Source organism: Pseudomonas sp. S37 (assembly GCF_016658545.1).
Lineage (GTDB): Bacteria > Pseudomonadota > Gammaproteobacteria > Pseudomonadales > Pseudomonadaceae > Aquipseudomonas.
This window is the reverse complement of the sequence record NZ_JACVZC010000014.1, coordinates 1-56,194: the sequence shown is the minus strand read 5'-3', so window position 1 is coordinate 56,194 and position 56,194 is coordinate 1. Positions and strand designations below refer to the sequence as shown.

The 56,194-nt window shown below is 62.6% G+C and carries 52 protein-coding genes and 1 tRNA gene (1 of these 53 cut by a window edge); 29 read left to right on the top strand and 24 right to left on the bottom strand.

Translation table 11 applies throughout. The annotated features are described in order from the left end of the window. A protein-coding gene (locus tag IAE39_RS07820) for an amino acid permease (protein WP_201200992.1) crosses the window boundary here: on the bottom strand, nucleotides 1-644 show its start. Its footprint begins 775 nt before the window's first position; 644 of the gene's 1,419 nt are visible here — the first part of the coding sequence; the start codon lies at nucleotides 642-644; the stop codon falls past the left edge of the window. 369 nt (nucleotides 645-1,013) lie between these two features. Here IAE39_RS07820 and IAE39_RS07815 point away from each other — a divergent pair, with 369 nt between their 5' ends. From IAE39_RS07815 to IAE39_RS07805, 3 genes are all read left to right on the top strand, one after another. Beyond that, the gene (locus IAE39_RS07815) at nucleotides 1,014-4,163 is read left to right on the top strand and encodes a transglycosylase domain-containing protein (protein ID WP_201200991.1); all 3,150 of its coding nucleotides are present in this window, start codon (nucleotides 1,014-1,016) and stop codon (nucleotides 4,161-4,163) included. A gap of 88 nt (nucleotides 4,164-4,251) precedes the next feature. Further along, complete coding sequence (locus tag IAE39_RS07810; RefSeq protein ID WP_201200989.1) at nucleotides 4,252-4,797, top strand: PadR family transcriptional regulator; 546 nt, start codon at nucleotides 4,252-4,254, stop codon at nucleotides 4,795-4,797. Next, nucleotides 4,790-5,551 carry a siderophore-interacting protein gene (locus IAE39_RS07805; protein ID WP_201200987.1) on the top strand — a complete coding sequence of 254 codons (762 nt, stop codon included), beginning with the start codon at nucleotides 4,790-4,792 and terminating at the stop codon, nucleotides 5,549-5,551. The genes IAE39_RS07810 and IAE39_RS07805 overlap by 8 nt, the downstream gene beginning before the upstream one ends. A 189-nt stretch (nucleotides 5,552-5,740) precedes the next feature. On the opposite strand, the gene IAE39_RS07800 is transcribed toward IAE39_RS07805, so the two are convergent. Both IAE39_RS07800 and IAE39_RS07795 read right to left on the bottom strand, forming a co-directional pair. Further along, a complete protein-coding gene (locus IAE39_RS07800) occupies nucleotides 5,741-6,376 on the bottom strand; it encodes a Pr6Pr family membrane protein (protein WP_201200985.1) in 636 nt (211 codons plus the stop codon). 1 nt (nucleotide 6,377) lies between these two features. Next, entirely contained in the window at nucleotides 6,378-6,599 is a 222-nt protein-coding gene (locus tag IAE39_RS07795) for a VF530 family DNA-binding protein (protein ID WP_003252112.1), read from the bottom strand. 164 nt (nucleotides 6,600-6,763) lie between these two features. Here IAE39_RS07795 and IAE39_RS07790 point away from each other — a divergent pair, with 164 nt between their 5' ends. The 5 genes from IAE39_RS07790 to IAE39_RS07770 all read left to right on the top strand — a co-directional run bounded on the left by IAE39_RS07790 (nucleotide 6,764) and on the right by IAE39_RS07770 (nucleotide 16,106). Further along, entirely contained in the window at nucleotides 6,764-8,815 is a 2,052-nt protein-coding gene (locus IAE39_RS07790) for a TonB-dependent receptor (protein ID WP_201200983.1), read from the top strand. 301 nt (nucleotides 8,816-9,116) lie between these two features. Then, entirely contained in the window at nucleotides 9,117-10,451 is a 1,335-nt protein-coding gene (locus IAE39_RS07785) for a carbohydrate porin (RefSeq protein WP_201200982.1), read from the top strand. 31 nt (nucleotides 10,452-10,482) lie between these two features. Next, nucleotides 10,483-12,894, top strand: a complete 2,412-nt coding sequence (locus IAE39_RS07780; protein WP_201200981.1) for a glucose/quinate/shikimate family membrane-bound PQQ-dependent dehydrogenase — start codon at nucleotides 10,483-10,485, stop codon at nucleotides 12,892-12,894. A gap of 231 nt (nucleotides 12,895-13,125) precedes the next feature. Then, the gene (gene lon, locus IAE39_RS07775) at nucleotides 13,126-15,543 is read left to right on the top strand and encodes an endopeptidase La (RefSeq protein WP_201200980.1); all 2,418 of its coding nucleotides are present in this window, start codon (nucleotides 13,126-13,128) and stop codon (nucleotides 15,541-15,543) included. A 170-nt stretch (nucleotides 15,544-15,713) separates the two neighbouring features. After that, the gene (locus IAE39_RS07770) at nucleotides 15,714-16,106 is read left to right on the top strand and encodes a protease inhibitor I42 family protein (RefSeq protein ID WP_201200979.1); all 393 of its coding nucleotides are present in this window, start codon (nucleotides 15,714-15,716) and stop codon (nucleotides 16,104-16,106) included. A 6-nt stretch (nucleotides 16,107-16,112) separates the two neighbouring features. Here the strand turns inward: IAE39_RS07770 and IAE39_RS07765 are convergent, their stop codons facing one another. After that, nucleotides 16,113-17,048 carry an alpha-xenorhabdolysin family binary toxin subunit B gene (locus tag IAE39_RS07765; RefSeq protein WP_201200975.1) on the bottom strand — a complete coding sequence of 312 codons (936 nt, stop codon included), beginning with the start codon at nucleotides 17,046-17,048 and terminating at the stop codon, nucleotides 16,113-16,115. A gap of 1 nt (nucleotide 17,049) precedes the next feature. Beyond that, nucleotides 17,050-18,240 carry an alpha-xenorhabdolysin family binary toxin subunit A gene (locus IAE39_RS07760; RefSeq protein WP_201200971.1) on the bottom strand — a complete coding sequence of 397 codons (1,191 nt, stop codon included), beginning with the start codon at nucleotides 18,238-18,240 and terminating at the stop codon, nucleotides 17,050-17,052. A gap of 215 nt (nucleotides 18,241-18,455) precedes the next feature. On the opposite strand from IAE39_RS07760, the gene cmoA reads away from it, so the two are divergent. Further along, nucleotides 18,456-19,199 carry a carboxy-S-adenosyl-L-methionine synthase CmoA gene (gene cmoA, locus IAE39_RS07755; protein ID WP_201200960.1) on the top strand — a complete coding sequence of 248 codons (744 nt, stop codon included), beginning with the start codon at nucleotides 18,456-18,458 and terminating at the stop codon, nucleotides 19,197-19,199. After that, nucleotides 19,196-20,152, top strand: coding sequence for a tRNA 5-methoxyuridine(34)/uridine 5-oxyacetic acid(34) synthase CmoB (gene cmoB / locus IAE39_RS07750; protein WP_201200958.1), 957 nt, complete (start codon nucleotides 19,196-19,198; stop codon nucleotides 20,150-20,152). The genes cmoA and cmoB overlap by 4 nt, the downstream gene beginning before the upstream one ends. Before the next feature lie 69 nt (nucleotides 20,153-20,221). Here the strand turns inward: cmoB and IAE39_RS07745 are convergent, their stop codons facing one another. Further along, entirely contained in the window at nucleotides 20,222-20,425 is a 204-nt protein-coding gene (locus tag IAE39_RS07745; protein ID WP_201200956.1) for a hypothetical protein, read from the bottom strand. Nucleotides 20,426-20,773: 348 nt separating this feature from the next. Between IAE39_RS07745 and IAE39_RS07740 the strand changes: the two genes are divergently transcribed. Together IAE39_RS07740 and IAE39_RS07735 are read left to right on the top strand one after the other, a co-directional pair. After that, nucleotides 20,774-21,448 carry a heavy metal response regulator transcription factor gene (locus IAE39_RS07740; protein ID WP_201200954.1) on the top strand — a complete coding sequence of 225 codons (675 nt, stop codon included), beginning with the start codon at nucleotides 20,774-20,776 and terminating at the stop codon, nucleotides 21,446-21,448. Further along, nucleotides 21,445-22,827, top strand: coding sequence for a heavy metal sensor histidine kinase (locus IAE39_RS07735; protein ID WP_201200952.1), 1,383 nt, complete (start codon nucleotides 21,445-21,447; stop codon nucleotides 22,825-22,827). The genes IAE39_RS07740 and IAE39_RS07735 overlap by 4 nt, the downstream gene beginning before the upstream one ends. Nucleotides 22,828-22,929: 102 nt before the next feature. On the opposite strand, the gene pdxJ is transcribed toward IAE39_RS07735, so the two are convergent. From pdxJ to rpoE, 10 genes are all read right to left on the bottom strand, one after another. After that, a complete protein-coding gene (pdxJ, locus tag IAE39_RS07730; protein ID WP_236548460.1) occupies nucleotides 22,930-23,652 on the bottom strand; it encodes a pyridoxine 5'-phosphate synthase in 723 nt (240 codons plus the stop codon). A 61-nt stretch (nucleotides 23,653-23,713) separates the two neighbouring features. Further along, nucleotides 23,714-24,397, bottom strand: coding sequence for a DNA repair protein RecO (gene recO / locus IAE39_RS07725; RefSeq protein ID WP_201200949.1), 684 nt, complete (start codon nucleotides 24,395-24,397; stop codon nucleotides 23,714-23,716). Between the two features lie 124 nt (nucleotides 24,398-24,521). Further along, nucleotides 24,522-25,424: a GTPase Era gene (gene era, locus IAE39_RS07720; protein ID WP_016498176.1), complete on the bottom strand. Its 903-nt coding sequence runs from the start codon at nucleotides 25,422-25,424 to the stop codon at nucleotides 24,522-24,524. After that, entirely contained in the window at nucleotides 25,417-26,106 is a 690-nt protein-coding gene (gene rnc, locus IAE39_RS07715) for a ribonuclease III (RefSeq protein ID WP_009684761.1), read from the bottom strand. The genes era and rnc overlap by 8 nt, the downstream gene beginning before the upstream one ends. Before the next feature lie 163 nt (nucleotides 26,107-26,269). Then, nucleotides 26,270-27,124: a signal peptidase I gene (lepB, locus tag IAE39_RS07710; protein WP_110742721.1), complete on the bottom strand. Its 855-nt coding sequence runs from the start codon at nucleotides 27,122-27,124 to the stop codon at nucleotides 26,270-26,272. A gap of 5 nt (nucleotides 27,125-27,129) precedes the next feature. Beyond that, nucleotides 27,130-28,929 (bottom strand): translation elongation factor 4, encoded by a 1,800-nt coding sequence (gene lepA / locus IAE39_RS07705; RefSeq protein WP_201200947.1) that lies wholly within the window; start codon nucleotides 28,927-28,929, stop codon nucleotides 27,130-27,132. Between the two features lie 181 nt (nucleotides 28,930-29,110). Next, nucleotides 29,111-30,511 carry a DegQ family serine endoprotease gene (locus IAE39_RS07700; protein WP_442968428.1) on the bottom strand — a complete coding sequence of 467 codons (1,401 nt, stop codon included), beginning with the start codon at nucleotides 30,509-30,511 and terminating at the stop codon, nucleotides 29,111-29,113. 209 nt (nucleotides 30,512-30,720) lie between these two features. Then, nucleotides 30,721-31,686 (bottom strand): MucB/RseB C-terminal domain-containing protein, encoded by a 966-nt coding sequence (locus IAE39_RS07695; protein WP_201200943.1) that lies wholly within the window; start codon nucleotides 31,684-31,686, stop codon nucleotides 30,721-30,723. 12 nt (nucleotides 31,687-31,698) lie between these two features. Then, nucleotides 31,699-32,289: a sigma-E factor negative regulatory protein gene (locus IAE39_RS07690; RefSeq protein WP_201200935.1), complete on the bottom strand. Its 591-nt coding sequence runs from the start codon at nucleotides 32,287-32,289 to the stop codon at nucleotides 31,699-31,701. 31 nt (nucleotides 32,290-32,320) lie between these two features. After that, nucleotides 32,321-32,902 (bottom strand): RNA polymerase sigma factor RpoE, encoded by a 582-nt coding sequence (gene rpoE, locus IAE39_RS07685; RefSeq protein WP_003252049.1) that lies wholly within the window; start codon nucleotides 32,900-32,902, stop codon nucleotides 32,321-32,323. Between the two features lie 445 nt (nucleotides 32,903-33,347). On the opposite strand from rpoE, the gene nadB reads away from it, so the two are divergent. Beyond that, a complete protein-coding gene (gene nadB, locus IAE39_RS07680) occupies nucleotides 33,348-34,952 on the top strand; it encodes an L-aspartate oxidase (RefSeq protein WP_201200933.1) in 1,605 nt (534 codons plus the stop codon). Nucleotides 34,953-35,070: 118 nt separating this feature from the next. On the opposite strand, the gene IAE39_RS07675 is transcribed toward nadB, so the two are convergent. After that, nucleotides 35,071-35,529, bottom strand: coding sequence for a protein YgfX (locus tag IAE39_RS07675; protein WP_201200931.1), 459 nt, complete (start codon nucleotides 35,527-35,529; stop codon nucleotides 35,071-35,073). Continuing rightward, complete coding sequence (locus IAE39_RS07670) at nucleotides 35,513-35,767, bottom strand: FAD assembly factor SdhE (protein ID WP_201200929.1); 255 nt, start codon at nucleotides 35,765-35,767, stop codon at nucleotides 35,513-35,515. The genes IAE39_RS07675 and IAE39_RS07670 overlap by 17 nt, the downstream gene beginning before the upstream one ends. 133 nt (nucleotides 35,768-35,900) lie before the next feature. Here IAE39_RS07670 and ygfZ point away from each other — a divergent pair, with 133 nt between their 5' ends. Next, entirely contained in the window at nucleotides 35,901-36,842 is a 942-nt protein-coding gene (gene ygfZ / locus IAE39_RS07665) for a CAF17-like 4Fe-4S cluster assembly/insertion protein YgfZ (RefSeq protein ID WP_201200927.1), read from the top strand. A 55-nt stretch (nucleotides 36,843-36,897) separates the two neighbouring features. Next, entirely contained in the window at nucleotides 36,898-37,704 is an 807-nt protein-coding gene (locus tag IAE39_RS07660) for an HDOD domain-containing protein (protein ID WP_201200925.1), read from the top strand. A 113-nt stretch (nucleotides 37,705-37,817) separates the two neighbouring features. On the opposite strand, the gene IAE39_RS07655 is transcribed toward IAE39_RS07660, so the two are convergent. Together IAE39_RS07655 and IAE39_RS07650 are read right to left on the bottom strand one after the other, a co-directional pair. Then, nucleotides 37,818-39,197, bottom strand: a complete 1,380-nt coding sequence (locus tag IAE39_RS07655; protein ID WP_201200923.1) for a sensor histidine kinase — start codon at nucleotides 39,195-39,197, stop codon at nucleotides 37,818-37,820. Further along, nucleotides 39,190-39,861, bottom strand: coding sequence for a response regulator (locus tag IAE39_RS07650; protein ID WP_201200921.1), 672 nt, complete (start codon nucleotides 39,859-39,861; stop codon nucleotides 39,190-39,192). Before IAE39_RS07650 ends, IAE39_RS07655 begins: the two co-directional genes overlap by 8 nt. A 199-nt stretch (nucleotides 39,862-40,060) precedes the next feature. Between IAE39_RS07650 and IAE39_RS07645 the strand changes: the two genes are divergently transcribed. From IAE39_RS07645 to IAE39_RS07625, 5 genes are all read left to right on the top strand, one after another. Beyond that, a complete protein-coding gene (locus IAE39_RS07645) occupies nucleotides 40,061-41,350 on the top strand; it encodes an OprD family porin (RefSeq protein WP_201200919.1) in 1,290 nt (429 codons plus the stop codon). A gap of 45 nt (nucleotides 41,351-41,395) precedes the next feature. Continuing rightward, complete coding sequence (locus IAE39_RS07640; protein WP_201200917.1) at nucleotides 41,396-42,376, top strand: Bug family tripartite tricarboxylate transporter substrate binding protein; 981 nt, start codon at nucleotides 41,396-41,398, stop codon at nucleotides 42,374-42,376. Between the two features lie 80 nt (nucleotides 42,377-42,456). Next, the gene (locus IAE39_RS07635) at nucleotides 42,457-42,915 is read left to right on the top strand and encodes a tripartite tricarboxylate transporter TctB family protein (RefSeq protein WP_201200915.1); all 459 of its coding nucleotides are present in this window, start codon (nucleotides 42,457-42,459) and stop codon (nucleotides 42,913-42,915) included. A gap of 3 nt (nucleotides 42,916-42,918) precedes the next feature. After that, entirely contained in the window at nucleotides 42,919-44,433 is a 1,515-nt protein-coding gene (locus tag IAE39_RS07630; RefSeq protein ID WP_201200914.1) for a tripartite tricarboxylate transporter permease, read from the top strand. After that, nucleotides 44,426-45,460: an AbrB family transcriptional regulator gene (locus IAE39_RS07625; protein ID WP_201200913.1), complete on the top strand. Its 1,035-nt coding sequence runs from the start codon at nucleotides 44,426-44,428 to the stop codon at nucleotides 45,458-45,460. Before IAE39_RS07630 ends, IAE39_RS07625 begins: the two co-directional genes overlap by 8 nt. A 128-nt stretch (nucleotides 45,461-45,588) precedes the next feature. Here IAE39_RS07625 and ung read toward each other — a convergent pair whose 3' ends face one another. Continuing rightward, entirely contained in the window at nucleotides 45,589-46,281 is a 693-nt protein-coding gene (ung, locus tag IAE39_RS07620; RefSeq protein WP_201200912.1) for a uracil-DNA glycosylase, read from the bottom strand. Nucleotides 46,282-46,407: 126 nt separating this feature from the next. Here ung and IAE39_RS07615 point away from each other — a divergent pair, with 126 nt between their 5' ends. Then, complete coding sequence (locus tag IAE39_RS07615) at nucleotides 46,408-47,514, top strand: enoyl-CoA hydratase/isomerase family protein (protein WP_201200911.1); 1,107 nt, start codon at nucleotides 46,408-46,410, stop codon at nucleotides 47,512-47,514. A gap of 122 nt (nucleotides 47,515-47,636) precedes the next feature. On the opposite strand, the gene IAE39_RS07610 is transcribed toward IAE39_RS07615, so the two are convergent. After that, a complete protein-coding gene (locus tag IAE39_RS07610) occupies nucleotides 47,637-48,083 on the bottom strand; it encodes a hypothetical protein (protein ID WP_201200910.1) in 447 nt (148 codons plus the stop codon). Nucleotides 48,084-48,295: 212 nt separating this feature from the next. On the opposite strand from IAE39_RS07610, the gene IAE39_RS07605 reads away from it, so the two are divergent. The 5 genes from IAE39_RS07605 (at nucleotide 48,296) to IAE39_RS07585 (ending at nucleotide 52,228) form a co-directional block, all read left to right on the top strand. Beyond that, nucleotides 48,296-49,771, top strand: coding sequence for a sensor domain-containing diguanylate cyclase (locus tag IAE39_RS07605; protein ID WP_201200909.1), 1,476 nt, complete (start codon nucleotides 48,296-48,298; stop codon nucleotides 49,769-49,771). Continuing rightward, complete coding sequence (locus IAE39_RS07600; protein ID WP_201200908.1) at nucleotides 49,768-49,980, top strand: cysteine-rich CWC family protein; 213 nt, start codon at nucleotides 49,768-49,770, stop codon at nucleotides 49,978-49,980. The genes IAE39_RS07605 and IAE39_RS07600 overlap by 4 nt, the downstream gene beginning before the upstream one ends. Nucleotides 49,981-49,989: 9 nt before the next feature. Then, a complete protein-coding gene (locus IAE39_RS07595) occupies nucleotides 49,990-50,682 on the top strand; it encodes a pseudouridine synthase (RefSeq protein ID WP_201200907.1) in 693 nt (230 codons plus the stop codon). A gap of 464 nt (nucleotides 50,683-51,146) precedes the next feature. Beyond that, on the top strand, nucleotides 51,147-52,043 hold the full coding sequence (gene phaG / locus IAE39_RS07590) for a (R)-3-hydroxydecanoyl-ACP:CoA transacylase (protein ID WP_201200905.1): 897 nt from the start codon (nucleotides 51,147-51,149) through the stop codon (nucleotides 52,041-52,043). 111 nt (nucleotides 52,044-52,154) lie between these two features. Further along, nucleotides 52,155-52,228, top strand: a tRNA-Gly gene (locus IAE39_RS07585). On the opposite strand, the gene IAE39_RS07580 is transcribed toward IAE39_RS07585, so the two are convergent. Further along, on the bottom strand, nucleotides 52,217-52,414 hold the full coding sequence (locus tag IAE39_RS07580) for a hypothetical protein (protein ID WP_201200903.1): 198 nt from the start codon (nucleotides 52,412-52,414) through the stop codon (nucleotides 52,217-52,219). The two genes, IAE39_RS07585 and IAE39_RS07580, sit on opposite strands and share 12 nt — an antisense overlap. On the opposite strand from IAE39_RS07580, the gene IAE39_RS07575 reads away from it, so the two are divergent. From IAE39_RS07575 to nadS, 3 genes are all read left to right on the top strand, one after another. Beyond that, nucleotides 52,413-54,137 carry a SulP family inorganic anion transporter gene (locus IAE39_RS07575; RefSeq protein ID WP_201200901.1) on the top strand — a complete coding sequence of 575 codons (1,725 nt, stop codon included), beginning with the start codon at nucleotides 52,413-52,415 and terminating at the stop codon, nucleotides 54,135-54,137. The two genes, IAE39_RS07580 and IAE39_RS07575, sit on opposite strands and share 2 nt — an antisense overlap. Before the next feature lie 168 nt (nucleotides 54,138-54,305). Further along, complete coding sequence (locus IAE39_RS07570; protein ID WP_201200900.1) at nucleotides 54,306-54,626, top strand: type II toxin-antitoxin system RelE/ParE family toxin; 321 nt, start codon at nucleotides 54,306-54,308, stop codon at nucleotides 54,624-54,626. Next, a complete protein-coding gene (gene nadS, locus IAE39_RS07565) occupies nucleotides 54,623-54,910 on the top strand; it encodes a NadS family protein (protein WP_201200899.1) in 288 nt (95 codons plus the stop codon). Before IAE39_RS07570 ends, nadS begins: the two co-directional genes overlap by 4 nt. A gap of 18 nt (nucleotides 54,911-54,928) precedes the next feature. On the opposite strand, the gene IAE39_RS07560 is transcribed toward nadS, so the two are convergent. After that, nucleotides 54,929-55,996: a glycerophosphodiester phosphodiesterase family protein gene (locus IAE39_RS07560; protein ID WP_201200898.1), complete on the bottom strand. Its 1,068-nt coding sequence runs from the start codon at nucleotides 55,994-55,996 to the stop codon at nucleotides 54,929-54,931. Between the last annotated feature and the right edge of the window lie 198 nt (nucleotides 55,997-56,194).

Sequence of the window (56,194 nt, the reverse complement as noted above, 5' to 3'; positions counted from 1 at the left end):
GACATCAGCACGCCGGTCACGCCGTTGGGCATGAAGCCGCCATCGCTCCACAGGTTGGAGATACCCACTGCCACACCGTCATTGCCAAAGCCGAAGGCAATGACGCCGATGCCGCCGAGGACCATGGCGATGATGGTAACGATCTTGATCAGGGCGAACCAGAACTCGAATTCACCGAAGGCCTTTACTGCCACCAGGTTGACCGCGCCCATGCTGCCCAGCGCCGCCAGGGCCCAGATCCAGCGTGGTACGTCGGGGAACCAGATGCCCATGTAGATGGCCACTGCGGTGATTTCGGCCACGCAGGTCACCAGCCACAGGAACCAGTAGTTCCAGCCGGTCAGGAAGCCCGCCAACGGGCCGAGGTAGTCCTGGGCATAGCGGCTGAACGAGCCGGCGACAGGGTTGTGCACGGCCATTTCGCCAAGGGCACGCATGATCACCAGGATGGCCAGGCCGCCGATGATGTAGGACAGCATGATGGCCGGGCCGGCCATTTCGATAGCCTTGGCCGAGCCAAGGAAAAGACCGACACCGATACAGGCGCCCAGCGCCATCAGACGGATGTGCCGTTCGCCCAGTTCACGCTTGAGCGGGCCGCCTTCAGTGGCCTGGCCATGGGCAGGGTGGTTGCCGACTGGCATAGCAATACAACCTCATTTTGTTATTGGATTTGACCTTCGTGCAGCACCGGCCATGCCGATAGGCGTGACGTTGGCTTGCCAGGCTGACCTCGTGGGCCGGCCCGTATGCCGGGTTAGAGCACCCGGCAGGGCGAAGGGGGCGAGCAGTATAGGAAGACCGTTGTAGGGATTTTCGCTGTATATACAGGAATAATCAGCGAGTTCTCCGGGGCCGCGGCACCATAGCAACATCGACGCATGAAGAAACCCACACCAAAGCCGCATAGCCCTACGCCTGTTTTCTTCACTTCCTACAAATTTTTCACCCTACCCGCTCAACGTCTAAGCTTCAGACAAGCAAGACGAAAACACCTGGCCGGATAGAAGACTATGGGCGCACTGTGGCAATCGGAACCAAGAAGAACGGAAGCACCCGAGATACCTCCGGCCGAGACGCCACAACCCAAGTCCCCCCGTCAGCGTCGGCTATGGTGGCGGCTGATCATCCTCATCCTGCTGGTGGCACTGATTGCCATCGGCGTTGCCGCGTATGACGAATTCCGCACCTCGGAACTGCAATCGCGCGAATTCAGCAAACTGGCCGGCACGCTGACCTACTCGCTGCAGCCCGGCCCCAGCGATGCCATCGTCTACCCCGGTGACGGGCCGTTCGACAAACGCCTGGGCTACAGCGCCCTGGGTGAGTTCCTGCCGCGCCTGCTCAAGCGCGACTATCTGATCAGCGAGCAGGTCAAATTCTCGCCGGCATTGATGAACTACGTCGATCATGGGCTCTTCGCCCCCTATATCGAGAAGATCCAGGCCGGCCTGTCGATCACCGACTGCCGCGGCGACATGCTGTACCAGTACAACTACCCGCAGCACCTGTACCCGGACTTTGCGGCGATTCCGCCGGTGATGGTCAACAGCCTGCTGTTCATCGAGAACCGCGACCTGCTCGATACCCAGGACCCGCGCAACAACCCGGCCGTGGACTGGCCGCGCTTCGCCAAGGCCGCCTACAGCCAGGTGGCCAAGTACCTGGCCCTGCCCGGCCAGTCGGCTGGCGGCAGCACGTTGGCCACGCAACTGGAAAAGTATCGCCACTCACCGGATGGCCTGACCGTGTCGGGCGCCGAAAAGATCCGCCAGATGGTCTCAGCCAGCGTGCGCGCTTACCAGGGCGGCCCCGACACCACCGAGGCGCGTCAACGCATCGTGCGTGACTACCTCAACAGCGTACCGCTGTCGGCCGTGCCCGGGCATGGCGAAGTGCATGGCATGGCCGAGGGCCTGCGGGTGTGGTATGGCGCCGACTTCGACCAGGTCAACCAGGCGCTGAACTCAACCGCCAGCGACCCGCAAAGCATGGCCGCCCGGGGCCTGGCCCTGCGCCAGGTGCTGTCACTGATGATTGCCCAGCGCCGGCCTTCGCATTATTTGTCCAAAGGCCGGGTCGAGCTGGCCGAACTTACCGATTCGCACATCCGCGTACTCGCCGCCAACCAGGTCATCGAGCAATCTCTGGCCGATGCCGCGCTGGCCAGCAAGGCGGTGTACCGCGACTGGGTAGCACAGCCGACTATCGTGCCGATCGTTACCAACAAGGGCATCAGCCTGGCGCGCAACCGCCTGGCGGCCATGCTCAACCGCCCGCTGTACGACCTCGACCGCCTCGACGTTTCGGCCACCAGTACGTTGCAGGCCGACTTGCAATTGCAGGTCAGCCAATACCTGAAAAACCTGGCCGACCCAGCCTTTGCGGCGCAGATCGGCCTGATTGGCGAACGCCTGCTCACCACCAAGACCACCGACCAGGTGAGCTACAGCTTCACCTTGTTCGAGCGCACCGCTGACGGCTCGCGGGTACGGGTACAGACCGACAGCACCAACCAGCCCTTCGACATCAACGAAGGCAGCAAGCTGGAGCTTGGCTCCACGGCCAAGCTGCGGGTACTGACCACCTACCTGGAAATCATCGCCGAGCTGCACGACAAATACGCGGGCAAGCCGGCCGCCGAGCTGAAGAAGGTGGACGTCGCCGAACTCGACCGCATCACCCAGTGGTCGCTGGAATGGCTGGCGCAGAACAGCAAGAACCAGAGCCTGGACGCCATGCTCGACGCCGCGCTGGAGCGCAAGTACTCGGCCAACACCGGCGAGGCGTTCTTCACCGGCGGCGGCATGCACGTGTTCAACAACTTCCGCAAGGAAGACAACAACCGCAACCCGACGCTCAAGGATGCACTGCGCGAATCGATCAACTTGCCGTTCATCCGCCTGATGCGCGATCTGGTGCGCTATGTGACCTATCAGCAACCGTACAACCGCGTGCCGCTGCTCAAGGACGACTCCGACCCGCGCCGCCAGGAATACCTGGCGCGCTTCGCCGACAAGGAAGGCACCAACTACCTGATGCGCTTCTGGAAGAAGTACCAGCGCAAGACCTCGCAGCAGCGCCTGGATACCTTCCTCGACAGCATGCGCGTGACCCCGCAGCGGCTGGCGGCCGTGCACCGCTACCTGTTCCCTGAGGCCGGCCAGGAAACCTTCAACGCCTTCGTCCGTGCCCACCTCAAGGGTGACAAGATCGCCTTGGGCAAGCTGACCGACGGTCGCCTGTCGGAAATGTACGAAGCCTATGGCCCGGGCAAGTATGACCTGCCCGACCAGGGCTACATCGCCAAGGTTCACCCGCTGGACCTGTGGTTGCTCGGTTACCTGTTGAAGAACCCGGGCTCGACCTTGACCGAAATGGTCAACGCCAGCCGTTTCGAGCGCCAGGAGGTGTACGGCTGGCTGTTCAAGAGCCGCCATCAGGGCGCCCGTGACAGCCGCATCCGCACCATGGTCGAGATCGAGGCGTTCCTCGACATCCACCAGCGCTGGAAGCGCGTGGGCTATCCGTTCGACCACCTGGTGCCGTCGCTGGCTACCGCCATCGGCAGCTCGGGTGACCGCCCTGCCGCCCTTTCCGAACTGGTCGGGATCATCCAGAACGACGGCGTCCGCCTGCCCACACTGCGCATCGATACCCTGCACTTTGCGGCCAATACACCCTACGAGACCAAGCTGGTCACCGACCCGGACCGGGGTGTGCGGATTTTGCCGGTCGAAGTGGCGCGCGCACTCAAAGGCGCCATGTCGCAGGTGGTGGATGCGGGTACAGCGCGGCGCATTTCCGGCAGCTTCAAGCTGCAGGACGGCACACCACTGGTGATGGGCGGCAAGACCGGTACCGGTGACAACCGTATCGAAAGCTTTGGTGCCGGTGGTCGGTTGATCGGCTCGCGTTCGCTTAACCGGACCGCCACCTTCGTGTTCTTCCTCGGCGAGAACCACTTCGGCACCCTGACCGCCTTCGTCCCCGGGCGCTCGGCGGAAGCATTCAAATTTACCTCGGCGCTGCCGGTGCAGGTGCTCAAGGGCATGGCGCCGATCCTGATGCCGTACCTGCAGCCGGGCAATCCGAATGAGTGCAAACCGCCCGAGGTTGCCGTGCATGCACCCGCACAGGAAGGCAATGCATCGATGAACTAGATGATAATCATCTGCAATTAAGGGCTTGTCTTTAGATATATCTTGAGTAATATCTTACGATATATCGCAAAGACGGAGCCCCATGCCCATGCGTGAACATACCCCCCATGACCCCTTCGAGCGGCGCCCCGGCCGTGGCGAGCGTGGCCCCCGCGTGTTCGCCCCCGGTGACCTCAAACTGCTGATGCTGGACCTGCTCGCCGAGCAGCCCGGCCATGGCTACGACCTGATCCGTCAGATTGAAAACCTGTTCGACGGCAGCTACAGCCCCAGCCCTGGGGTGATCTACCCCACCTTGAACTTCCTTGAAGAAGCCGAGCTGATCAGTGGGCAGGTGCAGGGCAGCAAACGCCTCTATGCCATCACCGATGCCGGCCGCAATGCCTTGGCCGAGCAGGCTGTAGCACTGGACGGCGTACGCATGCGCATCGAAGTCAGCAAGCGCGCCCTGCGCGGCCACGACCGCCCGCCAGAAATTCATGAAGCCGTCGGCAACCTGCGCCACGCACTGCACATGCACAGCGGCCGCTGGACAGCAGAAGAAATCGAGCGGGTCCGCGACCTGCTCAACCATACCGCCAAGGCCATTGCCTCCGGGCCGGCCGAACCTGTCAGGGAGACTCCCCATGAGTGACAGCATTCACCGCGTCAACCACGAGATCCGCCAACGCCGCCTGCAAGTGCTGCGGGTGACCGACCTGACCCCGCGCATGCGCCGCATCACCCTGGGTGGTGCCGAGCTTCAGGGCTTCACCAGCGTGGGCAGCGACGACCATATCAAGCTGCTGTTCGGCGAAACGCCAGAGCAGCAACAGGCCATCGAGGCACGCAACCTGGGCAAGGAGGGTGGCGCACGGCCAACCATGCGCGAATACACGCCACGGCGCATCGACCTGGTAGCCAATGAGCTGGACATCGACTTCGTACTGCACGGCGATGGCCCTGCCTCTACCTGGGCTGCGCAGGCCGCACCCGGGCAAACCCTGAACATCGCCGGGCCACGGGCTTCGCTGGTGGTGCCGGATATTTTCGACAGCTACTTGCTGATTGGTGACGAGACTGCCATCCCGGCGATTGGTCGGCGGCTGGAGGAGTTGCCCGCAGGCCGCAAGGTGCTGGCGGTGATCCAGATCGAGGACGAACAGGAACGTCAGCCGCTGCCGAGCAAGGCTCAGGTGGAAGTGATTTGGGTGCGTCGACAGCAGGAAGACTTGCTGGCACTGGTGCAGAACCTGACCTTGCCGCAAGGTCGTTTGTATGGCTGGGTGGCGCTGGAAAAAGCCCTCACCCGCCAGGCCAAGACGCTGTTGCTGGAGAAAGGCGTGCCTGAGGATGCTTTGAAAGCCGCGGCTTACTGGCGGGCCGACGGCACTGCGGACGACGAATAACTGTTTTCAGCCTGCTCGGGCCTCTTCGCGGGTGAACCCGCTCCCACAAGTAAATCACAAGCATTGAAGACTGTGGTATTCCTGTGGGAGCGGGTTCACCCGCGAAGAGGCCCATACAGGTCAAGCAACCCTGTGCATGTTACCCGATCGTCGTAGGAGCGGGTTTACCCGCGAAGAGGCCGGCACAGGCTAAGCAACCCTGTGCATCCCCCGCCACCGATCCACCACCAGCAACACCAGCCCGATCCCCCAGAACCCCGCCAGCACCCCCAGGGCATTGAGCATCACCCGCCCATACCCCAGGCTCGCCACATCGATGAACGGGTAGGCATACACGCCAATCTCGCTCCCCCGCCACAGCGCATAGCCAAAGTAAACCGCCGGGTACAGCGCCCACGCCGCCAAGTGCCATAGCCGCAGGCGGCCCTTGGGTACCTCACACCACCAGTACAGGGTATACAGCACCGGCATCACGTCGTGCAGCAACTCGTCCGCCAGCCACTGCCAGCCCTGCGGCTGCCACAGGTGGCGTAACAACACGCTGTAGGCCAGCGCCACCAACAAGATGCTGGCGGCCACCGCAGAACTCACCGTCGGCGACAGGAAAAAACGCCTGGCACGGCCTTCACGACCGAACGCCGCATAACTGAGCACCGTCGCCACCAGGGTATTGGTCAGCACGGTGAAATAGCCGAACACATTGATCAGGCCGCCAATCAGGCTGGCCTGTTCCTGCCAACGCGCCAGCAGCACCAGGTAAACCTGCACGGCCAGGCCGAACCAACCCAGCACTGCCATGCCGGTCAGCCAGGGGCGGCGCGGCATGTCAGGCCTGACGCTGCAGCTTCACATACAACTGCTCGACCTTTTCCCGCGCCCAGGGCGTTTTACGCAGGAAGGTCAGGCTCGACTTGATGGTCGGGTTGCTCTTGAAGCAGCGCACGTCGATGCGCTCGGCCAGGCCCTGCCATTGGTAGTGCGCCACCAACTCGGTGAGGATCTGTTCGAGGGTCTTGCCGTGCAGCGCGTTGTGTTGGGCCGTGCTCATGCTGTGCTCCGTAGGAAAGATGCGCACCTTACACGAGTGTAGTGGCGGGTGGGATCAGGCAAGGCGACAGAAAAATTGCTGGCCATAGGCAAAACCTCTGTGCTGAAATAGTTATGTTATGTTGTAACACTATAAAAGCATCTGCCAAGGAACGCCCCATTCCCATGCTGTACTCACCGCTTCGCCTCTCCCCCCTTGCCGTCGCGCTCTGGCTGGCCGCCTCACCCAGCCAGGCCGTGGAACTCGAACCCCAGGTCATCACCGCCAACCCATTGGGCAACCGCCAGCTGGCAGCGCCCAGTACCGTGCTCGAAGGCGACAACCTGCTGCAACAGCAGCACGGCAGCCTGGGTGAAACCCTGAACAAGCAACCCGGTGTCGCCTCGACCTGGTTCGGCCCTGGCGCCAGCCGCCCGGTCATTCGTGGCCTGGACGGCGACCGCATCCGCATCCTGCGCAACGGCGTGGGCGCGCTGGATGCCTCGTCGCTGTCCTATGACCACGCCGTACCGCTGGACCCGGTGACCGTCGACCGCGTCGAAATCGTCCGCGGCCCGGCCGCCCTGCTGTATGGCGGCAACGCCATCGGCGGCGTGGTCAACACCTTCGACAACCGCATCCCGGATTCGCCGATCGAGGGCATCCACGGTGCCGGCGAACTGCGTTACGGCGGCGCCGACACCACCCGCAGCAGCGCCGGTAAACTCGAGGCCGGCAACGGCGCCTTCGCCCTGCACCTGGACGCGAACAGCCGCCAGTTCAACGACCTGCGCATCCCTGGCTACGCACGCAGCGCCAAGGTGCGTGATGCCGACGACCCCGGCAGCAAGCACCGCCTGGAAAACAGCGATGGCCGCCAGGACGGCGGCGCCATCGGTGGTGCCTACCACTGGGACCACGGCTACGCCGGCCTGTCGTACAGCCGCTACGACAGCAACTATGGCTCGGTGGCCGAATCCGGCGTGCGCCTGGACATGAAGCAGGACCACTACGCCTTCGCCTCCGAACTGCGCGACCTCGACGGCCCGTTCAGTTCGGTCAAGGTCGATGCCGGCTACACCGACTACGAACACAGCGAAATCGAAGAAGGCGAGGTGCACACCACCTTCAAGAACAAGGGCTACGAAGCACGTATCGAAGCCCGCCATCAGCCGCTTGGGCCTGTAGAAGGGGTGATTGGTGCACAGGTCAGCCGCAACGAATTCTCCGCCCTGGGCGAGGAAGCCTTCGTTCCGCACACCAATACCGACAGCCTGGCGCTGTTCATGCTTGAGCAGTGGCAAGCCACCGAGCGCCTGAACCTGAGCCTGGGTGCACGCATGGAGCACACCCGTGTAGACCCGGACGCCAAGGGCAACGAGAACTTCGTCGACGCCGACAGCACCAGCAGCTTCAACGCCTTCAGCCTGTCTTCAGGCGCGGTTTACCAGCTCGACCCGATCTGGTCGCTGGCGGCCAACCTCGGCTACACCGAGCGTGCCCCGACCTTCTACGAGCTGTATGCCAATGGCGCGCACGTGGCCACCGGTGCCTTTGAAGTCGGCGATGCCAGCCTGAACAAGGAAAAAGCCATTTCCGCCGACCTGGCCCTGCGTTTCGACAATGGCACGCACAAAGGCAGCGTCGGCGTGTTCTACAGCCACTTCCGCAACTACATCGGCCTGATCGGTACCGGCAACCTGCGCGAAGGCGGGCATGACCACGGCCATGACGAAGATGACCACGACCATGATCACGATCACGACGACGGCTTCCCGGAATACCAGTACCAGGGCGTGCGGGCGCGCTTCTACGGCATCGAGGCCCAGGACCGCTGGCAGCTGGCCGAGAACCGTTATGGCAGCTTTGCACTGGAATTGTCCGGTGATTACACCCGGGCCAAGAACCTCGACAGCGGCGAACCACTCCCCCGCATCGCCCCACTGCGGTTGAACAGCGGCCTGGTCTGGGAACTGGACCGCTGGCAGGCCCGGGTAGACGTGCAGCACGCGGCATCGCAGCACCGCAAGCCGGCCAATGAAACCAGCACCGATGGCTACACCACGCTGGGCGCCAGCGTTGGCTACCGCTTCGAAGTTGGCCAGAGCCAGTGGCTGGCATTTGTACGCGGGGAAAACCTGACCGACCAGACCGTGCGCTATGCCAGCTCGATCCTGCGTGATATTGCGCCGGCGCCGGGGCGTAGTGTGGAAGTGGGCTTGCGTACCACCTTCTAGCCCTGACGCGATTCACTGTGGGAGCGGGTTCACCCGCGAATGCGGCGGTAACCCCACCATCGCATTCGCGGGTGAACCCGCTCCCACAGATCCCTCAATTGCCCTCTCGACATACCTACTGTTACCCGATCAGCAACAATCAACTGCGACAATTTGTCTTTTTTTCTTACAACTTCCCCTATATCCTCCCCGCCGCAAGCTGAAACGCTTCACTCACACCATCTTGTCGCCATATCCATTGAAGGGCTGTCCCTTCGATGCGCTTGCCGTTTTTTCAATAATCAGAAGATAGCGCTACCTCATGCTCCAACTGCCCAAAACCTGTTACATCGGCCTTGCCCTCAGTGCCTTGGCCAGCCCCGCCGGCGCCAGCGAAATGTTCGCCAGCGACTCACCCTGGATGCTCGGCGACTGGGGCGGCACCCGCAGCCAGCTGCTGGAACAAGGCTACGACTTTACCCTCGGCTACACCGGCGAGATGGGCAGCAACCTGCACGGCGGCTACGACCACGACCGCACCGCGCGCTACAGCGACCAGTTCACCTTCGGCAGCCACCTGGACCTGGAAAAGATCCTCGGCTGGCATGACACCGAAATGCAGTTGACGGTTACCGAGCGCCATGGCGACAACATCAGCAACGACCGCATCAACGACCCGCGCGTGGGCGGCTTCACCTCGGCCCAGGAAGTCTGGGGCCGTGGCGAAACCTGGCGGCTGACGCAGCTATGGATCAAGCAAAAGTACTTCGATGGCGCGCTGGACGTTAAATTCGGCCGTTTCGGTGAAGGCGAGGACTTCAACAGCTTCCCTTGCGACTTCCAGAACCTGGCCTTCTGCGGCTCGCAGGTCGGTAACTGGGTGGGTGGCATCTGGTACAACTGGCCGGTCAGCCAGTGGGCCCTGCGCGTGCGCTACAACCTCAACCCCGAGCTGTACGCCCAGGTTGGCGTGTTCGAACAGAACCCCTCCAATCTCGAGTCGGGCAACGGCTTCAAGCTCAGCGGCAGCGGCACCCAGGGCGCAGTGATGCCGGTCGAACTGGTATGGAGCCCACGTATCCAAGGCCTGAAAGGGGAATATCGCGCCGGCTACTACTACAGTAATGCCAAGGCACAAGATGTTCTCAAGGACAGCAACGGTCAGCCGGCAGCCCTCAGCGGCGCCGCCTACCGCAGCAGCTCGAGCAAGCATGGCTTGTGGCTCGGCGCCCAGCAGCAAGTGACATCGCTGGCGTCCGACCAGTCGCGCGGCCTGAGCCTGTTCGCCAACGCCACGGTGCACGACAAGAAGACCAATGCCATCGACAACTATGTACAGGCAGGGCTGGTATACAAAGGGCCCTTCGACGCCCGCGCCAAGGACGACATCGGTTTCGCCCTGGCCCGTGTTCACGTCAACCCTGCCTACCGCAAGAACGCCCGCCTGGCCAACCAGGCCGCAGGCCTGGACGACTACGACAACCCCGGTTTCCTGCCCGTGCAGGACACCGAGTACAGCGCCGAGCTGTACTACGGCATCCATCTGGCCGACTGGCTCACGGTACGCCCCAACCTGCAGTACATCCGCCACCCGGGCGGGGTGTCGCAGGTCGATGGCGCCCTGATCGGCGGCCTGAAGATCCAGAGCAGTTTCTAACCCCTTTTTTTGACCTGACGGAGAACCTACGATGAGCACTGAAGGTGCCAACCATGGAAGCCGCTGGCTACCGCGCCTGATCGGCGTACTGCTGTTACTGATGGGGCTGGCCCTGCTGGCCGGCGGTATCAAATTGAGCCAGGTGGGCGGATCGCTGTACTACCTGATCGCCGGTATCGGCTTTGCCCTGTCCGGCGCCCTGCTGCTGGCCCAACGCCGCATCGCCCTGGGCCTGTACGGCCTGGTGCTGCTGGGCAGCACCGTCTGGGCGCTGCTCGAAGTCGGCCTGGACTGGTGGCAACTGGTGCCGCGCCTGGCCCTGTGGTTCGCCATCGGCGTGGTACTGCTGCTGCCATGGGCACGCCGCCCGCTGACCGGCCCGGCCAGCAAGGTCAACACGGCCGTGCTCAGTGTGGCCGTGGTCGCTTCCGGCGCCTGCGCCCTGGGCAGCCAGTTCACCCACCCCGGTGAAGTGTTCGGCGAACTGGGCCGCGACAGCAGCGAAATGGCCAGCGCCGCCCCGGCCATGCCGGATGGCGAATGGCAGGCCTACGGCCGCACCGAGCATGGCGACCGCTACTCGCCACTGCGCCAGATCACCCCGCAGAACGCCTACCGCCTGGAAGAAGCCTGGCGCATCCGCACCGGTGACCTGCCGACCGAAAACGACCCGGTGGAGCTGACCAACCAGAACACCCCGCTGAAGGTCAACGGCATGCTCTACGCCTGCACCGCGCACAGCCGCCTGCTGGCCCTGGACCCGGACACCGGCGCGGAAATCTGGCGCTACGACCCGCAGGTCAAGAGCCCGACCGGCACCTTCAAGGGCTTTGCCCACATGACCTGCCGCGGCGTTTCGTACTATGACGAAAACCGCTATGTCAGCCGCGATGGCAGCCCGGCGCCGAAAATTACCGACGCCGGCCAGGCCGTAGCCCAGGCCTGCCCGCGCCGCCTCTACCTGCCGACCGCAGACGCCCGCCTGATCGCCATCAACGCCGACAACGGCAAGGTGTGCGAAGGTTTCGCCAACCAGGGCGTGATCGACCTCACCACCGGCATTGGCCCGTTCACCGCTGGCGGCTACTACTCCACCTCGCCTGCCGCGGTCACCCGTGACCTGGTGATCATCGGTGGCCACGTCACCGACAACGAGTCGACCAACGAACCGTCGGGCGTGATTCGCGCTTACGATGTGCACGACGGCCATCTGGTGTGGAACTGGGACAGCAACAACCCGGACGACACCAAACCGCTGGCAGCCGGCAAGCTGTACAGCCGCAACTCGGCCAACATGTGGTCGATCGCCAGCGTCGACGAAGACCTTGGCATGATCTACCTGCCACTGGGCAACCAGACCCCGGACCAGTGGGGCGCCGACCGCACCCCGGGTGCCGAGAAGTACAGCGCCGGCGTGGTCGCCCTGGACCTGGCCACCGGCAAGGCCCGCTGGAACTACCAGTTCACCCACCACGACCTGTGGGACATGGACGTCGGCAGCCAGCCGACCCTGGTGCACCTGAAGACCGACGATGGCGTGAAGCCGGCGATCATCGTGCCGACCAAGCAAGGCAGCCTGTATGTGCTTGACCGCCGCGACGGCACGCCGATCGTGCCTATCCGCGAAATCCCCACTCCGCAAGGTGCGGTGAAAGGCGACCACACCTCGCCGACCCAGGCCCGCTCCGACCTCAACCTGCTTGGTCCGGAACTGACCGAACAGGCCATGTGGGGCGCCACGCCGTTCGACCAGATGCTGTGCCGCATCCAGTTCCGCGAGCTGCGCTACGAGGGCCAGTACACCCCGCCGTCCGAGCAGGGCTCGCTGGTGTACCCGGGCAACGTCGGCGTGTTCAACTGGGGCAGCGTGTCGGTCGACCCGGTGCGCCAACTGCTGTTCACCTCGCCCAACTACATGGCCTTCGTGTCCAAGATGGTCCCGCGTGAGCAGGTTGCCGAAGGCAGCAAGCGCGAAAGCGAGACCAGCGGTGTGCAGCCGAACACCGGCGCACCGTATGCAGTCACCATGCACCCGTTCATGTCGCCGCTGGGCGTACCGTGCCAGGCCCCGGCCTGGGGCTATGTCGCCGCCATCGACCTGTTCACCAACAAGGTGGTGTGGAAGCACAAGAACGGTACCACCCGCGACAGCACCCCGGTGCCGATCGGATTGCCGGTTGGCGTGCCAAGCATGGGTGGCTCGATCGTAACCGCAGGTGGCGTCGGCTTCCTCAGCGGCACCCTCGACCAGTACCTGCGCGCCTATGACGTGAACAACGGCAAGGAACTGTGGAAAGCCCGCCTGCCAGCGGGTGGCCAGGCCACGCCGATGAGCTACACCGGCAAGGATGGCAAGCAGTATGTGCTGGTAACGGCCGGCGGGCATGGCTCGCTGGGTACGAAAATGGGCGATTACATCATCGCTTACAAACTGGCTGATTAACCCTCAAGTGCGGCAGTGACTGTGCTGTCGCATTCGCGGCGGTTCGACGCCTCGATAAAACCGCTCCTACAGTTACCGCGCCGTCCTCAAGGCCAGCGCGGTAACTGTAGGAGCGGGTTTACCCGCGAAGAGGCCGGAACAGGCCGCCTCCTCTCTGCTGCCTTCGTCTACCATTGAAACCCATCCCTCCCCGCCCCATCTAAGCACCATAGTCATTCACGCAGGTGCCCCATGAGCGACCAGCAGGATTTCCCGGAACACCCCGACGAACACAGCGAAGTCGAACACACCACCCAGGCCGAACCCGGCCATGCCCTCGCCCTGCCCGGCCAGCAGCTGCCGGACAAGGTCTACGTGATCCCGATCCACAATCGCCCGTTCTTCCCGGCGCAGGTACTGCCGGTCATCGTCAACGAAGAGCCTTGGGCCGAAACCCTCGACCTGGTGGCCAAGTCACCGGATCACTGCCTGGCACTGTTCTTCATGGACACCCCGCCAGAAGACCATCGCCACTTCGACACCGCAGCGCTGCCGCAGTACGGCACGCTGGTCAAGGTGCACCATGCCAGCCGTGAAAACGGCAAGCTGCAGTTCGTCGCCCAGGGCCTTACCCGGGTCCGCATCCGCACCTGGCTCAAGCACCACCGCCCGCCCTATCTGGTCGAAGTCGAGTACCCGCGCCAGCCGGCGGAACCAACCGACGAGGTGAAGGCTTACGGCATGGCCCTGATCAACGCGATCAAGGAGCTGCTGCCGCTCAACCCGCTGTACAGCGAAGAGCTGAAGAACTACCTCAACCGCTTCAGCCCCAACGACCCGTCGCCGCTCACCGACTTCGCCGCCGCACTGACCTCGGCCACCGGCAACCAGTTGCAGGAGGTGCTGGACTGCGTGCCCATGCTCAAGCGCATGGAAAAGGTCCTGCCTATGCTGCGCAAAGAGGTAGAGGTCGCGCGCCTGCAGAACGAGATCTCGGCCGAGGTCAACCGGCAGATCGGCGAACACCAGCGCGAGTTCTTCCTCAAGGAGCAGCTCAAGGTCATCCAGCAGGAGCTGGGCCTGACCAAGGACGATCGCAGTGCCGACCTTGAACAATTCGAACAGCGCCTCGAAGGCAAGACCCTGCCGCCCCAGGCGCAAAAGCGCATCGATGAAGAGATGGGCAAGCTGGCCATCCTCGAAACCGGCTCGCCGGAATACGCCGTCACCCGCAACTACCTCGAATGGGCCACCGCCCTGCCGTGGGGCGTGTACGGCAAGGACAAGCTCGACCTCAAGCATGCGCGCAAGGTGCTCGACCAGTACCACGCAGGCCTCGACGACATCAAGGAACGCATCCTCGAATTCCTCGCCGTAGGCGCCTGGAAGGGCGAAATCAGCGGCTCGATCGTGCTGCTGGTAGGCCCGCCCGGGGTGGGGAAGACCAGTATCGGCAAGTCGATCGCCGAGTCGCTCGGCCGGCCGTTCTACCGTTTCAGCGTCGGCGGCATGCGCGACGAAGCTGAAATCAAAGGCCACCGCCGCACATACATTGGCGCGCAGCCCGGCAAGCTGGTCCAGGCCTTGAAAGACGTCGAAGTGATGAACCCGGTGATCATGCTCGACGAAATCGACAAGATGGGCCAGAGCTATCAAGGCGACCCGGCGTCAGCGTTGCTGGAAACCCTCGACCCGGAACAGAACATCGACTTCCTCGACCATTACCTCGACCTGCGCCTGGACTTGTCCAAAGTACTGTTCGTGTGTACTGCCAACACCCTGGACTCGATCCCCGGGCCGTTGCTCGACCGTATGGAAGTGATTCGCCTGTCCGGCTACATCACCGAAGAAAAACTGGCCATCGCCAAGCGCCACCTGTGGCCCAAACAGCTGGAAAAAGCCGGCGTGGCCAAGACCAGCCTCAGCATCAGCGACAGCGCCCTGCGCCTGGTCATCGAGGGTTACGCCCGCGAGGCCGGTGTGCGGCAACTGGAAAAGCAATTGGGCAAACTGGTGCGCAAGTCGGTGGTCAAGCTGCTGGAGAATCCCGATGCCAAGCTGAAGATCGGCCCCAAGGACCTTGAAGCTGCACTCGGCATGCCCGTGTTCCGCAGCGAGCAGGTACTGGCTGGCAAAGGTGTGATCACCGGCCTGGCCTGGACCAGCATGGGCGGCGCCACGCTGCCGATCGAGGCGACTCGCATACACACCCTCAACCGTGGCTTCAAGCTGACCGGCAAGTTGGGGGATGTGATGAAAGAGTCGGCGGAAATCGCCTACAGCTACGTCAGCTCCAACCTCAAGCAGTTTGGCGGTGACCCGGGCTTCTTCAACGAGGCTTTCATCCACCTGCACGTCCCCGAAGGTGCCACGCCCAAGGACGGCCCGAGTGCCGGTATCACCATGGCCAGCGCCTTGCTGTCACTGGCCCGCGACCAGGCACCGAAAAAAGGCGTGGCCATGACTGGCGAGCTGACCCTCACCGGCCAGGTGCTGCCGATTGGCGGGGTGCGTGAAAAGGTGATTGCGGCACGCCGGCAGAAGATCTTCGAACTGATCCTGCCGGAGCCTAACCGGGGTGACTTCGAAGAACTGCCGGACTACCTGCGTGACGGGCTGACAGTGCATTTTGCCAAGCGCTTTGCCGACGTGGCGAAAGTGCTCTTCTAACCTGTGCGGGCCTCTTCGCGGGTAAACCCGCTCCCACAGGTACTCCATTGGATTTGAAACCAGTGGAGTACCTGTGGGAGCGGGTTTACCCGCGAAGAGGCCCGCACAGGCAACACAAATCTGCTTGATCATCGGTTATCCTCAGGCCATCGCCAGCCTCCGGAGCCAACATGACCGCCCCTCGTCTGCTCGTTCCCCTGAGCTTTGCCCTGCTTTCTGCCTGCGCGCAACAACCCACGCAGCCCGTCGCACTGGACGCCGAAAGCGAATGCCCCATTCGCTTGCAAATAGGCCAGCCACTGACCCTGAGCTTGCCCAGCAACCCGTCCACCGGCTACCGCTGGCATGTCGAAAACCCTGCCGCAACCGTGCTGAACAGCCTCGGCCCCGAGGTATACAGCGCCCCCGAAGAAGAGGAAATGGTTGGTAGCGCCGGTGTTTCCACTTGGCGCTACCAGGCCACTAACGTCGGTACATCGCAGTTGGTGCTGGTTTACCAGCAACCCTGGGCTAAAGACGTTGCCCCGGTACAGACCTTTGAGTGCAAAGTCATCGTCCGTTGAGGGCAATCAGCAGCGGTCGTATGCCATCTGCACCACCTGCAAGTATTCGCAGAGGTCTTGCAGCGCGGCCACGGCATCCGGCAAAGCCATCTTAGGGTTTAGCGGTGCAGCCTGAGCCTGCCACTGCAACTCCAGCTTGCGAAGTTCATTCAGCCACTCATTCTTGAGTGGCTCGACTTCGGCCAGCGCCTTGACGGCATCGCGTTCATCCAAACTGTCTTTCAAGGTTTGCTGAACATTGCGCTGATCACGCAGCGCCTCGTCGATTCTTGTGTCCAGCTTGATGCGGGCGTTACTCAAATCATTGAACGTCTTGACCCCTTCCAGCACATCAGCATTTTTGCGTAGCTTTTGCGTCGCTGCCTTGAGCACACTCGCATCGATTTTCGGGTCCGTGATCAAACCCATGATCTGGTCAATTTCGTCATCGCTCGGTATCAGCCCCTTCAAGGCACTGGCAACGGAGGGTTTTTCCAATACGTCAATCGCCGCGACAATGTCTGATTGTTTTTGGCGCAGTTGCGCCACACGCGCTTCGAACTGTGTAACTTGTTGCCGGTGCATGTCGATGCGGCTGTCCAGTTGTGGCAATACCTCGATCAAGGAAGACAACGGGAAGAGTTCCAAGCGCTGATTTTGCCTGGCCAATACCGAATGAAGCTCGCCAAGACGATTCAGAACTGTTGCAAGTCGTTGGTGGCCATCCGTACCTGACTGGCTTGAAACAAACTGTCGATCCTCCAGCAACACGATAGCGCCGATCAGGCTTTCCTTGAACGAGCGCTCGACCGTCAGTAACAGTGCCCGTAACTCACCGAGTTGCTCACGCGCCCCCGGGAGCACTTTCATGCCCCAGGCATCGGCAAGGCTGAATATCTGATCCTGCACATCCTGCATGCGTGAAAAGTCGGGCACAGCGGCGTTGATATTTACCACGTCCATGTCAGGCATCCTCATACTCTTCAACGAGCTCATCAAACAGTTCCGACAGCGTATGGCAGATACTTCCAATTCTCGCCCACGGTTTTATGACTTCCGAAAAGTCATGAACGAACGCCTCCAGTTGGTTTATATCTTTCAACTCTTTAGCTTCGTTCACCGAGTTGCCGGCGTACGACGCGAGAAATAACCAGACGTCGGCCAGACGGCGACTTGCAGATGTCAGGTCTTTGCACCTGAATTGCAAATCCCTGACCAATGTCGAAACCCGCTCGAAGTCCCTGAGGGCTGGCATCAGCTTGGCCACCGTTTGCGCCAGTTGGTCACGTTGTTCGATCAGCGTATTCTTTTCTGCACGAATGCTTTCGGCTTTGGAGCCGAAGATGCCGCCGGTCACCGCCACGCCTATCGGTCCGAACCAAAGGCCAGTAAATGCATAACCGACGTTGGCAGCGTACTCAGTCGCCAGCTGATCGATCTTTTCATCCCACTCATCGAGTTGCTGGCGTTTTTCCAGAATGGCTTTGCTGGAGGCCTTCTCGTCGAAATGCTTGAGCAAGCGCCCCAAGCGCGGCTTGATCTCGCGCCTTATTTCACTATTGAACCAATTGGCGCGCGCATCGACATCATCAATGCGGCGTCGGGTATTTTCGATTTCCCTGACCAATTCGGTAATTCCAGGTGTCAGCACACTCTTCAGCTGCGCCTGCTCGTCTTCACTCAAGGGCGTAAGGTAAACGTCGTCGCCCTGTTCGGCCTTGCTCCGCTGGATCGCCAGAAACACATCGCAGTTTTCCAGATGGCTCAACAGGGCGCTGCCCCGTTGCACCAGGCTTTCGGCGAACAGTTCAATCTCCGGGCCCAACTGCTTGACGCTACGCTCCAGGGTGTCCCATTCATCGACGTGTCTGTGCAGCGCGCGGTAAAGCTCATACACAAGCGAAGCGTCCAGGTTCAAGGCTGCGTAATCAACTTCCTTTTCGACCTGCGCCAATGTACGTGGCAAAAGGTTCACCACATTGGCATACCGTTTTATTGCTTTCAGGTTTTCCGCAGTCAACAAGCTGCCTGCTTGCTGACCACTGGTCAATCGACTTTCAAGAAACTCGAAATAGCGCTCCGGCAGCAGTTTCACTTTGCTCACCGGGTCCATTTCTTCTACGGTATATTTTTCCGAGTCAGTTGCGACAGTCATCTCTCACCTCAAGATTTTGACCACTGCATGCACAATCATGCACTTGTAGTTTCTTGCTTCGCCGGGCGCCATACTGTCGCTTTGATAATGTATCGATGTGGGAAAGTTCGCCTTATTCCGAGGCTGACCGCTCAGCCCACCTGAAGCATTACCATGGCAAGACGCGTGGCCTTTGGCTAAAATGCGCCTCCGTTTCACCCTGTATCGAGCCCGCCGTGAGCAAACAACCCGACCGCCTCTTCGCCCAGCCCCTGGAGCAGGTACCCGACTTCGTCTTCAACGAGGACGTGGTGCGTGTATTCCCGGACATGATCAAGCGCTCGGTGCCGGGCTACCCGACCATTGTCGAAAACCTTGGCGTGCTGGCTGCGCGCTTCGCCCAGCCAAACACTGCGCTGTACGACCTGGGCGCATCGTTGGGTGCAGTCACCCAGTCGCTGCGCCGGCATGTGCGCAGCGAGGGCTGCCGGGTGATCGCGGTAGACAACTCGGCGGCCATGGTCGAGCGCTGCCGCCAGTACCTCACCGCCCAGGACTCGATGTTCCAGGAGCTGCTGCCGGTGCAAGTGCTGGAAGCCGATATCCTCGCCCTGCCCTTCGAGCCCGCCTCGGTGGTGGCGATGAACTTTACCCTGCAGTTCATCGCCCCCGACCAGCGCCTGGAACTGCTCGGCCGTATCCGCCAGGCGCTGCTGCCGGGCGGCGCGCTGATTCTCTCGGAGAAACTGCGCTTTGCCGATGAGCACGCGCAGGACTTGCTCAATGACCTGCACCTGGACTTCAAGCGGGCCAATGGCTACAGCGAACTGGAAATCGCCCAGAAACGCAGCGCCATTGAAAACGTGATGCGCCCCGATACCCTCGAGGCTCATCGGGAGCGCCTGCGTGCCGCCGGTTTCTCGAACGTGGTGCCCTGGTTCCAATGCCTTAACTTCGCCTCGTTGATAGCCCTGCCATGATCGATCTGTCCCCCCTCGTCCGCCGCTTGGCGGGCACGCCCTTGGCTTCCTGGTCGCAAGGCCTGCAAGCGCAACTGGACGCCAAGCTGGAAAAGGGCCACGGCGATCTCGACCGCTGGCGTGGCGCACTCGATGCGCTGCCCACTCTGCAACCCAGCGAAATCGACCTGGTAAACGGGCTGCGCCTGGACTGCGACTGCGACGACACCACCCGCACGCAGATGCGCCAGGCGCTGATGGGCCTGTCGCCTTGGCGCAAAGGGCCGTTCGAGCTGTTCGGCGTGCACGTGGACACCGAATGGCGTTCGGACTGGAAATGGTCACGGGTCAGCCCGCACCTGGACCTCAAGGGCAAGCGCGTGCTCGATGTGGGCTGTGGCAACGGTTATTACCAGTGGCGCATGCTCGGTGCCGGCGCCGACATGGTGGTGGGCGTCGACCCCAACTGGCTGTTCTTCTGCCAGTTCCAGGCCGTACAGCAGTACCTGCCCGAGCTCCCCGCCTGGCACCTGCCGTTCGCGCTGGAAGAGCTGCCGGCTAACCTGGAAGGCTTCGACACAGTGTTTTCCATGGGCGTGTTCTACCATCGCCGCTCGCCCATCGAGCACTTGTTGGCGCTCAAGGACTGCCTGGTAAAGGGTGGCGAACTGGTACTGGAAACGCTGGTGGTCGAAGGCGACGAAAACCAGGTGCTGGTCCCTGAGGACCGCTATGCGCAAATGCGCAACGTCTGGTTCCTGCCATCGGTACCGGCGCTGGAGCGCTGGTTGCGCCGTGCCGGCTTCAGCGATGTGCGTTGCGTCGATGTGAGCGTGACCAGCGTCGAAGAGCAGCGCAGTACCGAGTGGATGCGCTATCAGTCGCTGGGCGACTTCCTCGACCCGAATGACCACAGCAAGACCATCGAAGGCCTGCCCGCCCCACGCCGCGCCACACTGGTGGCACGCAAATAAAAAAGGCGCCCGTTCGGGCGCCTGAAAACACCTGCGGCTAGGAGCTGTCGCGGCGCAGGTGCTGTTACCTCAATCCTTTGCCAGCTCGCGGGCCTTCTCTTGCGCCTTGCGTTCGCGCTCGACAACGGCCTGCTGCTTGTCGCCGTGCAGGCGCTGCTGGTCTTCGCGGAAGGCTTGCCAGAACTGCTTCGAGCGCTCCGCACCGCCCTCGGCGTAAACGCTGGCGCTGCCCAGGGCAAGGGTGGCCAACAGCAGGTATTTGGTCAGGTGCATCGTGTTTGCCTCGTGATAACCGATCAGACAGGGCCATCCTGGCAGAGGCTGGCTAACGGCAAGGTGAGGCGGGGATTACAGTCCTGCAATGTGGGCTTGTTTCGCCTGTTCTGGCCTCTTCGCGGGCACGCCCGCTCCCACAGGGACTCCACAGTTTTCAGAATCTGTGGAGATCCTGTGGGAGCGGGCGTGCCCGCGAAGAGGCCGGAACAGACACCCACATAACACCAGGATTACAAATCCGTTATCTACGCCGCAGCCCCATTCTCATGCCGTAACATCCTGCCCCTTGACCCTGATGTCACTACAGGGTCAAGAATCGCCCCCTTTCATCACTCCGAGCCCCCCATGCGCCTACTGATCATCGAGGACGAGCTGCGTACTGCCGACTACCTGCAACAAGGCCTGCGCGAAAACGGCTACGTGGTCGACTGCGCCCGCACGGGCACCGACGGCCTGCACCTGGCCCGCCAGCAGCCCTACGACCTGGTCATCCTCGACGTCAACCTGCCCGAACTCGATGGCTGGACCGTGCTGCAGCGCCTGCGTGCCGAGTCGGCCACGCGCGTCATGATGCTCACCGCCCATGGCCGCCTGGCCGACCGGGTCAAAGGCCTGGACCTGGGTGCCGATGACTACCTGCTTAAGCCTTTCGAATTCCCTGAACTGCTGGCACGCATCCGCAGCCTGCTGCGCCGCAACGACCAGCAACTGCAACCCAGCACCCTGCGCGTCGCCGACCTGGAGCTGGACCCCGGCCGCCACCGTGCCTACCGCAGCGGGCAGCGCATCGACCTGACCGCCAAGGAATTCGCCCTGCTGCACCTGCTGATGCGCCAGACCGGCGAAGTGCTGTCTCGCACGCAGATCATCTCGCTGGTATGGGACATGAACTTCGACTGCGACACCAACGTGGTCGAGGTCTCGATCCGACGCCTGCGGGCGAAGATCGACGACCCGTTCGACAGCAAGCTGATCCATACCCTGCGTGGCGTGGGCTATGTCCTGGAGGCCCGTTTTTGAAAAACGCCAGCCTGTCGCTACGCCTGGGCCTGAGCGTGACGCTGATGGGCGCCGCACTGGTGCTGCTGCTGGCCTGCCTGGCGGTGTTCGCCCTTGATCACGAACTGGACAGCCGCGCCCGCAAGGACCTGGCGCGCAAGATGCTGCAGGTCGAGCACAACCTGCGCGTCGACCTGCGCAGTGAGGACCTGGGCAGCCGTGCCCACCCGTTGCTCGACCTGGTGATGGGGCACGACAACCTCAGCCTTAACGTGCTGGCGCTGGACAGCCGCCACCCGCACCTGCTCAGCCTGGGGCCTGGCCTGGAGTCACGGGTGGCTGAACTGCCCACCGCTGCCCGCCTGGCCTTTTACCCCTGGCGCGACAGCAGCGGCAACCAGATCCTTACCGTGACCCGGCTGATGCACCTGCGCGACAACACCCCGGTCAAGGTGATGATGTCGCTCAACCGCGCCGACGATAACGCCTTGCTCCAGGCCTACCTGCACTCCACCTTGCTGGCGTTACCGTTGCTGCTGGTGCTGATTGGTGCGGGCGCCTGGTGGCTGATGCAGCGTGGCCTGAAACCGCTGCGGCGCTTTCGGCGGATCGCCGGGCAGGTTTCGACCCAGGACCTGCAACATCGCCTGCCCACCAACGACCTGCCGCTGGAGCTGGCGGAACTGGCGCGCAGCATCAACGTGATGCTCGACCGCCTCGACCAGGGTGTCAGCCAGCTGTCGCAGTTTTCCGATGACCTGGCCCATGAGCTGCGTACGCCGCTGAGCAACCTGATGGGCAAGGCCCAGGTGACACTGGCCCGTGAGCGAGACAACGCCAACTACCGGGAGGTGCTGGAAGACAGCATCGAAGAGCTGACCCGGCTCAACCGCATCATCAACGACATGCTTTTTCTTGCCCAGGTCAGCCAGCCGCAGACTCAGGTGGCGCTCAAACCCTTGGCACTGGCTGACGAAGCGGCACGAGTGGTCGAGCTGTTTGCCTTCAGTGCCGAGATGAAAGAGGTTGAATTGGTTGTCGAGGGCTGGGGGACGGCAATGGGAGACCGCCTGATGTTTCAGCGGGCATTGTCGAACCTGTTGAGCAATGCCATTCGGCATAGTCCTGAGGGCGTGCCGGTCGAGTTGCAGATCGAACGTGTAGGCAGTGAAGTACGGCTATCAGTAGAGAACCAGGGGCCTGGCATTGCGGCCGAGCACCAGCCTCGCTTGTTCGAGCGGTTTTACCGGGTGGGCTCGGGGCGCTCGCGGCTGGAGGGCGGGACCGGGTTGGGGCTGGCGATCGTGAAGTCGATCATGCAGTTGCATGGGGGGCGGGTTGAAGTGGGCAGCAATCCCTTGGGGCCTACTCGCTTTACCTTGGTGTTTCCTGCCGAGTAATCAGTTGCCTGTGCCGGCCTATTAGCGGGTGAACCCGCTCCTACATCGATCGTTGTAGGAGCGGGTTTACCCGCGAAGAGGCCGGCACAGGCAACCAAAGAGTCAGCGCGAAGCCGCCACGATCAGCGCCTTCATCTCGGCTACAGCCGCCTTGAAACCAACGAACAAGGCATGCGCCACCAGCGCATGGCCAATGTTCAGCTCGTTGATCCCCTTGATCGCCGCCACCGCCTCGACGTTGTGGTAATGCAGGCCATGGCCGGCATTGACGATCAGCCCCTGGCCCACGCCAAACGCTACGCCATCGACAATGCGCTGCAACTCTTCAGCCACTTCGGTCGGGGTTTGGGCGTCGGCATAACGGCCGGTATGCAGCTCGATGGCCGGCGCGCCAACGCGGCGCGAAGCCTCGATCTGCCGCTCGTCGGCATCGATGAACAGCGACACCTCGGCACCGGTACGTGCCAGGCGCTCGACCGCCGCCTTGATCCGTGCCTCTTGCCCCGCCACGTCAAGGCCACCCTCGGTAGTCAGCTCCTGACGGGTTTCCGGTACCAGGCAGATATGCGCCGGGCGAATTTTTTCGGCAAAGGCCATCATCTCTTCGGTGACGCCCATCTCGAAGTTCATGCGCGTCTGCAGCACATCCTTGAGCACCACCACATCACGTTCCTGGATGTGTCGGCGGTCTTCGCGCAGGTGCACGGTGATGCCATCGGCGCCTGCTTCCTCGGCATCCAGGGCCGCCTTGACCGGGTCAGGGTAACGCGTGCCGCGGGCCTGGCGCAGGGTCGCCACGTGGTCGATGTTGACGCCAAGAAGCATGCGGTTGCTGTGAGTCACGAAAGGCTCTCCTGAAGATTGAGGCCCACAGCATACGTCGTGATCAGCGCTTGCGAAACAGTTCCCGGCTGACCAGCGGTTTTGCCCCCAGGTGAACCGCCAGTGCCTGGCGCATCAGGCGCTTGGCAGCGAGCAAGGCGCCGGGCGCATCCCAGTCGGCTTCGGCCAGGGCCAGCAGTTCGGTGCCGCGGAACAGGCCAGGTTGCACCAGTTCGACCCGCTCCAGGCCGGCATCCACACGCAAGCGGTACAGGCCGTCGGCGGCGATGAGCTGGTCATTGACGTCCTGGCTCAGGGAAAACGCATAACCGAGCTCATCCAGCAGCCGCCATTCGAACGAGCGCAGCAAAGGCTCCAGTGGTCGCCCTTCGGCCAGGGCTTGCAAGGTCAGGGTGTAGTGCTCGAACAGTGCCGGGAACGGCGCTTCGGCGGGCAGCAGGCGCATCAGCAGCTCATTGAGGTACAGCCCACTGAACAGCGCATCGCCATGCAGCCAGGCGGCGATGCCAGCGCTGTCCATGCGCCCCACATTCTTCAGCTCCCCGCGCCCGCGCAGCTCTACCTCAAGCGGCACGAACGGCCGCACCAGGCTGCCACCCTTGCCGCGTGCACGGCGCAATACAGCGCGCATGCGGCCCTGCGGGGTGAAAAAGTCCACCAGCGCGCTGGTTTCCTTGTAGGCGCGGCTGTGCAGGACGTAGGCCGGCTGGCCGACAGCTTGATCCATGTGCGATCTCTACTATTCACAAACAACTGTGGGAGCGGGTTTACCCGCAAATGCGGTGGTAAATCCACTGACGCATTCGCGGGTAAACCCGCTCCCACAGAGTAACCTGAGCAGTCAGGTGCAGTTACAGGTCGCCGTAGCCCAGCGAACGCAGGGCGCGCTCGTCGTCGGACCAGCCGCCTTTTACCTTGACCCACAGGTTGAGCATGACCTTGGAGTCGAACAGCACTTCCATGTCCTTGCGCGCCTCGGAGCCGATGCGCTTGATGCGCTCGCCCTTGTCGCCAATGATGATCTTCTTCTGGCCGTCACGTTCAACCAGGATCAACGCGTGGATGTGCAGCACATGGCCCTGCTGCTTGAACTCTTCGATTTCCACGGTGATCTGGTACGGCAGCTCTGCACCCAGCTGGCGCATGATCTTCTCGCGCACCAGTTCAGCGGCCAGGAAGCGGCTGCTGCGGTCGGTGATCTGGTCTTCCGGGAAGAAGTGGTCGTTTTCCGGCAGATGCTTGGCTATCTGTGCTTCCAGCGCTTCGAGGTTGTGCCCCTGTTGCGCGGAAATCGGCATCACCTCGGCGTTAGGCAGCTGTTCCTGCAGCCACTGCAGGTGCGGGATCAACTCGGCCTTCTCTTCCATGCGGTCGGTCTTGTTGACCGCGATGATCAGCGGGCCGGTCACGTACTGCACACGCTCCAGTACCAGTTGGTCCTCGTCGGTCCACTTGGTACGGTCGACCACGAAGATCACCACGTCGACGTCCTTCAGGGCCGCCGAGGCGTTGCGGTTCATGTAGCGGTTCAAGGCCTTGTCGTTGGCCTTGTGCATACCGGGGGTATCGACATAGATCGCCTGCACGTCGCCCTCGGTCTTGATGCCGAGCATGTTGTGGCGGGTGGTCTGCGGCTTGCGCGAAGTAATCGCCAGCTTCTGGCCGAGGATGTGGTTAAGCAGGGTCGACTTGCCGACGTTGGGGCGGCCGACAATGGCTACGTAGCCACAGCGGGTCGGGTTGTTATCAGTCATTGCCATTCTCCACGCCCAGGGCGATCAGTGCAGACGCGGCAGCGACTTGCTCGGCAATACGCCGGCTAACGCCCTGGCCACGACTCTTGTTGTTCAGCAGCACCACTTCGCATTCGACGAAGAAGGTGCGGCAGTGCGGTTCACCCTGGATATCCACTACTTCGTAACGCGGCAGCTCACAGCTGCGCGACTGCAGGAACTCTTGCAGGCGGGTTTTCGGATCCTTGTTGGTGTCGACCAGTGTCAGGCCTTCGAACTCATTGGCCAGCCAGGCCAGCACGCGCTCTCGGGCCGTTTCCATGTCGGCATCCAGATAGATGGCACCAATCAGGGCCTCCAGCGCGTCGGCCAGGATCGACTCACGGCGAAAACCGCCGCTCTTGAGTTCGCCCGAACCCAGGCGCAAGTACTCACCCAGGTCAAAACCACGTGCCAGGCGGGCCAGGGTCTCACCCTTGACCAGGCGTGCGCGCAGGCGCGACAGCTGGCCTTCGCGGGCCTGCGGAAAACGCTCGAACAGCGCTTCACCGGCGACGAAGTTGAGAATGGCGTCACCGAGAAACTCCAGGCGCTCGTTGTTGCGCCCGGCATAGCTGCGATGGGTCAGCGCCAGGAGCATCTGGTCCTGGTTCTTGAAGGTGTAACCGAGCTTTCGCTCCAGACGGGCAAGGGAAGCACTCATGCGGCCACCCGTTGGTTGTTCAACGCGTTGTTCAAATCAACATCCTGAAAGACTGTTTGGCTGTGGTTCGCCACGTGATGTGCGGCGAATCTCCCGATCCCTGAGAACACAGCCTATGTCAGAAATGCATTCGGCGCTGTCTGCTGGACAGCGCCGATGGGTATCAATGGATCAGGCCGACCCGCGACAGGTTGGGCAGGTGGCTGAGTTTCGGCTCTGGCCAGCTCATCCACACTGCAAAGGCCTTGCCGACAATATTCCGGTCCGGAACCATGCCGTGCAGTTCCTTGGGAATGTTCGGGTCATCCCAGAAACGGCTGTCGTTGGAGTTGTCGCGGTTGTCGCCCATCATGAAGTAATGGCCTGCCGGCACGGTCCACTGCTGGTCCGGTGGCATGCGATAACGGCTCATTTCCTTGCGGATCAGGTGTTCGGCCTCGCCGAGCTTTTCCTTGTACAGCTCGGCGCTGCCCAAGGTACCCGGCTCGCTGCCCACCAGCTGTTCGGCAATCGGCTGGCCGTTGACGAACAGCCGCTTGTCGTTGGTGTAGCGCACCACGTCGCCCGGCAGGCCAACCACACGCTTGATGTAGTTGACGTTCGGGTCGCTCGGGTAGCGGAATACCATCACATCCCCGCGCTGCGGGTCACCCACCTCGATGACCTTCTTGTCGATCACCGGCAGGCGAATGCCGTACGAGAACTTGTTCACCAGGATGAAATCGCCCACTTCCAGGGTCGGTTTCATCGACCCCGAAGGGATCTGGAACGGCTCGACCAGAAACGAGCGCAGCACCAGCACGATGAACAGCACCGGGAAGAACGACTTGCCGTACTCGACCAGCAACGGCTCCTTGTTCAGGCGCTCGACCACGGCCAACTCGGGCTGGCTAACGCTGCCCTGGTAGTTGGCAATTGCCGCACGCCGGCGCGGGGCCAGGAACAGCAGGTCGATCAAGCCCAGCAGGCCGCAGACGAATACGGCGATGACCAGCAACAGCGGGAAATTTAGCGACATAGGACCTAGCTATCCAACCTGAGCACGGCGAGGAAGGCTTCTTGTGGAATCTCCACGTTGCCCACCTGTTTCATGCGTTTCTTACCGGCCTTCTGCTTCTCCAGCAGTTTCTTCTTACGGCTGACGTCACCACCGTAGCACTTGGCCAGTACGTTCTTTCTGAGCGCCTTGACGGTTGTCCGCGCAATGATCTGGCCGCCAATGGCTGCCTGGATCGCCACATCGAACATCTGCCGAGGGATCAGTTCCTTCATCTTCTCGGTCAACGCACGGCCTTTGTAGGCCGCGTTGTCGCGGTGCACGATCAATGCCAGGGCATCGACCTTGTCGCCGTTGATCAGCACATCCAGCTTGACCAGGTTGGCCGACTGGTAGCGATCGAAATGATAGTCCAGCGAAGCATAGCCGCGGCTGGTGGACTTGAGGCGGTCGAAGAAGTCCAGCACCACTTCGTTCATCGGCATGTCATAGCGCACCTGCACCTGGCTGCCGAGGAACTGCATGTCACGCTGCACGCCGCGCTTCTCGATGCACAGGGTGATGACGTTGCCCAGGTGCTCCTGCGGCACGAGGATGGTCGCGGTGACGATCGGCTCGCGGAAATCGGTGACCGAAGACACGTCCGGCAGCTTCGACGGGTTGTCAACGATGATGGTTTCGCCAGTCTTGAGCTCAAGCTCATAGATTACGCTGGGCGCCGTGGTGATCAGGTCGAGGTCGTACTCGCGCTCCAGGCGCTCCTGGATGATCTCCATGTGCAGCATGCCGAGGAAGCCGCAACGGAAGCCAAAGCCCAGGGCATCGGAGCTTTCCGGCATGTACTGCAGCGACGAATCGTTCAGCGTCAGCTTCTGCAGCGCGTCGCGGAAGTCTTCGAAGTCATCGGAGCTGACCGGGAACAGGCCAGCGTAGACCTGCGGCTGGATTTTCTTGAAGCCTGCCAGTACTTCCACTTCCGGGGTGGAGGACAAGGTCAGGGTGTCACCAACCGGTGCACCATGGATGTCCTTGATGCTGGCAATGATGAAGCCTACTTCACCGGCTTTCAGATCAGCGGTCTGGGTATGTTTCGGGGTGAACACACCGACGCTGTCGACCAGGTGCACCTTGCCGGTGGACTTGACCAGGATCTTGTCGCCTTTCTTGACGCGGCCCTGGCGCACACGCACCAGCGAGACCACGCCCAGGTAATTGTCGAACCAGGAGTCGATGATCAGCGCTTGCAGCGGTGCATCGATTTCGCCTTCAGGCGCCGGGATGGAGTGCACCAGGCGCTCGAGCACCTCGTCCACGCCCATGCCGCTCTTGGCGCTGCAGGCCACGGCGTCGGTGGCGTCGATACCGATGATTTTCTCGATCTCGTCCTTGACGCGGTCCGGGTCGGCCTGGGGCAGGTCCATCTTGTTCAGGACCGGCATCACCTCCAGGCCCTGCTCGATGGCGGTGTAGCAGTTGGCCACGGACTGGGCTTCGACGCCCTGGCCGGCGTCGACCACCAGCAGTGCGCCTTCACAGGCCGCCAGCGAGCGCGAGACTTCGTAGGTGAAGTCGACGTGGCCGGGGGTGTCGATGAAGTTCAGCTGGTAGGTCTTGCCGTCCTGCGCCTTGTAGTGCAGCGTGACGCTGTGGGCCTTGATAGTGATACCGCGCTCACGTTCCAGGTCCATGGAATCGAGGACCTGGGCTTCCATTTCGCGCGCCGACAGGCCACCGCACATCTGGATGAAACGGTCGGCCAGCGTCGACTTGCCATGGTCGATGTGGGCGATGATGGAGAAATTGCGGATATGACTCAAATCACTCACAGGTCAACACTCGAAAAGGCTGCGAGCCGGACGCCCGCCGAAAAATAGCCGGGAATTGTACCTTAAGCTTCTGGGTTATGGGAGATTCCTCTGTCCGACTGTACACAGCAATTATCCGTACAATTGTGAATATTCATGAAAAAGGGCAGCCGAGGCTGCCCTTTTTCCCTTGCCAGCCCGTTTATTCAGCGAGCTTGAAGGTAATGAAGCTGGCACGGCCCTGACGCAGCACGCGCATCGACACCGAACGGTTCTTCGGCAGCTCCTTGGCGATTTCGGTGAATTCCTTGGCCGAACCGATGGCCTGGTTGTTCAGGTGGCTGATGACATCACCCGGGCGCAGGCCGATCAGCGCTGCCGGGCCATCCTGAACTTCCTTGATGACCACGCCGCCCTTGAGCTCCAGGGATTTCTTCTGCTCGGCGGTCAGGTCGGCCACCGAGACACCCAGGCGGTTGCTGCTGCGCTCGGCGCTGCCTTCGGCACCGGTGCCAATGTCGGCGTCGTCATCCGGCATCGCACCCACGGCTACATCCAGGGTCTGGCGCTTGCCGTTGCGGATGATTTCCAGCTTGGCCTTCTCGCCATCTTTCAGGCTGCCGACCAGGTGCGGCAGGTCGGCCGACATGACGATCGGCTGGCCGTTCATGCTCAGGATCACGTCACCCACCTGCAGGCCGCCCTTGGCTGCCGGGCCGTTTTCCAGCACCTGGGCCACCAGGGCACCGGCCGGCTTGTCGAGGCCGAAGGATTCAGCCAGGTCTTTGTTGACCTCCTGAATCACCACGCCCAGCCAGCCGCGGCTGACCTTGCCGTCTTTCTTCAGCTGGTTGGAAACATCGATCGCCACGTCGATCGGGATGGCGAACGACAGGCCCATGAAGCCGCCGGAACGGGTGAAGATCTGCGAGTTGATACCCACCACCTCACCCTTCATGTTGAACAGCGGGCCACCGGAGTTACCCGGGTTGATGGCCACGTCGGTCTGGATGAACGGCACATAGGTGTCGTTGGGCAAGGTACGCCCCTTGGCACTGACAATACCTTTGGTCACCGAATGGTCGAAGCCGAACGGCGAACCGATGGCCAGTACCCACTCGCCCACCTTGAGCTTTTCGGAATCACCCAGCTTCACGGTGGGCAGGTTCTTGCCTTCGACCTTCAACAGGGCCACATCGGTACGTGGGTCGGTGCCGATCAGCTTGGCCTGCAGTTCGCTGCGGTCTGACAGGCGGACGATGATCTCGTCGGCATCGGCCACCACGTGGTTGTTGGTCAACACATAGCCATCGCTGGAAATGATGAAGCCAGAGCCCAGCGACATGGCTTCACGCTGCCGATCACCGCGCGGAGAGCGCGGCTGCTGCGGCATGTTGCGCTCGAAGAACTCGCGGAACATTGGCGGCAGGCCTTCCAGGTCCGGCATCTGCCCTTGGGCAACGCGGCGGTCCGGCAGCTTCTGCTTGGTACTGATGTTGACCACCGCCGGCGAGGCTTGCTCGACCAGGGTGGTGAAGTCCGGCAGGGCTTCCTCGGCCTGGGCGCTGAGCACCTGGCCGAGCATCAGCACGGCGGCGAACATCGTGAGGTAGGATTTCAAGCGTGGTATTGACATACGGCTCCCGTCAAAACGAGCGGTAGTTTAGAAAGACCCCTGCACAAAGCAGGAAAGGCCAGGCTCCTGAAAGCCTGACCTATAGAAAATTTGCCGATGGATTGCAAATGACAATGCTTTAATTTCATTTCAGCCGTATGTCCGCCCGCCTTGGCATCGCCCGCAAAAGCGCGCCATCACTGGCGTGCCTGGGCATCCTGGGGGCGCATCGACAGCGCGACGCGTTCTGCCGTTCCCAGCGGGATTTCGCCGACCACGGTCACCATCACCTTGCCCTTGGGCGTGTTCAAACGGCGCGAAACCGCCGAAGTCGGGCCCAACTGGGTGCGCATGTCGGTGCCGCCATCGTCTTTCACCGGCTCGAGAAACACCGAGAAGCGCGCCAGGCCATCGTCATACATCAAGCTGCTGACCGAGCTGTTTTGCTTGGGATCGCGGCGCACCGAACTGTTGACCAGTTCGAAGCCAGGCGGCAGCCAGTCCGAGCGCCAGCCTGCGACGGCGTCATTGCTGACGGCGGTGGCAGGCTGCACCGGTTTGCAGGCTGCGCTGGGGCGCAGATCCGCATCACTGGGCAGTTTGTCGGTATCGAGGCGGGTCATCTGGAAGCGTTCCAGCAACTGCCCCTTGTCGTTGAGCATCAACGAGCGCAGCGGCAGGCCAGTGTTTCGATCCAGATGCAATTCAAAGGCGTAGCGGTGCTGATCACGTGGGGCCAGTGTGACAATCACTGCGTCGCGCCCGGCGACCCGCGACTTGCCCACCACGCTCAAGTCGTACCAGCCCATCAGCTTCAGTGGATCAAGCACGCGCTGTGCAGCGTCTGGCGGCGCCGTGACACTGCTGGCCAAGGCCCCGCTGACACACTCCACCTTGCCATCCACGCGCACGATTTCCTGGGCGGCGCCATCGAGCTGCAACAGCCGCTCGCTGACCTTGCCGTCCTGGACCTTGTGCCAGATATCGTGGGAAGAGAAGCTGCCGTTGCGTTCGTAAACGAAAGAGCCTTGGTAGCTCTGCTTTTGCTCGGCCTGTGCCAGCTTGTTCAGCCACTCACTCGCCTCAGGCGAAGAGTTGGCTGCCAACGCTGGCACCGTCATGCAGCTGCCAATCAGCAGCGACAGGAGAGGTAGCGCGCGCATGATCCTCCTTACTTAACGGTTTTCCAGGCTGGCAGCGCGGGCATATGGCAATGCGGTTTCAGTGCCCTTGAGCGCAGATTCCTGGGCATGCTGGCGCAGGTAACCTGGCAGACGCTGATCCCAGCCGGCCTGGTTCTGCAGCACGCCGTTGGCCATTGGCCCGGTCGGTTGCTCACTGCTCTCACTATAGCCTGCCAAAACAGCCGGGCCTTGTGCTTGTGGCACGCTCAGGCCTTGCTGGACCGGCTGCTGGGCAGCCAGCTCGGCGCCAGTGATCTCATCCTGGTTGTACATGCGTACACCCGCCAGCACGGCCACGGTGACCGAAGCCGCGACCGCCAGGCGGCCAATGCTGCGCCAAGGGCCTTTCTTGACCTTGGCCGGCACGGCTTCGTCAGCCAGCGCCGCAGACACCGCCGAGGCGATATCCAGGTTGGGCAGCAGCAGCTCCTTGTGCATGGCTGCACGGGCAACCTGGTAGCGCGACCAGGTGGCACGGGTTTCGGCATCGTCGACGGCGCTCAGCACCCGACGCAATTCCAGTTCGTCCGCTTCGTTATCCATTACCGCGGACAGCGATTCCTGCAAAGCTTCACGACTCATGGCGGTTCCTCTCTTGGCTGTCGCCGCTGTCTCAGGTTTCCTGCAACAACGGCTGCAGGGCTTTGTCTATGGCCTCCCGAGCGCGGAAGATTCGAGAGCGCACGGTACCCACCGGACATTGCATGACACTGGCAATGTCTTCGTAACTCAGTCCGTCGAACTCACGCAGGGTCAATGCCGTGCGCAAATCTTCGGGCAGTTGCTGGATGGTGCGATGGACGGTGCCTTCGATTTCATCCCGCAACAACGAGCGCTCTGGGGACTCGAGATCCTTGAGACCATGATCGCCGTCGTAAAACTCCGCATCCTCGGAGCTGACATCGCTGTCTGGTGGCCGTCTTCCACGGGACACCAGGTAGTTCTTCGCCGTGTTGATGGCGATGCGGTACAGCCACGTATAGAACGCACTGTCGCCGCGGAAATTGCCAAGCGCACGGTAGGCCTTGATGAAGGCTTCCTGTGCTACGTCCTGGGCCTCGTGGGTGTCGTGAACGAACCGCACGATCAACCCGAGAATCTTGTGCTGATACTTCAGCACCAACAGATCGAACGCTCGCCTGTCGCCGCGCTGAACGCGCTCGACAAGCTGCTGATCCTCTTCCTGGGTTAGCATGAACACTCCTCAGTGAACTCGAAGGAGCGTTGCAGCAGCCATCGTTCAGGCTTGCAACCATAGACTCGGGCTTTGCGCAAAAGTTCTCCCCTCCAAGCAAGTTTCCTGCAGCCCTTGGTCGGCTTGCACGGAAGACGCGGCGCGGACACGGCCGGCTACGTCGATAATCAGGTTTCGAATACGCAGAGGTCAGCCCGGAAAGGCCTGCCACCCTGCGTCGCCGCGGCAATTTGTGGCGTGCGGGCAGCCTTCATAGGATTTCCGGCCATGTCGGAAAGTTCCCACAAAGGTTGACGCGCGCCTCGGTAAGTGGCCAAGCGGCATGGAAATTGGCCACCTCGGGCTGCTATAAAGGCAACCCGGCCAAGTTTAACGATAGTTTCACAATGCCACCTGCGCGTGACTATTGTGCCGCGCCCCCTCCAAAGATTACTAGTGTCCCGACATGAGCCAACAATTCCAACATGATGTCCTGGTGATCGGCAGCGGTGCCGCCGGTCTCAGCCTGGCACTTAACCTCCCCCGCCACCTGCGCGTTGCCGTGCTGAGCAAGGGCGACCTGGCCAATGGCTCGACCTTCTGGGCCCAAGGCGGTGTCGCAGCGGTGCTGGACAATACCGATACCGTGCAGTCGCATGTCGAGGACACCCTCAATGCTGGCGGCGGCCTGTGCCATGAAGACGCGGTGCGGTTTACCGTCGAGCACAGCCGCGAAGCAATTCAGTGGTTGATCGAGCAAGGCGTGCCCTTTACCCGCGATGAGCACTACAGCGTCGACGACGGCGGCTTCGAGTTCCACCTTACCCGCGAAGGCGGCCATAGCCACCGGCGCATCATCCACGCCGCCGACGCCACTGGCGCAGCCATTTTCACCACGCTGCTGGAGCAGGCCCGCCGGCGCCCGAACATCCAGCTGCTGGAGCAGCGCGTGGCCGTCGACCTGATCACCGAGCGTCGCCTGGGGCTGCCAGGTGAGCGCTGCCTGGGCGCGTACGTGCTCAACCGCAACACGGGCGAGGTGGACACCTTTGGCGCACGCTTCACCGTGCTGGCCACTGGCGGTGCGGCCAAGGTCTACCTCTACACCAGCAACCCCGACGGCGCCTGTGGCGACGGCATCGCCATGGCCTGGCGGGCCGGTTGCCGGGTGGCGAACCTGGAATTCAACCAGTTCCATCCGACCTGCCTGTACCACCCGCAGGCCAAGAGCTTCCTGGTCACCGAAGCCCTGCGCGGCGAGGGCGCCTTGTTGCGCCTGCCCAATGGCGAGCGCTTCATGCCGCGCTTCGACCCGCGCGAGGAACTGGCCCCACGCGACATCGTCGCCCGTGCCATCGACCACGAGATGAAGCGCCTGGGTGTGGACTGCGTGTACCTGGACATTACCCACAAGCCGGCCGAGTTCATCAAGAGCCACTTCCCCACCGTGTACGAGCGCTGCCTGGCGTTTGGCATCGACATTACCCGCCAGCCGATCCCGGTGGTGCCCGCGGCGCATTACACCTGCGGCGGGGTGATGGTCGACGACCGTGGCCACACCGATGTGCCTGGCTTGTATGCCATTGGCGAAACCAGCTTCACCGGCCTGCACGGCGCCAACCGCATGGCCAGCAACTCGCTGCTGGAATGCTTCGTCTATGGCCGCGCCGCGGCGGCCGACATCGAGGCGCACCTGGAGCAGGTGGCCATGCCCGAGGCCCTGCCGGGTTGGGATGCCAGCCAGGTTACCGATTCGGACGAAGATGTGATCATTGCACACAACTGGGATGAGTTGCGGCGATTCATGTGGGACTACGTCGGTATCGTGCGCACCAGCAAGCGGTTGCAGCGGGCGCAGCACCGTATTCGTCTGCTGCTGGATGAAATCGATGAGTTCTACAGCAACTACAAGGTCAGCCGTGACCTGATCGAACTGCGTAACCTTGCGCAGGTGGCCGAGTTGATGATCCTGTCGGCGATGCAGCGCAAGGAAAGCCGTGGCTTGCATTACACGCTGGATTACCCGGGGATGCTGGACGAGGCCAAGGACACGATTCTGAGCCCGCTCTGAAAACAGCGTCACGGCCTTCGCGGGTAAACCCGCTCCCACAGGTACTGCACAGGCTCCAGAATCTGTGCAGCACCTGTGGGAGCGGGTTCACCCGCGAAGGAGCCAGCAGGGTATGACGCTATGCACGGCGTACCGCTGCCCACCTGCGCCGGCTGAACTTCAACCTCACCCGCAAACGCCGATGCTCATCCGCCCCCAGCGCATCCCGAGGCACACACTGGCTTTGCCCCAACCAGTGCCCTGCGCGCTGAAAACGCAACACCACCAACCCCGGCAACGCCACGCTGTCCCGACACAAGCGCACCGGCTGCCAGCCACCGCCACGGCTGAACACCTGCCAGCCGCGCACATCACGGCGCAGGCCGACAACGGCATGCTCATGGGTCAGCAGAATACGTCGGGGAATGGCCCAGGCAGCGTGGGCAAGACAGGCGGCGGCGACAGTAAGGGCCAACCACCCAGGCAGCGGGCTCGCCCACACGGCAAGCCACGCCAGTACCTGGCACGCCAGGTAGGCCGCTAGCAGCAGGCGCGAGCCTTGCCAGCGGCACTCGAAGCACTCACTTGGGCTGGACACGGTCCAATATGATGCGAACCATGCGCTGCAACTCCGGGTCTTCAGACTCGGTGCGCTCCATGAACCAGCCGAACATGTCCTGGTCCTCGCAGCTCAACAGCCGCACGTACAGGTCGCGGTCGGTCTCGTTGAGGGTGGAGTAGACTTCCTGGGTGAAAGGCACCAGCAGTACGTCCAGTTCCAGCATGCCGCGGCGGCTGTGCCAGAAAAGCCGGTTGAGTTCAGTTTGTTCGACCATGGGGCCCTCCTCGAATGGCCCGCCAGTATACAGCCAGGCGAGCGAAGCGACACCGGGCGTTGGTCTAGTCACCTACCTATTTTGTTACCGGCGTTCTATGATGGCCGCCAGTCTTTAGCCACCGCGATGACCCATGGCCGATTCCGCTTTCTTTTGCCCCCTGTCCCACGAGGGCATCCTCGCCGTCCGCGGCTCCGATGCAGGCAAGTTCCTGCAAGGCCAGCTGACCTGCAACATCAACTACCTCAGCCAGGAACATGCCAGCCTTGGCGCCCGCTGCATGGTCAAAGGGCGCATGCAGTCCAGCTTCCGCATCCTGCCCGAAGGCAATGGCTACTTGCTGGCCATGGCCAGCGAACTGCTCGATGCGCAACTGGCCGACCTGAAGAAATACGCCGTGTTCTCCAAGGCCACACTGACCGATGAAAGTGCCGCCTGGGCACGCTTCGGCCTGCAAGGTGGCGAAGCGGCACTGCAGGCGCTGGGGCTCGAAGTGCCGGCAGCAGCTGGCAGCACCGTGCGCCATGACGGGCTGATTGCCATTGCCGTGTCCGCTGGCCGGATAGAGCTTTGGGTGCCGACGGACAACGCCGAGCCTGTGAGTCAGGCCCTCGCCGCTACCCTGCCGGAAGGCTCGGTCAACGACTGGCTGCTGGGGCAGATTCGCGCCGGCATCGGCCAAGTCATGGGCCCGACGCGCGAGCTGTTCATCCCGCAGATGATCAACCTGCAGGCTGTCGATGGCGTCAGCTTCAAGAAAGGTTGCTACACGGGCCAGGAAATCGTCGCGCGCATGCAGTACCTGGGCAAGCTCAAGCGCCGCCAGTACCGCCTGGCACTCGACCAGCAAGCCATTCCAGCCCCGGGCGCCGAAATTTTCTCGCCCACCCATGGCTCGTCGGTCGGTGAAGTGGTGATTGCAGCCAGCAGCGGCGCGGGCTGCGAGCTGCTCGCGGTACTCAGCGCCGATGCGGTTGAAGACAACAACCTGCACCTGGGCAGCCTGGAAGGCCCGCGCCTGCAGGTGCTGACCCTGCCTTACGAACTGGACCGCGACCGGGAAATCCAACGCTGACCAGCCTGCCCCGCCCGCGAGGCGGGGCCGCACCACCACTGCGGTAGACACGCCCATGAACAAGCTGGCCGAGATGGTTCAAGCACAGTTGCTCGATGCCATCGAAAAGGATGACCTGGTCCTGCCAACCCTGCCCGAGGTTGCCCTGAGCATCCGCGAAGCCGCGGAAGACAGCGAGATCAGCGTAGCGGCCCTGAGCAAGGTAATCGGTCGCGATGCGGCCCTTTCAGCGCGCCTGATCAAGGTCGTCAACAGCCCACTGCTGCGCGCGGCGGTCGAGGTCACCGACCTGCACACCGCCATCACGCGGCTGGGCATCAACTACAGCTGTAACCTGGCCATTGGCCTGGTGATCGAACAGATATTCCATGCCCGCTCATCGGCAGTTGAGCAAAAACTGCGCGATATCTGGGCCAACAGCCTGGAAGTAGCGGGCATCAGCTACGAAATCTGCCGCCGCTACACCCAGCTCAAGCCTGAGCAGGCGACCTTGGGCGGCCTGGTGAACCAGATTGGCGCCCTGCCGGTGCTGATCTATGCCGAAGAGCACAACGAACTGTTGTCAGACCCGGTCTGCCTGCATTACGTGATCGAGCAGATCCAGCCGGCGCTGGGCGACAAGATTCTCAAGGCGTGGGAGTTTCCGGAGCAACTGGTCAACCTGCCAAGCCAGGTTCAGGACCTGGACCGGCAGACTGACAAGGTCGATTACATCGACATCGTGCAGATCGCCCGCTGCATCAGCCAGCGTGGGCGCCAACGGCCATTGGCGGCACTGCCGGCGTACCGCCACCTGGGGTTGCCGTTTGGTACCGAGCTTGAGGTGGATGAGCTGCTTGAGGCGCGGAGCATGTTGCGCTGAATGGTGTAAGCCTGTGCCGGCCTCTTCGCGGGTAAACCCGCTCCCACAGAGATAGACCGCACTGCACCTGTGGGAGCGGGTTTACCCGCGAAAGGGCCAGCACAGGCGACACATCAATCAGCAATAAAACTCACCCGCACCCGCAACCCGCCATTGGCGCCATCATGCAGGCTCACCTGCGCCAGGTGCGCCCGGCAGATCTCGCCCACAATCGCCAGCCCCAACCCGCTGCCCTGCGCACTACGCCGGTAAAAACGCTCGAACACCCGCTCGCGCTCGGCCTCGGGAATCCCCGGCCCGTCATCCTCCACTTCCAGCACCGCCGGCGCCAGCACCCGCAAAATCACGTTGCCACCCTCCGGTGTATGTGCCAGGGCATTGTCCACCAGGTTGCTCAACAGCTCGTTGAGCAACGTCGGCTCGCCTTTCAGCCACACCGGCGCCTCGGCCTCCAGCGCCAGCGCCACCCCGCGCTTGTGCGCCAGCGGCGCCATGGCCATGCCCAGTTCACGGGCCAGTTGGCTCAGGTCCAGGCGCTGCGCACCACCCTCGGCAATCGCCCGCGCGCCGTTCTCGACCCGCGCCAGCGACAGCAGCTGGTTGGCCAGGTGAGTCAGCCTGTCGGTACCCTGGGCCGCCGACTCCAAAGTCTGCCGCCACGCCTGCGGTTCGGACGAGCGCAAGCCCAGCTCGACCCGCGCCTTCAGCGCTGCCAACGGTGTACGCAGCTCGTGAGCGGCGTCGGCAATGAACTGCGCCTGACGCTCGAATTGCCCACGCAAGCGTTCGGTAAAGTGGTTCAAGGCCCGCACCAACGGACCCAGCTCACGCTGCACCTGCACCACCGGCAAGGCCCGCAGGTCGTCCGGCTGGCGCTCCTCCACCGCTGTGCGCAGGCGCTCCAGCGGCCGCAAGGCGGCACTGACGGCAAACCACACCATCACCAGTGCGCCCAGTGCCAGCATCCCCAGGCGCAGCAAGGTATCGGCCATCAACCCGCGGGCCATGGTCACGCGTGCTTCTTCGGTCTCGGCCACACGGATTTCCGCCATGCCGTTCATGTTCGGCTCGCTCACCGGTTTCAGCAGGCTGACCACGCGTACGTCCTGGCCCAGGTAGGTGGCGTTATAGAACCGCGCCAGCGCCGGGTAGTCGTCGGTGCGCGGGGTACCAGGCGGTGGTGGTGGCAGGTTCTCGTAGCCGGAAATCAGCCGCTGCTTGATATCCAGCACCGTGTAGTAGATGCGCCCGGCGCTGTCGTAGGCGAAGGTATCCAGCGCCACGTAGGGCACGTCCGCGCTCAGCGAGCCGTCGCGCTGCGACAGGCCGGCGGCGATGGTCCGCGCCGAGGCGAGCAAGGTGCGGTCGTAGGCGGTGTCGGCAGCCTCGCGACCATTCCAGTAGGCGCTCAGGCCGCTGGCCAGCATCAGCACCACCAGCAACAGCGCCAGGTTGCCCAGCAAACGCCCGCGCAGGCTGCCGTTGTCACGCATCGCGGTGCTCGAGCAGATAGCCCAGGCCACGGAAGGTGACGATAGCCACCGGGTGGCCGTCGAGCTTCTTGCGCAGGCGGTGGATGTAGATCTCGATGGCGTCAGGGCTGGCTTCTTCGTCCAGGCCGAATACCTGGGCGGCCAACTGCTCCTTGCTCATCACCCGGCCAGGGCGGGCGATCAGCGCTTCCAGCACGCTCTGCTCACGCGAGGTCAGGGTCAGGTTATCGTCGCCCAGAGAAAACCGCCGGGTGTCCAGGTCATACACCAGCGGCCCACAGCGTTGCTGGCGTTCGCCGCCGAGCACGCTGCGCCGCAGCAGGGCCTTGACCCGGGCTTCCAGCTCGGTCAGCTCGAACGGCTTGGCCAGGTAATCGTCAGCGCCCAGGTTCAGCCCATGGACACGGTCCTTGACGTCGCTGCGCGCCGTCAGCATCAAGACCGGCAAGGTCTTGCCACGGCCGCGCAGGCGCGCCAGTACCTCGAAGCCGTCCATGCGCGGCAGGCCGACATCCAGTACGGCCACGGCGTATTCCTCGCTGGCCAGGGCCAGGTCGGCAGCCACGCCGTCATGCAGCACATCCACGGTCAGGCCGTGGCTTTTCAAGGCCAGGGCCACGCTTTCGGCCAGTTGCAGGTGGTCTTCGACCAGCAGCACACGCATCGGATTCTCCCTCTCGAGTGGGGCAACGGCGCGGAGTGTACCGCTGTCGTCAAGCCTGTGAAGCCCCTTGTAACAAACCTTTCAGGTTGAAAGGTTAGCGAAAGGTTCGTTGCCTAGCATCGCACCACGGTCGCGCTTCGCGCCGAAAAAAGCACCAGCAAGGTGCAACGAATAAGAACAATAAACGGAGTCATCGACGATGCTGTCATCGCAGCCGCAGGCGTTCGCGCCTACCCGTTCCTTTGCCGCACGCCCCTCCGCCATCGCCAGCGCCCTTGCGCTTGCCGGTGTCGCCCCGATGAGCCAGGCCGCCTTCTTCGAAGACAGCACGGCCACCTTCGAAACCCGCAACATGTACTTCAACCGCGACTTCCGCGACGGCACCAGCGCGCAACAATCCAAGCGCGACGAATGGGCCCAGGGCTTCATGCTCAATTTCGAGTCCGGCTATACCGAAGGCACCGTAGGCTTCGGCCTGGACGCACTGGGCATGCTCGGCATCAAGCTCGACTCCAGCCCCGACCGTACCGACACCGGCCTGCTGCCGACCCACGATGACGGCAAGGCGGCCGACGAATATTCCAAGCTCGGCCTGACCGGCAAGGTAAAGATCTCGCAGACCGAACTGAAGATCGGCACGCTCATCCCGGAACTGCCCACCCTGCAGCCCAACGACGGGCGCATCTTGCCGCAAACCTTCGAAGGCGGCCTGCTGACCTCGAAGGAGATCAAGGGCCTGACCTTCACCGGCGGGCGTCTGGACAAGGCCAAAGACCGCAACGACACCAACTGGGAAGACCTGGCCCTGAACAACAAGAACGGCCGCTTCGGTGGTTCGTTCAGCGCCGACAACCTGACCCTGGGCGGCCTCGACTACCAGTTCACCGACCGCATCACCGGCAGCTACCACTTCGCCCAGCTCGACGATATCTACCGCCAGCACTTCATCGGCATGGTCGCCACCCAGCCATGGGGCCCGGGCACCTTCGGCGCCGACCTGCGCTTGGCGGTCAGTGACGATGCCGGTGCCGCCAAGGCCGGCAACATCGACAACACCACGGTCAACGGCATGCTCAGCTACGCCCTGGGCGGGCACAAGGTCAGCGCCGCCTGGCAGCAGCTGTCGGGCGACAGCGCCTTCCCGTATGTGGATGGTGCCGACCCGTACCTGGTCAACTTCGTCCAGATCAACGACTTCGCCGGTAAAGACGAGCGCTCCTGGCAAGCACGCTACGACTACAACTTTGCCGCCCTTGGTGTACCCGGCCTGACCTTCATGACCCGCTACATCAGCGGCGACAACGTCAGCCGCGCTGCCGACGGCGAAGGCAAGGAATGGGAACGCAACACCGAGCTGAAGTACGTGGTACAAAGCGGCCCGTTGAAGAACGTCGCCGTGCGTTTGCGCAACGCCACCTTCCGCTCCAACTTCGCCCGCGATGCCGACGAAGTGCGGCTGCTGGTGAGCTACAGCCTGGCCATTTGGTAAGCCAATAGCAGTAACCGATAACAACAACACTCACGGAGATCGACGATGACCTTTTCACTGCGCCGCCTCGTCCTCGCTACCGGCTGCCTGCTGTTGGCCGGTAACGCCCTCGCTGCCGAACCGAAACGCCCCGAATGCATCGCCCCCGCCTCGCCCGGCGGTGGTTTCGACCTGACCTGCAAGCTGGTGCAAAGCGCCCTGGTGCAGGAAAAGATCCTCAGCAAACCGATGCGCGTCACCTACATGCCCGGCGGTGTCGGCGCAGTGGCCTACAACGCCGTGGTCGCCCAGCGCCCGGCCGACGCCGGCACCCTGGTGGCCTGGTCCAGCGGTTCGCTGCTGAACCTGGCCCAGGGCAAGTTCGGCCGCTTTGACGAGAACGCGGTGAAATGGCTGGCCGCGGTCGGCACCAGCTATGGCGCCATCGCGGTGAAAAGCGACTCGCCCTACAAGACCCTCGATGACCTGGTCGCGGCGCTGAAGAAAGACCCGAGCAAGGTGGTGATCGGCTCCGGTGGCACCGTCGGCAGCCAGGACTGGATGCAGACCGCGCTGATCGCCAAGGCTGCCGGCATCAACCCGCGCGACCTGCGCTACGTGGCCCTGGAAGGCGGCGGTGAAATCGCCACGGCACTGCTGGGTGGCCACATCCAGGTCGGCTCCACCGACATTTCCGACTCCATGCCGCACATCCAGAGCGGCAACATGCGCATCCTCGCGGTGTTCTCGGAAAACCGCCTGGACGAGCCAGAGATGAAGAACATTCCTACCGCCAAGGAACAGGGCTACGACATCGTCTGGCCCGTGGTGCGCGGCTTCTACCTGGGGCCAAAGGTGAGCGACGAGGACTACGCCTGGTGGAAACAGTCGTTCGACAAGATGCTGGCCTCGGAAGACTTCGCCCAGCTGCGTGACCAGCGCGAACTGTTCCCGTTCGCCATGACCGGCGAAGAGCTGGACGGTTATGTGAAGAAGCAAGTGGCTGACTACAAGGCACTGGCCAAGGAATTTGGCCTGATCCAGTAAGCATTCACCCACTTTCACCGATCCCTGTGGGAGCGGGTTTACCCGCTCCCACAGGGTCCGCGTTCAACGAGGACTCTCGGATGATCCTGCAACGCATCTTCGCCCTGGCCCTGCTGGCGGTATGTGCCGCCCTGGCCGTGATGGCCTGGCCCTACCAGGCCGCATTCTCCTACGAGCCGGTGGGCCCGCGCGCCTACCCGCTGCTGATGCTCGGCCTGATGGGCCTGGGCCTGCTGTACCTGGCTATCCGCCCCACGCCGATCGTGCGCAAGGACGACGAACCGGAGCTGGACCGCGAAACCCTGATCAAGATCGCCGCCTGCGTCGGCCTGCTGATCGTCTTCGCTGCCACCTTCGAATCGCTGGGCTTCATTCTCAGCGCCATCCTCGTCGGCCTGCCCATGGCCCGCCTGTACGGCGGCCGCTGGCTGCACAGTGCCATCGTGGTGGTGGGCATGAGCATTTTCCTCTACTGGCTGTTCGACCGCGTGATGGACGTGCCCCTGCCCCTTGGCCTGCTGAGCGTACTGGAGAACTGACACATGGATACCTTGAGCTACCTGGGCCAGGGCTTCGGCGTTGCCCTGTCCCCCTACAACCTGGTCACCGCCCTTTCCGGCACCCTGATCGGCACCGTGGTCGGCCTGCTGCCGGGCCTGGGCCCGATCAACGGCGTGGCCCTGCTGATCCCCATCGCCTTCGCCCTCGGCCTGCCGCCGGAGTCGGCGCTGATTCTGCTGGCAGCGGTATACCTGGGCTGCGAATACGGCGGCCGTATCAGTTCGATCCTGCTGAACATCCCGGGTGAGGCCTCGACCGTGATGACCACCCTCGACGGTTACCCGATGGCCCGCCAGGGCCTGGCTGGCGTGGCGCTGTCGCTGTCGGCCTGGAGTTCGTTCATCGGCGCCTTCATCGCCACCTGTGGCATGGTGCTGTTCGCCCCGCTGCTGGCGAAATGGGCGATTGCCTTCGGCCCGGCCGAGTACTTCGTGCTGATGGTGTTCGCCATTGTCTGCCTGGGCGGCATGGCCGGTGACAAACCGCTGAAAACCTTCATTGCCGCCCTGATCGGGCTGTTCCTGTCAGCGGTCGGCATCGACGCCAACAGCGGCGTCTACCGCTTTACCGGTGACAGCGTGCACCTGGCCGATGGTATCCAGTTCGTGGTGCTGGTGCTGGGCCTGTTCTCCATCAGCGAAATCCTCCTGCTGCTGGAAAAGACTCACCATGGCCACCAGGCAGTGAAGGCCACCGGGCGCATGCTGTTCAACTTCAAGGAAGCGGCCTCGGTGTTCGTGGTCAACATCCGCTGCGGCCTGCTGGGCTTCATCATGGGCGTGCTCCCGGGTGCCGGCGCTACCTTGGCCAGCGCCGTGGCCTACATGACCGAAAAACGCATTGCCGGCACCAGCGGCAAGTTCGGCAAGGGCGACGCCCGTGGCCTGGCCGCACCGGAAACCGCCATTGGTGCCTCCTGCTGTGGCGCTCTGGTACCGATGCTGACCCTCGGCGTACCGGGCTCCGGCACCACCGCAGTGATGATCGGCGCACTGACCCTGTACAACATCACCCCCGGCCCACTGCTGTTCGAACAGCAGCCAGACATCGTCTGGGGCCTGATCGCCTCGCTGTTCATTGCCAACATCATGCTGGTGATCCTCAACATCCCGATGATCCGCATCTTCACCCGCATCCTCGCCGTGCCGAACTGGGCACTGGTGCCGGTGATCGCCATCATCACCGCGATCGGCGTGTACGCCGTGCATGCCACCACCTTCGACCTGTTCCTGATGGTCGGCATCGGCATCATGGGCTACATCCTGCGCAAGCTGGACTTCCCGTTGTCGCCGATCCTGCTGGGCTTCATCCTAGGCGGGCTGATGGAACAGAACCTGCGCCGGGCACTGTCGATCTCCAACGGTGAACTGGGCATCCTCTGGTCAAGCCCGATCAGCATGTCGGTGTGGGTACTGACCATTTGCATGCTGACCCTGCCGCTGCTGCGCATCTGGCGTAAGCGCGCCCAACAGCGCCGGGCCATGGCCGATGCCTGACCGGTCATTCCCGCTGTTTGTTGCGACCGGGCTGGTCGGCCTTGCTGGCGGTTTTGCCGCCAGCAAGGTCGGCTGGCCTTTGCCGTGGATGGTCGGCTCGTTGCTGGCGATCATCCTGGTGCGCTGCCTGACGCCCTGGCAGCTGTCGGAAATACCCAATGGCCGCAAATGCGGGCAGTGGATCATCGGCATCGGCATCGGCCTGCACTTCACCCCGGCGGTGATCGAGCAGGTGGCCAGCCATTTCGCGCTGATCTTCTTCGGCGCGCTGTTCACCACCCTGTCCAGCGTGATCAGCGTATGGTTGTTGCGGCGTACCGGAGAAGATCGCGCCACAGCGTTCTTCGCCAGCATGCCCGGTGGCTCGGGTGAGATGGTCAACCTCGGCGCGCGTAATGGCGCTGTGCTTAGCCAGGTAGCGGCGGCACAGAGCCTGCGGGTGCTGGCGGTAGTGCTGTGCGTACCGGCGCTGTTCAAGTTCCTGCTGGGTGACGGCGTACCGCTCAATCACGCAGGCAGCGTGAGCTGGGGCTGGCTGGCACTGATTGCCCCGCTGGGTGTTGCCGTGGCCTTGCTGTGGCAACGCTTGCGCCAGCCCAACCCGTGGCTGTTCGGGCCATTGCTGGTAGCAGCCACGGTGAGCCTGGCGGGCAACCTGCAAATTGCGCTGCCCAATGGCGCCAGCCAGATCGGCCAGTGGTTGATTGGCAGTGGCCTGGCCTGCCACTTCAACCGGGCGTTCTTCCGCCGCGCGCCATCGTTCCTCGGGCGTACGCTGGTGGCCACGGCGTTGTGCATGGCGATTGCCGCCAGTGCCGCCTGGGTATTGAGCGTGATGACCTCGCTGGATTTGCGCTCGTTGACCTTGGGGATGATGCCGGGCGGGATTGCCGAGATGAGCCTGACGGCGGAGACCTTGCAGTTGTCTGTGCCGCTGGTGACGGCGCTGCAGGTGATGCGGCTGTTGTTTGTGTTGTTTCTGGCGGAGCCGTTGTTCCGGGTGTGGAATGCGCGTGTTGAGGAATGACTGATAAACCGCGTCGCCTTCTTCGCGGGTGAACCCGCTCCCACAGGGATCGCGCCAGGCCTGAGGGCAGCGCAGTCCCTGTGGGAGCGGGCAAGCCCGCGAATCAGGCGACACGGTCTGTCAGGTGATCACAACGGCGGCAATGCCCAGTTGATCGGCGCCATCCCGCGCTGCTCAAGGAAGCTGTTGGTCCGGCTGAAATGCCCGCAGCCCAAGAAGCCACGGTAAGCCGACAACGGCGACGGGTGCACCGACTTCAACACCAGGTGCTTGGTGCCGTCGATCAGTTTCTGCTTGCTCTGCGCATGCGCGCCCCACAACAGGAACACCACGTTCGGGCACTGCTCGCTGACCACCTGGATCACTCGGTCCGTAAAGAACTCCCACCCCTTCTTGGCATGCGATGCCGCATTCGCACGTTCCACCGTCATGGTGGTGTTGAGCAGCAATACGCCCTGCTCGGCCCAGCTCTGCAGGTAGCCATGGCTGGCGATCGGGATGTTCAAGTCGCGCTGCAGCTCTTTGTAGATGTTGACCAGCGACGGTGGCGTGGCCACGCCTGGCTGCACCGAGAAGCACAGGCCATGGGCCTGGCCTGGCCCGTGGTACGGGTCCTGGCCGAGGATCACCACCTTGACCTGCTCCAGCGGTGTGGAGTTGAGCGCGTTGAAGATCAGCGGCCCAGGCGGGTAGATTTCCTTGCCGGCAGCGTACTCGCCACGCAGGAACTCGCGCAGCTGGTGCATGTAGGGCTGGTCGAATTCGCCGCGCAATGCGGCTTTCCAGCTGGGTTCAAGCTTGATGCGATCGTCGTCAGTCATGGGGCCTTCCATAAACAATGGCGCGACACTAGGTAAGCCCTCCCCGCTTGTCAAACGATCCGACCGACAACCGGCACGATCGGCCAGGCCAGCCATACTTGTGCGATGACTTGCGCGAGGTAGTCCATGGCCATTCATTGCGAGGTACTCACCGGCGCCGACGGCGCCCGCATCGGCATCGCCACCCTGGATGCGCCCAAGGCGCTCAACGCCCTGACCCTGCCGATGATCGAGGTGCTGGGCGAACAATTGCACAGCTGGGCCCGCGACCCGGGCATCGTCTGCGTGCTGCTGCGCGGCAACGGCGCCAAAGCCTTCTGCGCCGGCGGCGATGTACGCGCCCTGGTGCAAGCCTGCCGCGAACACCCCGGCAGCGTGCCGCCACTGGCAGCCTCCTTCTTCGCCGCCGAATACCGCCTGGACTTTGCCCTGCACACCTACCCAAAGCCCCTACTGTGCTGGGGCCACGGGCATGTGCTGGGTGGCGGCATGGGGCTGCTGCAAGGCGCCAATGTGCGCATCGTCACGCCCAGCAGTCGGTTGGCCATGCCGGAAATCAGCATCGGCCTGTACCCGGACGTGGGTGCCAGTTGGTTCCTGGCACGCCTACCGGGCAAGCTGGGCTTGTTCCTTGGCCTGACCGGCGCACCGATCAATGCCCGTGACGCGCTTGACCTGGGCCTGGCCGACCGTTTTCTTGGCGAGCATCAGCAAGAGGCCTTGATCGAGGAACTGCTGCAACTCAACTGGCAGGAACAGACCGCGCTGCAACTGAACAGCCTGCTCAAGGCCGAGCAGCACCGCGCTTGCGCCGAGCTACCGGCAGCCCAATGGTTGCCGCGCCGGCAAGTGATCGACGCGTTGCTCGATGTGGCCGATGCGGCGGCTGCGTGGCGTGCGCTGGAGGGGCTCAAGCAGCATGACGACCCCTTGCTGGCCGAGGCCGGCCAACGGCTGCATGAAGGTTGCCCGCTGACGGCACATCTGGTGTGGGAACAGATCCGCCGGGCGCGGCACCTGTCATTGGCGCAGGTGTTCCAGATGGAATACTGCATGAGCCTGAACTGTTGCCGTCACCCGGAGTTCAGCGAAGGTGTTCGTGCCCGCTTGCTGGACAAGGACAACCGGCCGCGCTGGCACTGGCCGGATGTGGGGCAGGTGCCCGCTGCGGTGGTGGAAGCGCATTTTGCCAAGGTGTGGGAGGGGCGGCACCCGTTGGCGGACCTGGGTTAGTTTGGAGAACCCGGGGCTGCTTCGCAGCCCATCGCGACACAAGGCCGCTCCCACAGGGGATCTGGTTGTAGGAGCGGCCTTGTGTCGCGATCGGGGCGCGAAGCGCCCCCGCTTTAGATCAATCAACGCTGCCAGTTGCCCCCTCGCCCCTGCCCACGCCGGCCATCCCAACGCCCATCGCCATTGCGCTGCCCATTGGAGTGCCAGTCACCACGCTGGTACCGCTGGCTGCCATCACGATAGTCATGCCGGTCGCGATCCCCCCGATAGTCATTGCGCTGGCGGTTGCCATAGTCATAGCGCGGGTTACCGTGCCACTGGTTCACCCCCGGCTGCGGATGCGAGCGGTAATAAGGCGCCGGAGCGGAACGGTAATAGCGCGGTGCCGGCTGGTAGTAGTAACGCGGCTGTGGGGCCACATAGTAGCGGTCATAACGGTAATAACCCGGCGCCACATAGCGGTCGGTGGAGTAATAGTCCGAGCGGTAATAGCCCCCGCTGCCGTAGTACGGCGCACAGGCGGATGTCATCAGCCCCAGCAGGGCGATCAACAGGATTCGATAGGACATGGCGGCCTCCTGGACCGCTGGAGTGCCCGAACAGCGGCGCTGGCGAGCGTCGGCGCGAAATGCGTTCATCGACACTGAATCAGACAGCGAGGCCGAGGTGCAGTGCCATTTCTGCAACAAATTGATACAGCTGCTATAACCCTGAAAAACTTGCAGTCATTTTCCGGTCATCTCACTAGAATGAGCGCCTCGGCACACATCACGGGAAGATCATGCCATTACGTTCCGCCCTGTTCTCGCAGCGTTCGCTGATCTTGACCCTGCTGATACTGCTGGCCTGCGGCTTCCTCGCCACTTCACTGCTCAGCTACTTCGCCTCGCGCAGCGCCATACGCGACGGCATCATAAACACCGAACTGCCACTGACCTCCGACACGGTCTACTCGGAAATCCAGAAAGACCTGATCCGCCCGGTGCTGATCGCCTCGATGATGGCCCAGGACACCTTCCTGCGCGACTGGGTGCTGTCCGGCGAGCAGGATACGGCGCGCATGACCCGCTACCTGGGCGAGGTCATGGGCAAGCAGGATACCTTCACTTCGTTCTTCGTCTCCGACCGCACACTGACCTATTACCAGGCCAAGGGTGTGCTCAAGCATGTCGAACCGGGTACCTGGCGCGACGCCTGGTATTTCCGCCTGCGCGAGCTCAAGGCCCCCTACGAGATCAACGTTGACCTGGACATGGCCAACCAGGACAGCCTTACCGTGTTCATCAACTATCAGGTGCATGACTACCAGCAGCGCTTCATTGGCGCCGCAGGTGTCGGTCTGAGCGTTTCGTCGGTGGTCAAGCTGATCGACCAGTATCAACGCCGTTACCAACGCGCGGTGCTGTTCACCGATGCCAAGGGCAAGGTCCTGCTGACCGGCTCCGACGGAGGCCCACATGGCTTGCTGGTCGGGCAACAACTCAATGCCAACCGCGAGTTGAATGACGTGCTGGCCGAGCAACCGGTACCCGGCGAAGGCAGCCACGAGTACCGTGACAGCGACAACCACAGCCACTTCATCAACGTGCGCCACCTGCCCGAACTGGACTGGTACCTGCTGGTGGACAAGCGTGAAACCGGTGCCCTCGACCGCATTCGCCATTCCCTTTACCTGAACCTGGCGATCTGCGCGATGATCACCCTGGTGGTACTGGCGCTGGTGCATGCCATGGTCCGCCGCCACCAGGCCAGCACCGAAGCCCTGGCCACCCTCGACAGCCTCACCGGCCTGCCCAACCGGCGCAGCTTCGACCTGCTCGCCGCCCAGGCCCTGCACGAAGCCCAGCGCGACAGCGGCCCTCTGGTGGCCTTGCTGATCGACCTTGACCACTTCAAGGCGCTGAACGACACCCACGGGCACTTGGCAGGCGACGAAGTGCTGCGCCAATTCGCCAATGTGCTGCAGGGCAGCCTGCGCCAGTCAGATATACTGTGCCGCTGGGGCGGTGAGGAGTTCATCGTGCTGCTGCGTGAAGCCGAAGGCCGGCAGGCTACCGAGGTGGCAGAAAAGATCCGTCGGCGCACCGAACAGCTGACCTTCAGCTACGACGACCAGCCGCTGCGCCTGACTACCAGCATCGGCCTGAGCAGCCTGCAACCAGGCGATACCCTGCACGCCCTGCTGACCCGCGCCGACCGTGCGCTTTATCGTGCCAAGCAGGCTGGCCGCAACCGAGTCTGTAGTGAAGCCCCATGACTGATCAGCAACACTGCCCCGCTTGCGGTGCCCTCAACCAGTGCAGCCTGGCCGACCCGCGCCGCGCCACCCAGGCCTGCTGGTGCTACGGCGTCAGTATCGACCCGGCCGTGCTTCAGGCCCTGCCTGCCGAGCTGCGCAACAAGGCTTGCCTGTGCCCGCGCTGTGCTGCCGTTGAAGAGCAACTGCGCTCGTCCACCACCCCCTGACTGTTTGCCATGCGCCTCGACCGTTTTCTTGCCAACCTGCCCAGCCACAACCGCCAGCAAGCACGCCTGATGCTGGCCCAGCGCCGCGTGCGGGTGGATGGCCAGGTGGTCAGTGACCCGCTGGCCGAAGTGCGCGAATTCAGCCGTGTGGAGCTGGACGACCAGCTCTTGCAGGCCGGTCGCCCGGCCCGCTACCTGATGCTGCACAAGCCAACCGGCTGTGTCAGCGCCACCCAGGACCCGCAACACCGTACCGTGCTCGACCTGCTGCCCGCGACGTTGCGTGATGACCTGCATATTGCCGGGCGTCTGGACTTCAACACCACCGGGCTGATGATCCTGACCAACGATGGCCAGTGGTCGCGGCGCCTGACCCAGCCGACTACCAAGCTGCCCAAGCATTACCTGGTGGAAACCGAGGACGAAATTGGCGAGCACTATGTGGCCAAGTTCCGTGAAGGGTTCTACTTTGCCTTTGAAGACCTCACTACCCAGCCTGCACAGCTGGATATTCTCGGCCCACGCCAGGCGCGGCTGGCGATCGTTGAAGGGCGGTATCACCAGGTCAAGCGCATGTTCGGGCATTTCGACAACAAGGTGGTGGGGTTGCATCGCGAGCGCATGGGGGCGATCCGGCTCGACCCGGGGTTGGCACCTGGGGCGTTTCGTGAGCTGACTGCCGAAGAAATAGCTACCGTCTAGGTCGCCTGCTCGGGCCTATTCGCGGGTGAACCCGCTCCCACAGGTACTCCATAGCCCGTGCAAGCGGCGCTGACCCTGTGGGAGCGGGTTCATCGGGGCGCCGAACCGCCGCGAAGAGGCCGGAACAGACAGCACAGAGTCGTCATACGACCGCTCAGCGACAAAAGTCACATTTCCCCCCGAACGGCACTTGCGGGATCCCCGACCCACTGCTTGAATCCAATTCGTCAGTCTGCATGTGACTACCAAGTCACGACCGCAGACCAAGACACCTTTTTGCCGGCCACCCAGGGCCTCGATGCCTTGGGGCACGGCAAATTGCCCGCCAAAAACAATACCGTCGACGCAAGTGCCAAGGATCGACACAGGGCCCCCCGGTTACTCTTCAGGCGAATGCCTACCTGTCATAAAGAACGTGCACCCTAGGTGACGCGAATACCCTTTTTGCGCCAGGAGTCGATGACATGAGGCCAGAAATCGCTGTACTTGATATCCAAGGTCAGTATCGGGTTTACACGGAGTTCTATCGCGCGGATGCGGCCGAGAACACGATCATTCTGATCAATGGCTCGCTGGCCACCACGGCCTCGTTCGCCCAAACGGTACGTAACCTGCACCCGCAGTTCAACGTAGTACTGTTCGACCAGCCCTATGCGGGCAAATCCAAGCCACACAACCGCCAGGAACGGTTGATCAGCAAGGAGACCGAGGCGCATATCCTCCTTGAGCTGATCGAGCACTTCCAGGCCGACCACGTGATGTCGTTCTCGTGGGGTGGTGCAAGCACACTGCTGGCGCTGGCGCACCAGCCGCGGTGCGTGAAAAAAGCCGTGGTGAGCTCGTTCTCGCCGGTGATCAACGAACCGATGCGCGATTACCTGGACCGCGGTTGCCAGTACCTGGCCGCCTGTGACCGCTATCAGGTCGGCAACCTGGTCAACGACACCATCGGCAAGCACCTGCCGTCACTGTTCAAGCGCTTCAACTACCGGCACGTCAGCAGCCTGGACAGGCACGAATACGAGCAGATGCACTTCCACATCAACCAGGTGCTGCAACACGATCTGGAGCGGGCGCTGGATGGCGCGCGCAATATCGATATCCCGGTGCTGTTCATCAACGGCGACCGCGATGAGTACACCACGGTCGAAGATGCCCGGCAGTTCGGCAAACATGTGGGCCGTAGCCAGTTCAGCGTGATCCGCGATGCGGGCCACTTCCTGGATATGGAGAACAAGGCCGCCTGTGAGGACACCCGTAACGTCATGCTGGGGTTCCTCAAGCCGACCGTGCGTGAAGCCCGTCAACGTTACCAGCCGCTGCTACAGGGGCAGCAGGGGCAGCATGCATTGGCCATCTGAGCAGTTCGGCGTCCTGTTACTGATACCCGCAGGCCACGGGGCGCCGACAAGCTTTTTTATAACTTGGGCTTCTAATTCGTGGAGGGTTCTGGTAAAAAGTGCTGCGCAGACGCGGGTATAGTTTAGTGGCAAAACGAAAGCTTCCCAAGCTTTAGTTGAGGGTTCGATTCCCTCTACCCGCTCCACATTTGCAATCCCGCATGGCGTTCCAGCAACGTCATCGCTGTCAAAAGGAGCCTAGGCTCCTTTTTTCGTTTCGACCCCCTTCCCTTCGATGTGCTGCTTTCGCTGATCAGCAGCATGGCCATTTGCCTGGCGATCCGCTTCAATGCGTAGATGGTTTCGTGAAGCATTTCGAAAGGACGACGCATGTTTCTCTCCCGCTGGCTACCGGGCCTTGCCAACCTGCTGCACTACCGCCGTGAATGGTTCCACGCCGACCTGCAGGCCGGGCTCTCGGTAGCGGCAATCCAGATCCCGATTGCCATTGCCTACGCGCAGATCGTCGGCCTGCCGCCGCAGTACGGTCTGTATGCCTGCGTGCTGCCAATGATGGTGTACGCGTTGATCGGCAGCTCGCGCCAGTTGATGGTCGGCCCCGACGCTGCCACCTGCGCGATGATTGCCGGTGCCGTGGCGCCGCTGGCCATGGGCGACCCACAGCGCATCGCGGAGTTGTCAGTGATCGTCACCGTGCTGGTCGGGGTCATGCTGATTGCTGCGGGCCTCGCGCGGGCCGGGTTCATCGCCAGCTTCTTCTCCCGGCCGATTCTGATCGGCTACCTCAATGGCATTGGTCTGAGCCTGATTGCCGGGCAATTGTCCAAGGTGGTGGGGTTCAAGATCGAGGGCGACGGTTTCATCCTCAGCCTGATCAACTTCCTCCAGCGCCTGGGCGAAATCCACTGGGTAACCTTGCTCATTGGCCTGGCCGCGCTGGGCCTGCTGATCTGGCTGCCACGGCGCTACCCACGGTTGCCTGCAGCGCTCATCGTGGTAGCGCTGTTCATGCTGCTGGTGGGGCTGTTGGGTCTCGACCGCTTTGGCGTTGCCATCCTCGGCCCGGTGCCTGCCGGCATTCCGCAGCTGGCCTGGCCACACAGCAACCTGGCCGAAATGAAGAGCCTGTTGCGCGACGCCCTGGGTATCGCCACGGTCAGTTTCTGCAGTGCCATGCTGACTGCACGCAGCTTTGCTGCCCGGCATGGCTACGCAATCAACGCCAACCACGAGTTCGTCGCCCTGGGTGTGAGCAACCTGGCAGCCGGGGCTTCCCAAGGCTTTGCCATCAGCGGTGCAGACTCGCGAACCGCCGTCAACGACATGGTCGGTGGCAAAAGCCAGCTGGTGGGCATTATCGCTGCACTGGTGATCGCCCTGATCCTGCTGTTCTTCACCGCACCGATGGCGTGGATCCCGCAGGCAGCACTGGGCGCGGTGCTGCTGATGGCCGGTTGGGGGCTGATCGACATCAAGTCGCTGGCGAGCATCCGCCGCCTGAGCCGCTTTGAATTCTGGCTGTGCCTGCTGACCACCGTGCACGTATTGGGCCTGGGCGTGCTGCCCGGCATCGTATTTGCCGTGACCCTGGCGATCCTGCGCCTGCTGTACAGCATCTACCAGCCAACCGACGCCGTGCTCGGCTGGCTGCCGGGCACCGAAGGCCAGGTCGACATTCGCAAGTTCAAGGATGCCCGCACCGTGCCCGGCCTGGTGGTGTACCGCTTCGACGACGCGATCCTGTTCTTCAACGCCGACTACTTCAAGATGCGCCTGCTCGAAGCGGTGCAGAGCCAGGCCGAGCCGAAAGCGGTGCTGTTCGATGCCGAGGCTGTGACCAGCATCGACGTCAGCGGCATGGCCGCCCTGCGTGAAGTGCGCGACACCCTGGCAGCCCAGGGCATCTTCTTCGCCATCGCCCGCGCCCGCGGCACCTTCCTGCGCATGCTGGTGCGCTCGGGGATGGCGCGGGAGATGGAAGACAAACTGCTGTTCGGCTCGGTGCGGGCGGGGATTCGGGCGTACCGGGTGTGGCGTAATCGCAACCGCAGTGTGCCGGTTGCCGAGCAGCGTCAAGCGGACCACCCTGGCTAGCAGTCAGCATACTGTACAGAAAAGGACTACATGGTACTCGGAAAGGGATGATCGGCTAGCGACGACCAGGTTCGCTAGCCTCGCTATCCCGCTCTGAAGTACAGCCGGGCACTCCTTTCTCTGTAGCGCTGGACAACCGGCGGCTACGCCAATGGCGTACAACCTGCTATGCTTTTCACCGAAACAGCTTTGTTCACCAAGCGAGTCAGAGAACTGCTCGACGACGATACCTATCGCCTGCTGCAAGTGAGGCTGATGGTTTCACCCGAGACAGGCGACTTGATTGAGGGAACAGGCGGTCTGCGCAAATTGCGTGTGGCTGCGAACGGCCACGGAAAGCGCGGTGGCGCCAGGGTTATCTACTATCACTTCATATCCAGATCACAGATAGCCATGCTCTACATCTACGGCAAAAACGAGCAGCCCGACCTGTCCAGCGAACAACGCAAGGCGCTGAGGTCGATCATTGAACACTGGAGGCATGCATGAACCGCTTTTTTGACGAACTGATGGAAAGCGTTCAACAAATGGACGACATCGTCCAGGGCAAGCGTGCGCCCTCTCGTGAGTTCGAAATCGATGCGCTGCAGGTCCGTAACATCCGCAAGGCAACCGGGCTTACCCAAGCACGCTTTGCCGAGATCATCGATGTACAGGTTGCAACCCTGAGAAACTGGGAACAAGGGCGGCGAGAACCTACCGGGCCTGCCAAAGCGTTGCTGCGTGCGATACGTAATGATCCTGACCATGTGCTGAAGGCCCTTGCCCACTGAAAAAAGGCCTGCCAGCGTTCAGTATCCCAACTTTTCCAACGCAGCCACCTCAGGCTCCGCTGGACGCTGGTAGAACCGCAGCAACGCCCCTGCGCGGTTGGTGAATATCCCGTCTACTCCCGCTTTCATCGCCTTGTCGAAATCCACCGGCTCGTCGAGGGTATACACATGCACCAGCAGATCTCGCGCGTGGCTAGCCTGGTTCATCCATGGCTGGATCAGGTCGGCGTAACTCTGCTCGCCCAGGCCCGTACGCCTGGCAGAGGGCCCGGTCCCCACAGCACCGCCTTGCCTGGCGTAGTCAAGCCAGCGCAGGAACTCTGCCTGGTCTCGCGGCTGCTGGCGGGCGTAGAACGCTGCCTTGTCGGTTTCACCTGAGTCGACGAAGTCCTGCCCCGAGGCGGGCTTGATGGTTTTCGTGCCTACCCATAGCAGCAGTATCTTCGGTACTTGCGGCATGGCCTGGTGCAGCAGCGCCAGGCTGTTGCGGTCGAAGGTCTGCAGGACCACACGACCCGGTCGGTCGAGCCAGCCACGGACTTCAAGCCGTGCCTTCAGGTCCTGCTCGATGCCGGGGAACTGCTGGGGAACCTTGGTCTCGATGTACAACCCGGGTTGCCGCTCGGGGTTGCCTTCGGCGATGTCGATGACTTCATCCAGGGTAAGTATCGGCAGTTTGCGGAAGCTTGGCCTGGCGCGTTCCGGGTAGGCCTGGTTGAACCAGCTGCCAGCGTCCAAGGACTTGAGTTCGGCGAGAGTGAAGGCGCTGACCAGGCTGGCTTTGCGCTCCGGGAAGCGCTCGGCGACATCGCTGGTGCGCAACAGCACATCGTCATGCACCACTACCAGCACGCCATCACGGGTACGTTGCAGGTCAAGTTCCAGGTAGTCGGCGCCCTGCTCACGCGCCAGCAGGTAAGCCGGGGTGGTGGACTCCGGGGCGTCGTACGAGGCGCCACGGTGGGCAATTACTGCTGGGTGCGGGATGCCGTGGGCGGTGGCCAGGGCCTGGCCATTGTTGGCGGAGGCTGTGAGTACCGTGAATAAAGCGGCCAACGCCAAAAGACTGAACAAGAGGTTGCGCATCAGAAAGTCCTTTATCGTCCTGTGAACCTTGCTCTGCCTGCTCCGGCCCTTTCGCGGGCGCGCCCGCGAAGAGGCCAGCATAGGCAACTCAAGACTGCTGCCTGGACAGCAACCCTCGCACACCTTGCATGACATGCTAAAGTCGCCCCCGTTCCCCGCACCACCCAACGGACCCAGCATGCCCGCACTCGACGCCAC

What these genes read in the sequence shown, in the direction of transcription:
- IAE39_RS07635 (WP_201200915.1), top strand. Translation starts at nt 42,457, where the DNA reads ATGATCCTGCAACGCATCTTCGCCCTGGCCCTGCTGGCGGTATGTGCC.
- IAE39_RS07790 (WP_201200983.1), top strand. Translation starts at nt 6,764, where the DNA reads ATGCTGTACTCACCGCTTCGCCTCTCCCCCCTTGCCGTCGCGCTCTGG.
- IAE39_RS07560 (WP_201200898.1), bottom strand. Translation starts at nt 55,996, where the DNA reads ATGCGCAACCTCTTGTTCAGTCTTTTGGCGTTGGCCGCTTTATTCACG.
- IAE39_RS07700 (WP_442968428.1), bottom strand. Translation starts at nt 30,511, where the DNA reads ATGTTCGCCGCCGTGCTGATGCTCGGCCAGGTGCTCAGCGCCCAGGCC.
- nadS (WP_201200899.1), top strand. Translation starts at nt 54,623, where the DNA reads ATGAACCGCTTTTTTGACGAACTGATGGAAAGCGTTCAACAAATGGAC.
- lon (WP_201200980.1), top strand. Translation starts at nt 13,126, where the DNA reads ATGAGCGACCAGCAGGATTTCCCGGAACACCCCGACGAACACAGCGAA.
- IAE39_RS07605 (WP_201200909.1), top strand. Translation starts at nt 48,296, where the DNA reads ATGCCATTACGTTCCGCCCTGTTCTCGCAGCGTTCGCTGATCTTGACC.
- IAE39_RS07815 (WP_201200991.1), top strand. Translation starts at nt 1,014, where the DNA reads ATGGGCGCACTGTGGCAATCGGAACCAAGAAGAACGGAAGCACCCGAG.
- IAE39_RS07630 (WP_201200914.1), top strand. Translation starts at nt 42,919, where the DNA reads ATGGATACCTTGAGCTACCTGGGCCAGGGCTTCGGCGTTGCCCTGTCC.
- ygfZ (WP_201200927.1), top strand. Translation starts at nt 35,901, where the DNA reads ATGGCCGATTCCGCTTTCTTTTGCCCCCTGTCCCACGAGGGCATCCTC.
- IAE39_RS07805 (WP_201200987.1), top strand. Translation starts at nt 4,790, where the DNA reads ATGAGTGACAGCATTCACCGCGTCAACCACGAGATCCGCCAACGCCGC.
- rnc (WP_009684761.1), bottom strand. Translation starts at nt 26,106, where the DNA reads ATGAGTGCTTCCCTTGCCCGTCTGGAGCGAAAGCTCGGTTACACCTTC.
- IAE39_RS07615 (WP_201200911.1), top strand. Translation starts at nt 46,408, where the DNA reads ATGGCCATTCATTGCGAGGTACTCACCGGCGCCGACGGCGCCCGCATC.
- IAE39_RS07640 (WP_201200917.1), top strand. Translation starts at nt 41,396, where the DNA reads ATGACCTTTTCACTGCGCCGCCTCGTCCTCGCTACCGGCTGCCTGCTG.
- IAE39_RS07660 (WP_201200925.1), top strand. Translation starts at nt 36,898, where the DNA reads ATGAACAAGCTGGCCGAGATGGTTCAAGCACAGTTGCTCGATGCCATC.
- IAE39_RS07780 (WP_201200981.1), top strand. Translation starts at nt 10,483, where the DNA reads ATGAGCACTGAAGGTGCCAACCATGGAAGCCGCTGGCTACCGCGCCTG.
- IAE39_RS07810 (WP_201200989.1), top strand. Translation starts at nt 4,252, where the DNA reads ATGCGTGAACATACCCCCCATGACCCCTTCGAGCGGCGCCCCGGCCGT.
- IAE39_RS07785 (WP_201200982.1), top strand. Translation starts at nt 9,117, where the DNA reads ATGCTCCAACTGCCCAAAACCTGTTACATCGGCCTTGCCCTCAGTGCC.
- IAE39_RS07600 (WP_201200908.1), top strand. Translation starts at nt 49,768, where the DNA reads ATGACTGATCAGCAACACTGCCCCGCTTGCGGTGCCCTCAACCAGTGC.
- IAE39_RS07795 (WP_003252112.1), bottom strand. Translation starts at nt 6,599, where the DNA reads ATGAGCACGGCCCAACACAACGCGCTGCACGGCAAGACCCTCGAACAG.
- IAE39_RS07610 (WP_201200910.1), bottom strand. Translation starts at nt 48,083, where the DNA reads ATGTCCTATCGAATCCTGTTGATCGCCCTGCTGGGGCTGATGACATCC.
- IAE39_RS07670 (WP_201200929.1), bottom strand. Translation starts at nt 35,767, where the DNA reads ATGGTCGAACAAACTGAACTCAACCGGCTTTTCTGGCACAGCCGCCGC.
- lepB (WP_110742721.1), bottom strand. Translation starts at nt 27,124, where the DNA reads ATGTCGCTAAATTTCCCGCTGTTGCTGGTCATCGCCGTATTCGTCTGC.
- IAE39_RS07650 (WP_201200921.1), bottom strand. Translation starts at nt 39,861, where the DNA reads ATGCGTGTGCTGCTGGTCGAAGACCACCTGCAACTGGCCGAAAGCGTG.
- era (WP_016498176.1), bottom strand. Translation starts at nt 25,424, where the DNA reads ATGACTGATAACAACCCGACCCGCTGTGGCTACGTAGCCATTGTCGGC.
- IAE39_RS07765 (WP_201200975.1), bottom strand. Translation starts at nt 17,048, where the DNA reads ATGGACGTGGTAAATATCAACGCCGCTGTGCCCGACTTTTCACGCATG.
- IAE39_RS07695 (WP_201200943.1), bottom strand. Translation starts at nt 31,686, where the DNA reads ATGCGCGCGCTACCTCTCCTGTCGCTGCTGATTGGCAGCTGCATGACG.
- nadB (WP_201200933.1), top strand. Translation starts at nt 33,348, where the DNA reads ATGAGCCAACAATTCCAACATGATGTCCTGGTGATCGGCAGCGGTGCC.
- cmoB (WP_201200958.1), top strand. Translation starts at nt 19,196, where the DNA reads ATGATCGATCTGTCCCCCCTCGTCCGCCGCTTGGCGGGCACGCCCTTG.
- IAE39_RS07645 (WP_201200919.1), top strand. Translation starts at nt 40,061, where the DNA reads ATGCTGTCATCGCAGCCGCAGGCGTTCGCGCCTACCCGTTCCTTTGCC.
- rpoE (WP_003252049.1), bottom strand. Translation starts at nt 32,902, where the DNA reads ATGCTAACCCAGGAAGAGGATCAGCAGCTTGTCGAGCGCGTTCAGCGC.
- ung (WP_201200912.1), bottom strand. Translation starts at nt 46,281, where the DNA reads ATGACTGACGACGATCGCATCAAGCTTGAACCCAGCTGGAAAGCCGCA.
- IAE39_RS07740 (WP_201200954.1), top strand. Translation starts at nt 20,774, where the DNA reads ATGCGCCTACTGATCATCGAGGACGAGCTGCGTACTGCCGACTACCTG.
- recO (WP_201200949.1), bottom strand. Translation starts at nt 24,397, where the DNA reads ATGGATCAAGCTGTCGGCCAGCCGGCCTACGTCCTGCACAGCCGCGCC.
- IAE39_RS07800 (WP_201200985.1), bottom strand. Translation starts at nt 6,376, where the DNA reads ATGCCGCGCCGCCCCTGGCTGACCGGCATGGCAGTGCTGGGTTGGTTC.
- IAE39_RS07625 (WP_201200913.1), top strand. Translation starts at nt 44,426, where the DNA reads ATGCCTGACCGGTCATTCCCGCTGTTTGTTGCGACCGGGCTGGTCGGC.
- IAE39_RS07595 (WP_201200907.1), top strand. Translation starts at nt 49,990, where the DNA reads ATGCGCCTCGACCGTTTTCTTGCCAACCTGCCCAGCCACAACCGCCAG.
- pdxJ (WP_236548460.1), bottom strand. Translation starts at nt 23,652, where the DNA reads ATGCTTCTTGGCGTCAACATCGACCACGTGGCGACCCTGCGCCAGGCC.
- IAE39_RS07570 (WP_201200900.1), top strand. Translation starts at nt 54,306, where the DNA reads ATGCTTTTCACCGAAACAGCTTTGTTCACCAAGCGAGTCAGAGAACTG.
- IAE39_RS07745 (WP_201200956.1), bottom strand. Translation starts at nt 20,425, where the DNA reads ATGCACCTGACCAAATACCTGCTGTTGGCCACCCTTGCCCTGGGCAGC.
- IAE39_RS07760 (WP_201200971.1), bottom strand. Translation starts at nt 18,240, where the DNA reads ATGACTGTCGCAACTGACTCGGAAAAATATACCGTAGAAGAAATGGAC.
- phaG (WP_201200905.1), top strand. Translation starts at nt 51,147, where the DNA reads ATGAGGCCAGAAATCGCTGTACTTGATATCCAAGGTCAGTATCGGGTT.
- IAE39_RS07575 (WP_201200901.1), top strand. Translation starts at nt 52,413, where the DNA reads ATGTTTCTCTCCCGCTGGCTACCGGGCCTTGCCAACCTGCTGCACTAC.
- IAE39_RS07770 (WP_201200979.1), top strand. Translation starts at nt 15,714, where the DNA reads ATGACCGCCCCTCGTCTGCTCGTTCCCCTGAGCTTTGCCCTGCTTTCT.
- IAE39_RS07580 (WP_201200903.1), bottom strand. Translation starts at nt 52,414, where the DNA reads ATGCGTCGTCCTTTCGAAATGCTTCACGAAACCATCTACGCATTGAAG.
- IAE39_RS07655 (WP_201200923.1), bottom strand. Translation starts at nt 39,197, where the DNA reads ATGCGTGACAACGGCAGCCTGCGCGGGCGTTTGCTGGGCAACCTGGCG.
- IAE39_RS07690 (WP_201200935.1), bottom strand. Translation starts at nt 32,289, where the DNA reads ATGAGTCGTGAAGCTTTGCAGGAATCGCTGTCCGCGGTAATGGATAAC.